The organism is Aliihoeflea aestuarii, assembly GCF_024105665.1.
GTDB lineage: Bacteria > Pseudomonadota > Alphaproteobacteria > Rhizobiales > Rhizobiaceae > Aliihoeflea > Aliihoeflea aestuarii.
Map to the genome: position 1 here is coordinate 1 of NZ_JAAAMK010000016.1, position 42,877 is coordinate 42,877.

At 62.4% G+C, this 42,877-nt stretch carries 40 protein-coding genes and 3 tRNA genes; 22 read left to right on the forward strand and 21 right to left on the reverse strand.

Annotation, left to right across the window (positions count from 1 at the left end; all coding sequences use genetic code 11):
- Positions 1 to 253: 253 nt before the first annotated feature.
- The gene (locus tag GTW25_RS19550; RefSeq protein WP_252913967.1) at positions 254 to 1,153 is read right to left on the reverse strand and encodes an MBL fold metallo-hydrolase; all 900 of its coding nucleotides are present in this window, start codon (positions 1,151 to 1,153) and stop codon (positions 254 to 256) included.
- A gap of 45 nt (positions 1,154 to 1,198) precedes the next feature.
- On the reverse strand, positions 1,199 to 1,936 hold the full coding sequence (locus GTW25_RS19555) for a cytochrome c biogenesis CcdA family protein (RefSeq protein WP_252913968.1): 738 nt from the start codon (positions 1,934 to 1,936) through the stop codon (positions 1,199 to 1,201).
- Positions 1,937 to 2,094: 158 nt separating this feature from the next.
- Here GTW25_RS19555 and GTW25_RS19560 point away from each other — a divergent pair, with 158 nt between their 5' ends.
- On the forward strand, positions 2,095 to 2,352 hold the full coding sequence (locus tag GTW25_RS19560) for a DUF2171 domain-containing protein (RefSeq protein ID WP_252913969.1): 258 nt from the start codon (positions 2,095 to 2,097) through the stop codon (positions 2,350 to 2,352).
- Between the two features lie 75 nt (positions 2,353 to 2,427).
- Here the strand turns inward: GTW25_RS19560 and GTW25_RS19565 are convergent, their stop codons facing one another.
- From GTW25_RS19565 to glmU, 3 genes are all read right to left on the reverse strand, one after another.
- A complete protein-coding gene (locus GTW25_RS19565) occupies positions 2,428 to 2,886 on the reverse strand; it encodes a DUF3597 domain-containing protein (protein WP_252914004.1) in 459 nt (152 codons plus the stop codon).
- A 119-nt stretch (positions 2,887 to 3,005) separates the two neighbouring features.
- Positions 3,006 to 3,081: transfer RNA gene (locus GTW25_RS19570), tRNA-Lys, on the reverse strand.
- Positions 3,082 to 3,191: 110 nt separating this feature from the next.
- Positions 3,192 to 4,559, reverse strand: a complete 1,368-nt coding sequence (gene glmU / locus GTW25_RS19575; protein ID WP_252913970.1) for a bifunctional UDP-N-acetylglucosamine diphosphorylase/glucosamine-1-phosphate N-acetyltransferase GlmU — start codon at positions 4,557 to 4,559, stop codon at positions 3,192 to 3,194.
- 137 nt (positions 4,560 to 4,696) lie between these two features.
- Between glmU and galE the strand changes: the two genes are divergently transcribed.
- Positions 4,697 to 5,692, forward strand: coding sequence for a UDP-glucose 4-epimerase GalE (gene galE / locus GTW25_RS19580; protein WP_252913971.1), 996 nt, complete (start codon positions 4,697 to 4,699; stop codon positions 5,690 to 5,692).
- Between the two features lie 79 nt (positions 5,693 to 5,771).
- Positions 5,772 to 6,590: a 3'(2'),5'-bisphosphate nucleotidase CysQ gene (gene cysQ, locus GTW25_RS19585; protein WP_252913972.1), complete on the forward strand. Its 819-nt coding sequence runs from the start codon at positions 5,772 to 5,774 to the stop codon at positions 6,588 to 6,590.
- Positions 6,591 to 6,778: 188 nt separating this feature from the next.
- On the opposite strand, the gene GTW25_RS19590 is transcribed toward cysQ, so the two are convergent.
- Both GTW25_RS19590 and GTW25_RS19595 read right to left on the reverse strand, forming a co-directional pair.
- A complete protein-coding gene (locus tag GTW25_RS19590) occupies positions 6,779 to 7,903 on the reverse strand; it encodes a DegT/DnrJ/EryC1/StrS family aminotransferase (RefSeq protein ID WP_252913973.1) in 1,125 nt (374 codons plus the stop codon).
- Between the two features lie 68 nt (positions 7,904 to 7,971).
- Positions 7,972 to 8,046, reverse strand: a tRNA-Gln gene (locus GTW25_RS19595).
- 165 nt (positions 8,047 to 8,211) lie between these two features.
- Here GTW25_RS19595 and GTW25_RS19600 point away from each other — a divergent pair.
- Entirely contained in the window at positions 8,212 to 9,840 is a 1,629-nt protein-coding gene (locus GTW25_RS19600) for an alpha-D-glucose phosphate-specific phosphoglucomutase (RefSeq protein ID WP_252913974.1), read from the forward strand.
- Positions 9,841 to 9,843: 3 nt separating this feature from the next.
- On the opposite strand, the gene GTW25_RS19605 is transcribed toward GTW25_RS19600, so the two are convergent.
- Both GTW25_RS19605 and GTW25_RS19610 read right to left on the reverse strand, forming a co-directional pair.
- A complete protein-coding gene (locus tag GTW25_RS19605) occupies positions 9,844 to 11,526 on the reverse strand; it encodes a pilus assembly protein TadG-related protein (RefSeq protein WP_252913975.1) in 1,683 nt (560 codons plus the stop codon).
- On the reverse strand, positions 11,526 to 11,939 hold the full coding sequence (locus tag GTW25_RS19610) for a TadE/TadG family type IV pilus assembly protein (protein ID WP_252913976.1): 414 nt from the start codon (positions 11,937 to 11,939) through the stop codon (positions 11,526 to 11,528). Before GTW25_RS19610 ends, GTW25_RS19605 begins: the two co-directional genes overlap by 1 nt.
- A gap of 245 nt (positions 11,940 to 12,184) precedes the next feature.
- Between GTW25_RS19610 and GTW25_RS19615 the strand changes: the two genes are divergently transcribed.
- Positions 12,185 to 13,084 carry an alpha/beta hydrolase gene (locus tag GTW25_RS19615; protein ID WP_252913977.1) on the forward strand — a complete coding sequence of 300 codons (900 nt, stop codon included), beginning with the start codon at positions 12,185 to 12,187 and terminating at the stop codon, positions 13,082 to 13,084.
- 45 nt (positions 13,085 to 13,129) lie between these two features.
- Here GTW25_RS19615 and GTW25_RS19620 read toward each other — a convergent pair whose 3' ends face one another.
- Together GTW25_RS19620 and GTW25_RS19625 are read right to left on the reverse strand one after the other, a co-directional pair.
- On the reverse strand, positions 13,130 to 14,476 hold the full coding sequence (locus GTW25_RS19620; RefSeq protein ID WP_252913978.1) for a peptidoglycan DD-metalloendopeptidase family protein: 1,347 nt from the start codon (positions 14,474 to 14,476) through the stop codon (positions 13,130 to 13,132).
- 287 nt (positions 14,477 to 14,763) lie between these two features.
- Entirely contained in the window at positions 14,764 to 15,231 is a 468-nt protein-coding gene (locus tag GTW25_RS19625) for a peroxiredoxin (protein WP_252913979.1), read from the reverse strand.
- Between the two features lie 96 nt (positions 15,232 to 15,327).
- On the opposite strand from GTW25_RS19625, the gene GTW25_RS19630 reads away from it, so the two are divergent.
- The gene (locus tag GTW25_RS19630) at positions 15,328 to 18,675 is read left to right on the forward strand and encodes a YhdP family protein (RefSeq protein WP_252913980.1); all 3,348 of its coding nucleotides are present in this window, start codon (positions 15,328 to 15,330) and stop codon (positions 18,673 to 18,675) included.
- A gap of 58 nt (positions 18,676 to 18,733) precedes the next feature.
- Here GTW25_RS19630 and tyrS read toward each other — a convergent pair whose 3' ends face one another.
- Positions 18,734 to 19,987 carry a tyrosine--tRNA ligase gene (gene tyrS, locus GTW25_RS19635; RefSeq protein ID WP_252913981.1) on the reverse strand — a complete coding sequence of 418 codons (1,254 nt, stop codon included), beginning with the start codon at positions 19,985 to 19,987 and terminating at the stop codon, positions 18,734 to 18,736.
- A gap of 101 nt (positions 19,988 to 20,088) precedes the next feature.
- Between tyrS and GTW25_RS19640 the strand changes: the two genes are divergently transcribed.
- Positions 20,089 to 21,192, forward strand: coding sequence for an anhydro-N-acetylmuramic acid kinase (locus tag GTW25_RS19640; protein WP_252913982.1), 1,104 nt, complete (start codon positions 20,089 to 20,091; stop codon positions 21,190 to 21,192).
- Positions 21,189 to 21,719 carry a GNAT family N-acetyltransferase gene (locus tag GTW25_RS19645; protein ID WP_252913983.1) on the forward strand — a complete coding sequence of 177 codons (531 nt, stop codon included), beginning with the start codon at positions 21,189 to 21,191 and terminating at the stop codon, positions 21,717 to 21,719. The genes GTW25_RS19640 and GTW25_RS19645 overlap by 4 nt, the downstream gene beginning before the upstream one ends.
- Here the strand turns inward: GTW25_RS19645 and GTW25_RS19650 are convergent.
- Together GTW25_RS19650 and GTW25_RS19655 are read right to left on the reverse strand one after the other, a co-directional pair.
- Positions 21,716 to 22,036 carry a YegP family protein gene (locus GTW25_RS19650; protein ID WP_252913984.1) on the reverse strand — a complete coding sequence of 107 codons (321 nt, stop codon included), beginning with the start codon at positions 22,034 to 22,036 and terminating at the stop codon, positions 21,716 to 21,718. The two genes, GTW25_RS19645 and GTW25_RS19650, sit on opposite strands and share 4 nt — an antisense overlap.
- Positions 22,037 to 22,116: 80 nt before the next feature.
- A complete protein-coding gene (locus tag GTW25_RS19655; protein ID WP_252913985.1) occupies positions 22,117 to 22,791 on the reverse strand; it encodes an alpha/beta hydrolase in 675 nt (224 codons plus the stop codon).
- 232 nt (positions 22,792 to 23,023) lie between these two features.
- Here GTW25_RS19655 and GTW25_RS19660 point away from each other — a divergent pair, with 232 nt between their 5' ends.
- From GTW25_RS19660 to sufA, 7 genes are all read left to right on the forward strand, one after another.
- On the forward strand, positions 23,024 to 24,178 hold the full coding sequence (locus GTW25_RS19660) for a cysteine desulfurase family protein (protein ID WP_252913986.1): 1,155 nt from the start codon (positions 23,024 to 23,026) through the stop codon (positions 24,176 to 24,178).
- A 144-nt stretch (positions 24,179 to 24,322) separates the two neighbouring features.
- Entirely contained in the window at positions 24,323 to 25,834 is a 1,512-nt protein-coding gene (gene sufB / locus GTW25_RS19665; protein ID WP_252913987.1) for a Fe-S cluster assembly protein SufB, read from the forward strand.
- Positions 25,835 to 25,876: 42 nt separating this feature from the next.
- Positions 25,877 to 26,632 carry a Fe-S cluster assembly ATPase SufC gene (sufC, locus tag GTW25_RS19670; RefSeq protein WP_252913988.1) on the forward strand — a complete coding sequence of 252 codons (756 nt, stop codon included), beginning with the start codon at positions 25,877 to 25,879 and terminating at the stop codon, positions 26,630 to 26,632.
- 14 nt (positions 26,633 to 26,646) lie between these two features.
- Positions 26,647 to 27,912 carry a Fe-S cluster assembly protein SufD gene (sufD, locus tag GTW25_RS19675; RefSeq protein WP_252913989.1) on the forward strand — a complete coding sequence of 422 codons (1,266 nt, stop codon included), beginning with the start codon at positions 26,647 to 26,649 and terminating at the stop codon, positions 27,910 to 27,912.
- Positions 27,905 to 29,152 carry a cysteine desulfurase gene (locus tag GTW25_RS19680; protein ID WP_252913990.1) on the forward strand — a complete coding sequence of 416 codons (1,248 nt, stop codon included), beginning with the start codon at positions 27,905 to 27,907 and terminating at the stop codon, positions 29,150 to 29,152. The genes sufD and GTW25_RS19680 overlap by 8 nt, the downstream gene beginning before the upstream one ends.
- A 4-nt stretch (positions 29,153 to 29,156) precedes the next feature.
- On the forward strand, positions 29,157 to 29,522 hold the full coding sequence (locus GTW25_RS19685; protein WP_252913991.1) for an SUF system Fe-S cluster assembly protein: 366 nt from the start codon (positions 29,157 to 29,159) through the stop codon (positions 29,520 to 29,522).
- A gap of 230 nt (positions 29,523 to 29,752) precedes the next feature.
- Positions 29,753 to 30,142 carry a Fe-S cluster assembly scaffold SufA gene (sufA, locus tag GTW25_RS19690; protein ID WP_252913992.1) on the forward strand — a complete coding sequence of 130 codons (390 nt, stop codon included), beginning with the start codon at positions 29,753 to 29,755 and terminating at the stop codon, positions 30,140 to 30,142.
- Positions 30,143 to 30,171: 29 nt separating this feature from the next.
- On the opposite strand, the gene GTW25_RS19695 is transcribed toward sufA, so the two are convergent.
- Positions 30,172 to 31,257 (reverse strand): TRAP transporter substrate-binding protein, encoded by a 1,086-nt coding sequence (locus GTW25_RS19695; RefSeq protein WP_252913993.1) that lies wholly within the window; start codon positions 31,255 to 31,257, stop codon positions 30,172 to 30,174.
- Between the two features lie 154 nt (positions 31,258 to 31,411).
- On the reverse strand, positions 31,412 to 31,909 hold the full coding sequence (locus GTW25_RS19700; protein ID WP_252913994.1) for a GFA family protein: 498 nt from the start codon (positions 31,907 to 31,909) through the stop codon (positions 31,412 to 31,414).
- Between the two features lie 63 nt (positions 31,910 to 31,972).
- Here GTW25_RS19700 and GTW25_RS19705 point away from each other — a divergent pair, with 63 nt between their 5' ends.
- A complete protein-coding gene (locus tag GTW25_RS19705) occupies positions 31,973 to 32,323 on the forward strand; it encodes a TfoX/Sxy family protein (RefSeq protein ID WP_252913995.1) in 351 nt (116 codons plus the stop codon).
- Here the strand turns inward: GTW25_RS19705 and GTW25_RS19710 are convergent.
- The 5 genes from GTW25_RS19710 to GTW25_RS19730 form a co-directional block, all read right to left on the reverse strand.
- On the reverse strand, positions 32,298 to 33,824 hold the full coding sequence (locus GTW25_RS19710) for a DEAD/DEAH box helicase (RefSeq protein WP_252914005.1): 1,527 nt from the start codon (positions 33,822 to 33,824) through the stop codon (positions 32,298 to 32,300). The genes GTW25_RS19705 and GTW25_RS19710 overlap by 26 nt on opposite strands.
- Positions 33,825 to 34,036: 212 nt before the next feature.
- The gene (locus GTW25_RS19715; protein ID WP_252914006.1) at positions 34,037 to 34,816 is read right to left on the reverse strand and encodes an NAD kinase; all 780 of its coding nucleotides are present in this window, start codon (positions 34,814 to 34,816) and stop codon (positions 34,037 to 34,039) included.
- Between the two features lie 144 nt (positions 34,817 to 34,960).
- A tRNA-Thr gene (locus GTW25_RS19720) sits at positions 34,961 to 35,036 on the reverse strand.
- A gap of 97 nt (positions 35,037 to 35,133) precedes the next feature.
- Positions 35,134 to 35,379: a GlsB/YeaQ/YmgE family stress response membrane protein gene (locus GTW25_RS19725; RefSeq protein ID WP_252913996.1), complete on the reverse strand. Its 246-nt coding sequence runs from the start codon at positions 35,377 to 35,379 to the stop codon at positions 35,134 to 35,136.
- Between the two features lie 141 nt (positions 35,380 to 35,520).
- Complete coding sequence (locus GTW25_RS19730) at positions 35,521 to 36,531, reverse strand: LacI family DNA-binding transcriptional regulator (RefSeq protein ID WP_252913997.1); 1,011 nt, start codon at positions 36,529 to 36,531, stop codon at positions 35,521 to 35,523.
- Between the two features lie 109 nt (positions 36,532 to 36,640).
- On the opposite strand from GTW25_RS19730, the gene GTW25_RS19735 reads away from it, so the two are divergent.
- The 6 genes from GTW25_RS19735 to GTW25_RS19760 are packed head-to-tail and all read left to right on the forward strand — an operon-like array spanning position 36,641 to position 42,465.
- Positions 36,641 to 37,654, forward strand: coding sequence for a TRAP transporter substrate-binding protein (locus tag GTW25_RS19735; protein ID WP_252913998.1), 1,014 nt, complete (start codon positions 36,641 to 36,643; stop codon positions 37,652 to 37,654).
- Positions 37,655 to 37,656: 2 nt separating this feature from the next.
- Positions 37,657 to 38,169 (forward strand): TRAP transporter small permease, encoded by a 513-nt coding sequence (locus GTW25_RS19740; RefSeq protein WP_252913999.1) that lies wholly within the window; start codon positions 37,657 to 37,659, stop codon positions 38,167 to 38,169.
- On the forward strand, positions 38,166 to 39,443 hold the full coding sequence (locus tag GTW25_RS19745) for a TRAP transporter large permease (RefSeq protein WP_252914000.1): 1,278 nt from the start codon (positions 38,166 to 38,168) through the stop codon (positions 39,441 to 39,443). The genes GTW25_RS19740 and GTW25_RS19745 overlap by 4 nt, the downstream gene beginning before the upstream one ends.
- Positions 39,444 to 39,446: 3 nt before the next feature.
- Complete coding sequence (locus GTW25_RS19750) at positions 39,447 to 39,986, forward strand: VOC family protein (RefSeq protein ID WP_252914001.1); 540 nt, start codon at positions 39,447 to 39,449, stop codon at positions 39,984 to 39,986.
- 5 nt (positions 39,987 to 39,991) lie between these two features.
- Entirely contained in the window at positions 39,992 to 41,248 is a 1,257-nt protein-coding gene (locus tag GTW25_RS19755) for a RuBisCO large subunit C-terminal-like domain-containing protein (RefSeq protein WP_252914002.1), read from the forward strand.
- 2 nt (positions 41,249 to 41,250) lie between these two features.
- Positions 41,251 to 42,465, forward strand: coding sequence for a four-carbon acid sugar kinase family protein (locus tag GTW25_RS19760; protein WP_252914003.1), 1,215 nt, complete (start codon positions 41,251 to 41,253; stop codon positions 42,463 to 42,465).
- Positions 42,466 to 42,877: the final 412 nt, after the last annotated feature.

The window sequence follows — 42,877 nt, forward strand, 5'->3', positions numbered from 1 at the left end:
GAAGGGACCCGGCCAAGCCTCGGTCTCGCCAGCAGGCGGATCAGGATTCCGACGGTATCCTTCCCGCATTCACTCTACACCACCCCGAACACACAGGATTCCTGTGACCAGCACAGGAATGACGGCAGATAAGTTTTCGCAAATCGCCACGGTTATGGTTGGCAATTGTCTTCCTGCCATCGTCATTCCTGTGCTCGTCACAGGAATCCATGCCTTGCGATATCCACCGCGCAAACGTTGCCGATCCACATGATCACTCGATCCTGTAAACCGCATCGATCGATGGCTCCGGCTCGGCCGTGACCAGACCACGCGCGACCAGATCTTCCAGATGTGCGAGAACCGACAGCGCCGCCGCGCCGTGAAGACGCGGGTCGGTGTCGCGGTAGATCGCGGCGACAATGTCAGAAATCAGCCGGTCGCCGGCCTTCAGGCGCTCGAGAATCGCGCGCTCGCGCATCCTGCGGTGCGTCCGCAGGCCACGCACGAAGGCGCGGGGATTGCGCACGGGACCGCCATGTCCGGTATGATAGATCGCGTCGTCGCGTGCGGCGAGGCGGTCGAGCGAGGCCATATAGTCGGACATGGCGCCGTCGGGTGGCGCGACGATGGATGTGGCCCATGCCATGACGTGATCGGCCGAGAGCAAAATCCCCGTATTCTCGATGGCGAAGGCGACGTGGTTGGCGCAATGTCCGGGCGTGTGGATCGCGCGGATCGTCCAGCCGTCGCCCTCGACCTCTTCATCGTCCGCCAGCGCATGGTCGGGCTGGAAATCCGTATCGGCACTGGCGTCGAGCGGATTGATCTCGCCGATGCGCAAGGGCCGGGCCGGCCGGTGCGGACCTTCGGCCATGACGAGCGCGCCGGTCTCCGCCTTCAGGCGCGCGGCGAGCGGCGAGTGGTCGCGATGCGTATGGCTGACGAAGATATGGCTGACGGGACGGCCGGCGATCGCCTTCAGCAACGCGGCATAATGCGCCTCGTCCTCCGGGCCGGGGTCGATCACGGCAAGCGTATCGGCGCCCAGAATGTAGCTGTTGGTGCCGTGGAAGGTGAAAGGCCCGGGATTGTTGACCGTCAGGCGCAGAAGTTCGGCGGCGACCGGAACCGCCTCGCCGTAGTGCGGTTCGAACTTGGTATCGAATTCCATGACGGCTCCCTTCGCATGTGCGAAGGCGTGTAACACGGCTGTTCGTCAGCCGAGAAGCCCGAGCGCCGGGAAAGTTTCGAGCAGCCAGAAGGCCGCCGTCTGGATGCCACCGGTCAGGAACAGGACGCCCGCGACCACGAGCATTCCGCCCATTACCTTTTCGACGCGCCCCAGATGCACGCGAAAGCGTTGCAGGAAGCGCATGAACGCGCCCGAGAACAGTGCCGCGATCACGAAGGGTATGCCGAGGCCGAGCGAATAGGCGGCAAGGAGCACCGCGCCTTCGCCGACCGTCTCGCGCCCGCCCGCCAGCGTCAGGATGGGGCCGAGGATCGGGCCGATGCAGGGCGTCCAGCCGAAGGCGAAGGCAAGGCCCATCACATAGGCGGCGGCCGCGTTCGCGGGCGTCACATTCGCCTGGAACCGCGCCTCGCGCGACAGGAACGGAATACGGATGATGCCGAGGAAATTCAGCCCCATGAAGATGATGAGGATGCCCGAGACGATTGCGAGCTCCTGCTGCCAGGCCCGCATCAGGCCGCCGACGGTGGAGGCTCCCGCACCCAGCGCCACGAAGACGGTCGAAAATCCGAGCACGAAGGCGAGTGCGGAGCCGACGAGCGCGGTTCGCGTTCGCGTCGCCGCCGCACCGTCGCGGAAATCATCCACCGAAACGCCTGCCATGTAGCACAGATAGGGCGGCACCAGCGGCAGCACGCAAGGCGACAGGAACGAGATGGCGCCGGCGGCGACCGCGCTGACATATCCGACGTCGAGAGCCATGCGTAGACGAAACTCCTGTGATGGTGGCGTGATAGCGCGAACGCGCGTCGTCTCGCCAATCATAATCGCGTGGCAGAGTGTCGCTGTGCCCGAAAGCGTGCCTGGACGCATCCAACTGCGCGCGCCCGCGTTATGCAGGAAACCCTAAGGAGATGGAAATGGTCGACAAATCTGAGATCAGGGAACATGCCGAGATCATCGGCGCGGACGGCGTGCACGTGGGAACGGTCGACCGCGTCGAAGGCGACCGGATCAAGCTGACCAAGAAGGACAGCGGCGAAGGCTCGCATCGCGGCCACCACCATTTCGTGCCGATGGCGCTTGTGGCAGAGATCGAAGGCGGCACGGTGCGGCTTTCGGCCAACGCGAATGTCGCCGTCGGTTTCGAGGAAGAGGAAGACCACCGCCCGATGTGAGGTGAACGTATGGCGGCCACGCGCAGACCACGCAAAGACCCGCCTCCGACAAGGCGGGTCTTTGCGTGATTGCCGTCAAGCGGTGAGTTCGGAAGGAACTTTTCCGCCGTTCTGCGCCAATTTCTGCATCACTGCCTTGTGCAGCCAGATATTCATCGACGCGCTGTCGTTCGTATCGCCGGAGTAGTTCAACTCCCCTGCAAGCTCCTTTCGGGCAGACAGGCTGCTGTCGAGGTTGAGAGCTTTCATCAGGTCCACGATCGAATTGCGCCAGTCGAGCTTCTGGCCATTTGCCTTCACGGCGGCATCGAGAATCGCTGCGACATCCACCGGGGCGCTCGCTGCCGCTTTTGGAGCGGCGGTCGATCCCGAGGGTTGAACTGGCGCAGCATTCGAAGGCGCGCTCTTCGGCGCGCTGGCCGTCGTGGAAGCGGCGATCGGCGGTGATGCGGGGTTTACCGTCGCCGTATCCTTCGGACTGGCGGCTTCTTCCTTGCCCCAGATCGCATTCTTGATCTTGTCGAAAATTCCCATTTCTACCTCCCGTTTATGACAGCCGCGGATCAACAGGTCCGATGCAACTTAAAGCTAGCGCATCGTGGGGAAATGAACAGCGGTGAGCAGAAAACGGCTCGGCAGTCAGGCGTTGGCGATGGTGGGCGCGCAGGGACTCGAACCCTGGACCTACAGATTAAAAGTCCGTTGCTCTACCAACTGAGCTACGCGCCCCAAAGGCCGCGAGCGACCCTGATTTCGCGGCGGAACATAGGCAGGAGGCCGGGAGAGGTCAACTGCCAATCGGCCTCCCTTACGGCAGCAGCGAAGACGGCGGCAGGGCTTCAGGTTTTGCCGCTTTTCCGGGCGTCTTTTTCGGCTTTCAGCCGTGCGCGCAATTCCGCGCCGAGCCCGTCCTTGTTCGTCTGCCGCGCGCGTCCGAATGCAAGGCCGTCGGCAGGAACGTCCTGTGTGATCACGCTGCCGGACGCAACATAGCCGCCGTCGCCGATCGTGATCGGCGCGACGAGCGATGAGTTCGACCCGATGAACGCGCCCGCGCCGATAGTCGTGCGATGCTTGAGGAAACCGTCGTAATTGCAGGTGATCGTTCCGGCACCGATATTCGCGCCCGCGCCGATCGACGCATCGCCGATATAGGACAGATGGTTTATCTTGGCGCCTGCCGCGACATCGGCGTTCTTCACCTCGCAGAAATTTCCGACCTTGGCATTTTCAGAAAGACGCGCGCCGGGGCGCAGGCGGGCGAACGGCCCGACCTGCACGCCTTGTGCGATTTGCGCGCCTTCAAGATGGGAAAAGGCGTGGATGACGGCGTTTTCAGCGATGCTGACGCCCGGACCGAAAACGACGTTCGGTTCGACGACGGTGTCGGCCCCGATTTCGGTGTCGTGGGAAAAGTGAACGGTCTGGGGCGCGATCAGCGTGACGCCCGCAAGCATCATCTCGCGGCGCTTGCGCGCCTGCCATGCGGCTTCGGCCTCGGCGAGCTGGACGCGATTGTTGACGCCGAGGACGTTCTGCTCGTCGGCGACGGTGGCGACGACCTTGAGGCCGCGCGCGACGGCGATCTCGACGATGTCGGTCAGATAATATTCGCCTTTGGCATTGGCGTTCCCGACGGCCTCGATCAAAGCGAGGGCGTGCTCGCCCGCGATCGCCATCAGCCCGCCATTGCAGAAGGTGATTTTTCGCTCGGCGTCGGTGCAGTCCTTGTCCTCGCGGACTGCGAGAAGGCGATCGCCGTCGGTCAGGAGGCGGCCGTAACCGCTTGGATCGGCGGCTTCGAAGCCCATGACGACAATTGCCGCTCCTTCGGCAAGCCCCTTGCGCAAGGCGGTGATGTCGTCGCTTTCGACGAGTGGCGTATCGGCGAAGAGCACAAGGATGTCGTCATGGCCTTCGGCGATCGCCTCGCGGGCGGCGAGGACGGCGTGTGCGGTTCCAAGGCGCTCCTGCTGAAGATAGAGCCGTGCGGTCGGCGCGACGGCACTTGCAGCCTTCAACACTTCGTCGGACTGACGGCCGGCGACGATCGCGAGTTCGGCATGGCCTGCGGCCTGCGCCGCGCGCGCTGCATGGCACACGAGCGGCAAGCCGGCGACTTCATGCAGCACTTTCGGCCGGGCGCTTTTCATGCGCGTGCCTTCGCCGGCGGCAAGCACGATCGCCAGACAGCTTCTTTCGCTCATTTCAATCTCTCGAATTCGAACATCTGCACGAAGCCTGTAGCATCGCGCTGATCGTTTCGCCAAGATTGGCCACCTTTTCAACCGATGGTAACCTGAATGGGCTAGTATGGCCGCAAAGGTAAGCGAGAGAGGGCGCTATGGCGGTTCTTGTGACGGGTGGGGCCGGTTATATCGGCTCGCACATGGTCTGGCGCATGCTCGATCAGGGCGAGGACGTGGTGGTTCTCGACCGATTGAGTACGGGTTTCGACTGGGCGGTGCCGGCGGAAGCCGAACTCATCCTCGGCGACATCGCCGATCAGGCACTGGTCGAGGAGACGATCGCACGACGCGGGATCGACGCGATCATCCATTTCGCAGGTTCGATCGTCGTTCCAGATTCCGTCGCCGATCCGCTCGGCTACTACCTGAACAACACGGTCAAGTCGCGTGCCCTGATCGAGAGCGCGGTGCGATGCGGCGTGCCGCACTTCATCTTCTCCTCCACCGCGGCCGTCTATGGAACGCCCGAGACGTCGCCGGTGGCGGAAGGCGCGGCTCTGCAGCCCGAATCGCCCTACGGCACGTCGAAGCTGATGACGGAGATCATGCTGCGCGACGCCGCCGCCGCGCACGATCTTGCCTATACGGTGCTGCGCTATTTCAACGTCGCGGGTGCCGATCCTGGTTTGCGCACGGGACAGTCGACGAAAGGCGCGACGCATCTCATCAAGGTCGCGGCAGAAGCTGCGACAGGCAAGCGCGCTGGAATGGACGTGTTCGGCACCGACTATCCGACGCCGGACGGCACCTGCATCCGCGACTATATCCACGTCAGCGACCTTGCTGATGCCCATGCTGCCGCGCTCGCGCGGCTGCGTGCGGGAGGCGCAAGCATCACCGCCAATTGCGGCTACGGAAAAGGCTATTCGGTACTGGAAGTGATCGACGCGGTGAAACGGGTGACTGGACGCGATTTTGAGATCCGCCTTGGCGAGCGCCGGGCCGGCGATGCCGTCTCGATCGTCGCCGATCCCGCGCTTGCCAAGGCGGAGTTCGGCTGGCGTCCGAGGTTCGACGATCTCGATACCATCGTTTCCCACGCTGTCCGGTGGGAAGAGCATCTGCGCGTAGCCAATTCCGGCAAGGCGTAAAGGCATGGAAGTTTGCCTTTTTCCCATCTTCGGTTAGGACGGTCCTTGAGGGACGCTCCACTGGAGCATGGGATTTTAGATGGGCGATACACTTGATTATGCCGAGGCGCTGGCGCGGCTCGAACCGATGGCGCTGGAGGCTGGCCGCGTCGTGCTCGATGCTTATCGCGACGGTTGCGCGGTCGAGACGAAAGCGGATGAAAGCCCGGTGACCTGGGCTGATCGCGAGGCCGAGCGCATCATTCTCGCCGGTTTGAGACACGAGTTTCCGCAAATCCCCATCGTCGCCGAGGAGGAGGTCAGTGCGGGGCTGATGCCGCAAGCGCTCGACAATGCTTTTTTTCTGGTCGATCCGCTCGACGGCACGCGCGAATTCGTCAACCGCTCCGAGGATTTCACGGTCAACATCGCGCTGATCGTCGGCGGCGATCCCGTGTTAGGCGCCGTCTACGCGCCGGCGCGTCACAAGCTCTATCTGGGGCGGCCGGGCCATTGCGAGGCGATCCGCACGAGCGAGACTCATACGGTCGAGGGCCGGCGCGAGCTGAAAACGCAGCCGCCGGGGCCGACGCCGATCGTCGTGGCGAGCCGCTCGCATCGGACCATCGAGACAAACGATTATCTGGCTCGCCTGCCGCAAGCCGAAATCTTCTCGGTCGGATCCTCGCTGAAATTCTGCATGATTGCGGCGGGCACCGCCGATTTCTACCCACGCTTCGGTCCGACCATGCAGTGGGATACGGCTGCCGGCGACGCCGTGCTGCGGGCGGCGGGCGGGCGAACCCGCACCCTCGACGGCGAACCCTTGCGCTATGGCTGCGCGGGTCGCCCGCGAGCCGAGGCGTTCGCCAACCCCTGGTTCATCTCCGACTGCGGCGTTGACGTGCCGGTCGGCTGAAAGTCTGGAACGCTTCGGGTGTGTTGACGGCGAGGCCTGGATTCCTGTGACAAGCACAGTAATGACGGTGGTGAGGTTTGACGCCAATCTCCAGCGTCGACGACTGGCATACCCCTTGATGCCGTCATTCCTGTGCTCGTCACAGGAATCCAGGCCTCGAACTTTCCGTCACACCAACGCTGCAACCCTCACGCGTTGCGTTTCACGAAGTTGCGGATCGACTGAATGATCTTGTCCTGATCGTCCTGCGACAGATAGGGGTGCATCGGAAGGCAGAGGATGCGGCCAGACAGGCCCTCGGACACCGGCAGGCCGGTCGGCGTGCGCGGGAAATCCTTGTAGGCGGTCTGCAGGTGAAGCGGTTTGACGTAATAGATCACCGACGGGATGCTCTCGCCCTGCAGATGCGTCTTGAGAGCGTCGCGATCCTTGTACTCGATGGCGAACTGCGCCCAAGCCGAGCGGTTGCCTTCCGGCAGAACCGGCGCCTTCACGACATCGCCGAGGCCATCGCAATAGCGTTTCGCGATCCGGTCACGCGCTTCCATCTCGTCTTCGAGGATGGCGAGCTTCTCGATCAGGATCGCGGCCTGGATCGTGTCGAGCCGCGAATTGATGCCGATATGGATGTTGTCGTACTGGGTCTCGCCCTTGCCGTGGAAGGCGAAGGAGCGAAGCTTGTCGGCAAGCGCGGCATCGTTGGTGAACATCGCGCCGCCATCGCCGTAGCAGCCGAGCGGCTTTGCCGGATAGAAGCTGGTCGAGCCCACATGGCCGAACGCGCCGCATTTGATGCCGTCCCGAATGCCGCCGATCGATTGCGCGGCGTCCTCGATGACGAGCAGGTTTTCGCGCTTCGCGATGATGTCGAGCGCGTCGTAATCGGCGGCGAGGCCGAAGAGATCGACCGGGATGATCGCCTTCGGCGTCAGCCGGCCTTCGGACTTCACCATGGCGATGGCGGCTTCGAGGCTTTCGATATCGATATTGTAGGTGTCGGGATCGACATCGACGAAGACGGGCTCGGCCTTGGCGAGCGCCACCACCTCGGCGGTCGCGGCGAAGGTGAAACTCGGCACGAAGACGGCGTCGCCCGGCCCGATCCCCGATGCGTAGAGCGGTAGGAGCAGCGCATCCGTGCCGTTGGCGCAGGTGACGACGTGGTCGACGCCGACATAATCGGCCAACCGCTTTTCGAACTCGGCCACTTCAGGGCCGAGGATGTAGCGGCCCTCGGCGACGACTTTGTCGATGGCCGTCTTCAGGCGGTCGGCTATGCGGTCGCGCTGGGCGCTAAGATCGATGAACTGCATGGGACGATGATCCATCCGAGCTTGCCGGATGGCGGTGATTCGCCGGTTTCAGCGATGCATCCGGGAGGTGGCTGGGGCGCCTGGATTCGAACCAGGGAATGGCGGTACCAAAAACCGCTGCCTTACCACTTGGCTACGCCCCAATGTGAGCGGAGAAGTCCATATCGCGCGCCGCTCGCGTCGTAAAGTGGGAAATGGGACCGCGCATATGCACGAAACGTAAGCGAAGGTGCTTGGGGCTTCTTCAGGCTGGCATTCGGACGAGAAAAGAGGCAAAAAGCCATCCCGACCAATCAGGACCCCGTTTCATGATCGCGATCCACGAGACCACCCCCTTCGACGACCAGAAGCCGGGGACATCGGGATTGCGCAAGAAGGTGCCGGTCTTCCAAAAGCCGCGCTACGTCGAGAATTTCATCCAGTCGATCTTCGATTCGCTGGCCGGCTATCGCGGACGGACGCTCGTTGTCGGGGGCGACGGCCGCTTCTACAATCGCGAAGTCATCCAGATCGTCATCAAGATGGCGCTGGCGAACGGTTTCGGACGGGTCATCGTGGGGCAGGGCGGCATCCTGTCCACGCCTGCGGTTTCGCATCTGATCCGAAAGAACGAGGCGTTCGGCGGCATCGTGCTTTCGGCCAGCCACAATCCGGGCGGCGCCGACGGCGATTTCGGCATCAAGTACAATGCCGGCAATGGCGGGCCTGCCAACGAAAAATTCACCAACGCGATCTTCGAGCGCTCGAAGGCGATCGACCGCTACGCGATCGCCGAGATCGGTGACGTGGACCTGGACGAAATCGGCTCGAGCGAGATCGAGGGCATGACGCTGGAGGTGGTCGATCCGGTGGCGGACTATGCCGCGCTCATGGAAACATTGTTCGACTTCGACGCGATCCGGGCGCATGTCCGCGGCGGCTTCACCATAGCGTTCGACGCGATGCATGCCGTCACCGGACCATACGCGGTCGAGATACTGGAGAATCGGCTGGGTGCAGCGAAGGGTACGGCGCGCAACGCGGTTCCGCTGCCCGATTTCGGCGGCCACCATCCCGATCCCAATCTCGTTTATGCCAAAGAGCTTTACGACCTGATGATGTCGCCCGACGCGCCGGATTTCGGCGCGGCGTCGGACGGCGACGGGGACCGCAATCTCATCATCGGCAAGGACATGTATGTCGCGCCGTCCGATTCGCTCGCGGCGCTTGCCGCCAACATGCATCTGGCGCCCGGCTACAAAGATGGCCCGGTCGGGATCGCGCGTTCCATGCCGACGAGCGCGGCGGCCGACGAGGTGGCGAAGGCGCTCGGTATCGATATCTATGAGACGCCGACAGGCTGGAAGTTCTTCGGATCGCTGCTCGATGCCGGCAAGGTGACGATCTGCGGCGAGGAAAGCGCGGGAACGGGTTCCGACCATGTGCGCGAGAAAGACGGGTTGTGGGCCGTGCTGCTCTGGCTCAACATCCTTGCCGTGCGCAAGGAGAGTGTCGCGGAGATCATGCGCGACCACTGGGCGCGATACGGGCGCAACTACTATTCGCGTCACGATTACGAAGCGATCGACGCCGCCGCCGCCAACAAGCTGATGGACGATCTGCGCGGGCGTCTCGACACGCTGTCCGGCCAGATGTTCGCCGGCCTCGCGGTCGCGCAGGCCGACGATTTTTCCTACACCGATCCGGTCGACAACTCGGTAACCGAACATCAGGGTATCCGCATCCTGTTCGAAGGCGGATCGCGCATCGTGATGCGGCTTTCTGGCACCGGGACGGAAGGAGCAACCTTGCGGGTCTATATCGAGCGCTACGAGCCGAAGGACGGTCACCTCGATCTCGACACGCAGGCAGCTTTGTCCGACCTGATCGAAGCGGCGGAGGCGATCGCCTCGATCGCCAAGCGTACGGGACGCAACGCGCCCAGCGTGATCGCGTAGTTCCTACTGCACCAGCGCAGGGCGTCCGCAATCGACCTTGTGAACACGAACATCCGCCTCGCCAAGCGAAACGCCGGCGATTGCGAGGACCGTGTTGAGGATACGGTCAAGCGCAGGGGCGACCGGATCGAGAAGCGGCCGCACGATTCCGAGCGATCCCGATGGAATGCTGATCAGTGGGATACCGAGCGGGTCGACGCGAAGGTCAAGATTGTACAATAGCGAACTCGTCAGCGTCGAGACGGCATCGCGCGTGGCAGCCGTCTTGACCTTGCCGTGTTCGATGTCCGGCCAGGCGAAGGAAAGCGGAGTATCCCGGAGATTGGTGGCGCTGGCCTCAGCGCGGGCCGATATGTTGGCGACGGTGATACCCAACACACGTAACCCTACGAGCCGAGCGCGCTCGAGTTTCGGCTGATGGGAGAAATCGTCGATGTTGCGAGCGTCGAAATCGGCGATGTGCGCGGCGGCGATGCCGGGGCGCGTTGCGATGACGACCCGTGCGCTTTCCTTCATGCCCGTGGCGCAGGATATCGAACTGATCGTTCCCGTTCCATATGCGACATCGATATAGACCGGCACATGGATCAGCGCGGTGAGCAGCGCATTGGATGTGCCTATCTGGAGATCGACGCGAAGGCGCGTCTGGGCCGTGCGCATGGACGTGCCGACCGGCCCGTGGGCGCTGAATCTGGGACGTTCGCCGATGGCGAGGGTAATTGTGGCGTTGGCGATGCCGGGGATGCCCGCGCCCAGATCGACTGCGACCTGGTTCTGGTCGTTGGCAAGGGCAGCCATTGCGCGAAGCATCGCCATGGCGTTCACTTCGGCTTCCAGCCCGGCCGTGATGCCGCCGATGCTCGCATTCGCATCCGTGCCGAGATCGATGATGTCTCCCAGTTGCAGCTTCTTCGCTGCCGGAACGGCGTTCGCTACGGTCTGGAGAGCGGTTCGCGCGGCGAGCCCAACGCCAGGTGTCGCGGCCAATGCCTGTACGGCTTGCCGGACGCCGATCTGGGCGTCCAGCACGTCGCGATAAGTGCCCGCCCTCAAATCCGCGTGGATACCAGCTTGCGACGTGAAGGCGAGGAGGTCGATGTCGGTTGACAGGAGGGCGTTGTAATCCATGACGCTGAGATTGATCGACGTGCCGAGCAAACTCGACAAAATCTGGTTCGCGATGCCGCCGTCGAGGGCGGCCAGGCGCGAACCGATGGAAAAGGTGGCGCGCGGCTCCATCGAGGCGATGGCAGCGGTCCGGATGGTGGGAGCCTCGATCAGCGAGCCGGAAAAGAACCGCGTCGCCTTGCGCTCGAACTCGACCCGCACAGCGTTCGCGGGTTCCTGGCCGGCCACGAAACGCTGGCCGGCGGCGACGGAAGGGTCGGGCGTATAGACGCCTCTCGTCGTGCGCACATTGGTCGGGACGGCGCCGTCCGACGACAGACCGGCCCATCCATTGTCGGCGAATACGGCCAGCGCGATCCGTTCGGCGTCCTGCGGCGATCTGGCTGCCGACATGGCGGCCAGATCCGTCAGACCCTGCGCCTCGCGGCGCTCCAGAAAGAACGATCCGGTATCGACGCCGAGCGCGGCGACGACGATCAGGACCGGACTGACAAGCGCTGTGATGATAGCGAAATTGCCACCGCGATCGCGCGGAAGAGAACGCCAGCACAGTCCCATCACAGACCTCCGACCCGAACCGTGGACCGGCGCTCGATCGTGGTGCTCGGCATGACCAGGCCGTCGAAGATGCCCCAGATCGGCAGATGACGGGCATCATACCGCAGATCGACGACAAATCGGGTGGCATCGACTTCGCTGTCTGCAACCTGGACTTGAAGCTTGGCCGGATCGACGAAGGCATACCCTTGCGAATGATTTGCGATGTAGTCGATTGCCATTGCGCGGCGCTCGACCTCCGTCAGGCCGCCGACCGAAAGGCGCGCGGCCTCCGATGCCAGTTGCTGAACGGAGTGGGAAGCGCCGAGATAAATCCCGTATGCGATCATCCCGAGGAGAAACAGGAAATAGACGGGTGCAAGGATCGCGAACTCGATCGCGGTCGACCCATTCTTGCAAGAGAATGCGCGCATAGGTGGCGTTCCCCGTTTTACACAATCAGCGCATGCTTGCGCTTGATTTATGAACAAGACCTTAAATTGCACGCATTAAGTGTATTTCCGTGCGTATTCGCCTCTCTTCTAATTTGTGTCGTTCAGGACACGCTGTTGCCAACTCAGCGCTCTTGCTCACATAATGTGTCGCGCGGTAACCATAAATCGGTCTAATTGTGAGGGCTGATGCGAATCGCTGGTAGCGACAAGTTTGGAGGGGCCGAATGATCCTGCGATCGGGAAAGCGCAAACGCCAGGCGAGTGTGTTCGCCACGCTGCTGATGCTTCTGGTCGCCGCCTGGGCCACCGCCGCCCACACCGTTCCCGAATATGTCCTGTTCCGCGACCGGTTGCGTCTCGACATTCTCGAATTCGACAGCAAGCTCGACCTGAAGCCGATAGACCTTGCGACCAGTGACGGGCTTCGGTTGCGCTCCTATTATTTCGCACCCGAAGAAGGCAAGCCGGTCATCGTCTATTTCCCGGACCGGCTGGGCGACATCATTCACAAGCCGCGTCACCTGACGGCGATCGCCGAGCAGGGCTACGGACTTCTTTTAACCGGCTACAGAGGCTATGGCGGCAATCCGGGCCTGCCCAGCGAGGCCGCGCTCTACGCAGATGCAGCGGCCCTGATGCAGCGCATCGAGATCGACCATCTCGCGCCCGACGGGATCATCATCTACGGCTATTCGATGGGCACGGGCGTGGCGAGCTATGTCGCCGCTCTGGCCAAGCCGCTCGGGCTGGTGCTGGAAGCGCCGTTCACGACATTCGGCGACGCGGTGCGCCAGCAATTCGCGCAGGTGCCCGACTGGCTGGTCAAGACCAAGTTCGACACCCGCTCACGGCTGAGCAAGGTGACCGCGCCGATCCTCATTGTCGCCGGCGCAAAGGATCAGATCACACCCGCCCGTTTCGCCCAGCGCCTGGCGGATATGAACGAGGATCGCACGTCGCTCGTCGTGGTCCCCGACGGCAATCACTTGAACCTCATCCGCAAGGGCGGCGGCGCGGCGGTTCAGGGATTTCTGGCGCGGTTGAAGGGCGTACCGGCAGGCGAGGCCGAAAATGTCGCTTTCGAGGGCGGGCCGTTGGTCAAGCCCTCGATGCGTGCCTACTGATCCGGAACGTATCGACAGGGCCAAAGCAGGCGCCTTTTCAACGTGTCACAGAAGATCGGCAATTCGATTTCCGGCCTTCAGGAAGCGAACCGGGTCGGTCGCCTTGCCGTTTTTACGGATTTCATAATGCAGATGCGGCCCGGTCGAGCGCCCCGTGCTGCCGATCGCACCGATCAGGTCGCCGGTCGAAACGGTCTCGCCGATCTTGACGTCGATCCGGCTCATATGGGCGTAGCGCGTGGTCCAGCCGTTTCCATGATTGATTTCGACGAGGCGTCCATAGCCGCCGGCCCATCCTGCCCGCACGACCTTTCCGGCACCGGTCGCCTGAATCGGCGTTCCCGTGCGGCCGCGGAAATCGATGCCCGAATGCATGGCCGGGCGGCGCAGGAACGGATCGCGGCGCACGCCGAACGAGCTTGAAACGGACTGGCCCGGTGCGGGGTTGAAGATCGGATAGTCGCGCGCGGATTGCTTGAGCGTTTCGAGCTGGCCGAGTGCCTCTTCCAGTTCGCGCACCCTTTCGTCGAAGACCGCTTCCGGATCGAGCCCGACCAACGGCCCGCCGATGCCTTCTTCCTTGCCGAAATCGACATCCACAGGCAGGCCGGCCTCGACGAGAACTTCTCTGATCGCGTCGGCGGTCTCGTAGGTTTCCGAAGCCAGCGTTTGCAGGCTGGTCATCTGCTCAGCCTCGATCGCAGCAAGGGAGGCACCAAGCGAATCGAAAAGGCTTGCCTTCCTGTCGTCCGTCGGCTCCGCCGTGACGGGGACGATCTGAGCCTTCGGCTCGGTCCCGATGAGTGCGCCGTCCCCCGTTGCGGAAGCCTGCGTGCGATCCTGCGGCCAGAAGGCGCTCTCGACGCGCAGCCCGCCGGCGTCGGACGGGTCTTCCTCACGCGTCAGCTTCGCGAACACCGAGGCTGCCTTGCGCGAGCCGGAATCGGCGCGAAGGGCAGGGCGCGCCTCGGGCACGGGCGCCGTTTCCGGAAGGGCGCTCGCAACGCCGGTCGCGCGTTCGAGAATCGGGCTGATCTGACCATGGCGCTGCGTGATCTCGCTCTGGCGTGCGAGAAGCTCGGCGACCTTGCCCTGCACGAGCTGCTGGTCGAGCAACTGGCGGCTTGTGATCCGGTCGACCTGCGTGCGCAGGATCGAGATGCGGTCCTCATAGGCCTGCTGCATGCGCGCCTGCCGAGCAGCCGTCGCGCCGATCAGGTCGTCGCGCAAAACCAGATAACTGGTGGCGAGCAGATATCCGATCGCCAGCGCGGCGAGCGCTGATCCGAAAAAACCGACCAGCCAGGGCCTGATCGTGAAGTGCCGGATTCGGTCGCCGCGGGCGATGATGACAGTGTGCGGCTCTCGTCGATTGCCAGGATGTGTCGGCACGATCCGGAACTCCAAAACTTGTGGCTAAGCGTTCGGATCATTACGCCTCATTAGGGTTAATGCAGGGTTCACGCCGACACGAAAACGGCCCCGCCGAAGCGGAGCCGTGTGTTTGTGCGGATTAGTGGAAAATCGTCTATTCGTGCGATCAGAAGATCAGAAGCAGAAGGATGATGATCGGGATCGGAATGCCGATCATCCACAAAAGCAAACCCTTGAACATTTCCGTCTCCATTATCGCTGGGTGTTGGTGCGATAATCCGGCAAGGGCGAAAACGTTCCTGTCGTCAAAGCGCTTTCACTGCAGCCAGGACTTCTTCGGCGTGGCCGGGCACCTTGACCTTTCGCCAGATGCGCGCGATCCGGCCGTCCTTGCCGATCAGGAAGGTCGAGCGATCCACGCCCATATATTTTCGGCCGTACATGCTCTTTTCGACCCAAACGCCATAGGCCTGAATGGCCGTCTTTTCCTCGTCCGAGGCGAGGGGAACGCCCAGCTCATGCTTGGCCTTGAACCTGTCGTGCTTCTTCACGCTGTCGGGAGATAGTCCGACGAGTTCGACGCCTGCCTTGTCGAAGTCCGGCTTCAGTCCGGTAAACGCGATGGCCTCGGTCGTGCAGCCGCTGGTATCGTCCTTCGGATAAAAGAAAAGAACCACCGGCTTTCCGGCCATCTGCGACAATGTGATGGTCGATCCGCCATCGCCCGGAAGCGAGAAATCGGGCGCGACGTCGCCGACTGAAAGCTCGGACATGATTTGATCTCCATTTTGTTATTACGAGAACGGTGGGGGTGGTTATAGTCGACGGACACGATTCGTCCACGATCGCGCAATTTGACGGAATGACGCTTGACCGACCATCCTGATCGGCCACAGACGAATGCGACGGCGCATGCTCTGCTGCGCTCCGCGAAGCCGCGTCGTCGCGTGCGCTCGCGCATGTCGCGCGCTGTGAGAGCGCTGGCCGTCGTAGCGGTTCTGCTCGTCCTTTCACCCCTCGTTCTGGCCGGTGCGGTAATGGGGGGGCTGGGCGGTGAGCGGCTGCGTGTCGAAGCACAGAGCGCGCTGACGGAACTCGTGGGCGGCGACATCGTCACGACCATCGGTTCTGTCCGCCTGCGCATCGATTCCGACCGTTTCCTCGCACTGGAGATTTCCGGAGCGGGTCTATCGGGCGATCAGGCCAGCGAAGCCTTCGCCGATGTCGGCCTGTTGCGCTTCGGAATTCGGTTCCTGCCACTTCTGGAAGGTCGCATCCAGCTTGCGAATGCCCGTCTGAGCGATGCACGGCTGGTCGCCGATCAATTGCCCGACCGGGGCGGGCCGGGGCCGCTGGCCGGATTGCGCAATGCCGAGGGATTGCTCGATCCCGACCTCGTGACGCCGTCTGTTTTCCAGACGATCCATCGCGCCTTCGATCTCGTCGAGACCAATGCCGCGCGCGATCTGAAACTCGACAATGTCGTCATCGTCCTCGACAGCCAGCGAGGAACGTCGCTGCGGATCGTTGAGGCGCAGCTTGCCCGCACGGTGGATGGCAGCCTTGAGATGGAAGGCATCGCCGAGATCGCCGATCGCACGCTCATGTTCGACGGTCGCGCCCAGCGCGACAGCGAAGGCACGCGCATTACCATGCTCGATCTCGACATGAGCTTTGCACCTGTCGAGGAGGGCGTCGAGCGCATCGGCTTGGCGCACCGCGTCGGCGGCCTGTCCGTCAGCCTTTCAGGCGCGCAAAGCCTGTCGTCCGCCGCTGACCGTCTGGATATCGAGGCCAGTTTCGAGCGCGCCTCCGTGGATATAGGCCGCGAGACGGTGACCTTGTCAGGCGCCTTGCGCGCCTATGCCGCGACGGGCGCCAACAAGATCGAGATCGAGAATCTGGAGCTTCGTTCGGAAGGGACGCAGTGGGCGTTTAATGGTGCGGTCGGACCGGAACCGCGACGGGATGGCATCGAGCCGCGCTATCGGTTCGAACTCGTCTCCGACCAGTCTCGTCTGAGTGTACCGGGTTCCGATGAGGATCTCACGATTCGCGCGCGACTTGGCGGAACGTTCGATCCGATCGCCAGTGTGCTCGATCTGGCCGATCTGGGCGTGCGGACGCAGACCGGAACCGCGACGGGGCGTGCAAGGCTCGATTTCGTGCCGGGCATGACGCCGGGCGTCCGCCTTGCGCTCGATGCGCGCGACATCGAAATCGATCACGCCAAAGCGCTTTGGCCCGTATTCGCGGCGGCGGGAGCGCGGCGCTGGGCCGTCGAACGTGTCGATGGCGGCAAGGTCACTCAGGGCGAGATATTTCTCGCGACGGAACCGGGGCAGTTCGGCAACGGCATTCCGTTCACCGACGAGATCACCGGCCGGTTCGCCATTGAAGGCGCGTCGCTCGATGTCGGCGGAGAGCTGCCGCTGATCCAGGATGCGACGGGCGAACTTCGCTTTCGCGGCGATAATCTGGATGCTTCCGTGCAGACGGCGCGCGCGCAGCTAGCCAGCGGCAAATGGGTGTCGGGAAAGAACGCGATTTTCGCAATGGACCTGCCGCGAAACGCCCCGCTGATCGGCAATCTCGATGTCGAGATCGACGCCGACGCCGATGCGGCGCTTGAATTCGCATCGCTGGAGCCCATCGATGCCGGCAAGCATCTCGATTTCGCGCCGTCCGGTATTTCCGGACATGTCGCCGGCCGGGTTCGGGCGCAGTTTCCGGTCAATGCGCGAGGGCAGAAGCTACCGGTCGGTTTCGATGTGGAACTCGACATTGCCGATATCTCTCTGGCCGAACCTTTGCAGGGACAGACCGTCGAAGAAGCGTACGGAACGGTGCGCATCGCTCCCAGCCATGCCGAAATCAAGGCGGACGCGAAACTGAACGGCATTCCCGCGAGCATCGAGATGACGGAGCCGTTCGTCGATACGGTCGACCGGTCGCGCAAGGTGGACCTCCAGCTCGACGATGCGGCGCGGGATCAATTGTTGCCGGCTCTGTCGATGCTCCTGTCGGGCAGCGCCGATGTCGGGATCGATCTGTCGAGTGGTGAACGCCAGTCGGTGACCGCCGATTTGTCCGGCTCGGTCCTGAGCCTGCCCTGGATCGGCTGGTCGAAAGGCGCCGGGATCGCCGCCACCACGGCCTTCCAAATGGAGCGGAACGGCGGGCAGACATTCCTCCACGGTTTCGGCATCCAGGGCGAAAGCTTTGCGGTCGGCGGTGAGGTGTCGCTGGACGAGGCCGGGCTGACCAAGGCCAGCTTTCCGCGCGTTCGGCTCAACCGTGGGGACGATTTCAGCCTTGATATTCAACGTCGTGGGCGCGGTTATTCCATCACGGTCAAAGGGCAGGCGCTTGACGCGCGGTCGCTGATCAGGGCGCTGCGCGCGACCAGCGAAGCAGCCGGCGGGACGGCCGGCAATTCGGTGCCGATCCAGCTCGATGTGAACGTCGGGGCGATCACCGGTTTCGGGAACGAAACGCTGCGCGATGTCGTCATCGCCTATTCGGGCACGGGCTCGACCATCGAGAATTTGACGGCGTCGGCGCTCACGGGATCCGGCGCGCGCCTGGAGGTGAGCCTTGGCATTGGGCAGGCGGGGCGCTTCTTGCGCGCCGATACGGGCGATGCCGGTGCCGTGCTGCGCTTCCTCGACCTTTACAGCCGCATGGAAGGCGGAAGCATGAGGGTCGACCTGCGTGGCGCGGAAGGCGGCGCGCTGGTCGGCCGCGTGGCGGCTCGCGACTTCTGGCTGGTCGACGAGCCACGGCTCGCCTCGCTCGTCTCTTCGCCGTCCGATGACAGGGGCCGCTCGCTCAACGATGTCGTGCGCGGTCAGCTCAACGTCCAGCGCGTGTTCTTCGACCGTGCAGTGTCCGGCATCAAGCAGGGCAGGGGCTATCTCGTGCTCGAAAACGGCGTGATCCGTGGGCCGAATATCGGCTCGACCTTCCAGGGCACGGTCTATGACGAGGCTGGAAACATGTCGATGACCGGCACGTTCATGCCGGCCTACGGCATCAACCGCCTGTTCGCGGAAATCCCGCTGATCGGGCAGATATTGGGCAATGGCCGGGACCGGGGCCTGATCGGCATCACGTTCAAGCTGGCCGGAAGCCTTGAAGCGCCGCAGTTGCAGATCAATCCGCTGTCCGCGATCGCGCCGGGCATCTTCCGCTCGGTTTTCGAGTTTGCGGAGTAGATATGGAAAAAGGACCGGAAGCTATCCGGTCCTTCTGTTCTCCGCTCGTGTAGTGTCGTCAGACCGGACGCACCAGAACGTGCTTCTTCTTGCCGAGCGAGAGCTTGACGATGCCGTCCGCGGTCACGTCGGCATCGCCGATCACCTGACGGTCGTCCGATACCGGCGCGTCGTTGATGCGCACCGCGCCGCCCTGTACATGCCGGCGCGCTTCGCCGTTCGAGCCGGCGAGACCGGCCTTGACGAAGAGGGCCAGAACGCCGACGCCGGCGCCAAGCTCGGCTTTCGCGATCTCGACGGTGGGCAGGCTTTCGGCCAAGGCGCCTTCCTCGAAGGTCTTGCGGGCCGTGTCGGCTGCCTCTTCGGCCGCCGCGCGGCCGTGCAGCATGGCCGTGACCTCGGTTGCGAGCACCTTCTTGGCGTCGTTGATTTCGGAGCCGCCAAGCGCGCCGAGCCGTGCGATCTCGTCTAACGGCATGGTCGTGTAGAGCTTCAGGAAGCGCTCGACATCGGCGTCCTCGGTGTTGCGCCAGTACTGCCAGAAATCATAGGCCGACAGCATATCCGGATTGAGCCAGATAGCGCCGTTGAGCGACTTGCCCATCTTCGCGCCGGAAGCGGTCGTCAAAAGCGGCGAGGTCAGCGCGTAGAGTTGCGGCGTGCCCATGCGATGGCCAAGATCGATACCGTTGACGATATTGCCCCACTGGTCCGAACCGCCCATCTGGAGGCGGGTGCCGTAGCGCTTGTTGAGTTCGACGAAATCGTAAGCCTGCAGCACCATGTAGTTGAATTCAAGGAAGGAAAGCGATTGCTGGCGGTCGAGCCGCAGCTTCACGCTATCGAAGGACAACATGCGGTTGACCGAGAAATGCGCACCGACGTCACGCAGGAATTCGAGGTAGTTCAGCTTGCGCAGCCAGTCGCCATTGTCGACCATCAGTGCGTCCTGCGGACCCTCGCCGAAGGACAGGTAATTGGTGAAGACGCGCTTGATCGAGGCGATGTTGTCGGCGATCGTATCCAGCGTCATCAGCTTGCGCGCTTCGTCCTTGAAGGACGGATCGCCCACCATGCCGGTGCCGCCGCCCATCAGCGCGATGGGGCGATGGCCGGTCTTCTGCATCCAGTGCAGCATCATGATCTGGATCAGCCCGCCCGCGTGGAGGCTCGGCGCTGTCGGATCGAAGCCGATATAGGCCGTCACGGTTTCCTTCGCGAACAGATCGTCGAGGCCGGTTTCATCCGAAATCTGGTGGATGAAGCCGCGCTCGGACAGCGTGCGCAGGAAATCGGACTTGAAGGCGGACATCTTTCTTATCTTTCATGTCGAGTTTGACGGCCATCGAACTGACGGCGTGACGCGCGGGCTTTAGCATCCCGGGACGACGAATCACAAGAACGGACCTTGGCATGGCTCTTACGCGCGCGCTTGGCTTGATGAGCGGAACGTCGATGGACGGCATCGATCTCGCTCTCGTGGATACCGATGGCGACACGGCTGTCAGCCGGGGACCGGCCATGTTCGTTGCATATGACGCCGTTTTTCGCCGACGCATCGAGGCCGGGCTCGAAGAAGCAAAGTCGATCGACAGTCGCGACGAGCGGCCGGGCGATCTGGCAGGTCTGGAACATGAACTCACGATGCGTCATGTTTCGGCGGTCGCCGCGTTTGTCGAAAAGCACGGCGCGGTCGATCTGATCGGCTTCCACGGCCAGACCGTTTTGCACCGGCCGGAACGCGCGCTGACGGTTCAACTTGGCGACGGCGCGCTGCTGGCGCGCGAGACGGGCATTCCGGTCGTCTACGACATGCGCGCAGCCGACATGGAGGCGGGCGGGCAGGGCGCGCCGCTGGTCCCCGCCTATCACGCCGCGCTGGCGGCGTTGCTCAACGGCGTGGAACGTCCGGTCTGCTTCGTCAATGTCGGCGGCATTTCCAACATCACCTTCGTCGCGGCGGATGGTCCGCCAGTCGCTTTCGACAGCGGCCCTGGAAACGCGCTGATCGACCAGTGGGTATCGCGCGAAGGCGGCGTGCCCTTCGACCAGAACGGCATGATCGCGAGCGAGGGTGGCATCGTGACAGGCGTCGTCAAGCGCTATCTCAAGAACCCGTTCTTCGAACGCACAGGGCCGAAATCGCTCGACCGCAACGATTTCACGCTCGAACTGGCGGCAGGGCTGGAACTGGCCGATGGCGCGCGCACATTGGCAACCGTGTCGGCTGCGGCGATTGTGAAGGCGGCGCAACATCTGCCGTCGGAGCCGAAAGTGTGGATCCTGTGCGGGGGCGGGCGCAAGAACCCGCATATCGTGGCGGACATGCGCATAGAAGCGGAAAAGCGCGGCGCGCAGGTTCTGCTTGCCGAGGACGTCGGCCTCGACGGCGATTCGATGGAGGCGGAAGCCTGGGCCTATCTCGCCGTTCGCGCGAAAAAGCGCCTGCCGTTCACATGGCCGACCACGACGGGGTGCCGGGTGCCAGTCACGGGCGGCGTATTGGTGTCGCCATGACGGGACGCGATTTTCCGAATGCCGTTCTGGTCACGGAGCGTCTGGTGCTTTTGCCGTGGGACGCCGCCGACATCGATCTGGTGGCCGAATTGCACGGTTCGAAAGAGGTTAATCGATATCTGTCGGGTGCGGGAAAGGCGTGGGCTCGGGAAGATGCCGTTCGAGCGATGGAGAAGTGGATGGGCGAGCACGAGGCTCTGGGTATAGGCAAGCTGAAGCTTGTCGAGCGCAGTTCGGGGCGCTTCGTCGGACGTGCAGGATTTTCGCCCTATGGCGCGCCTGCGACATTCGAACTGGGCTTTACGATCGCGCCGTCGTTCTGGGGCCAGGGGTACGCCACCGAGATTGCGAAAGGTCTGGCCAACTGGTTCTTTGATACCGGCAAGGGCGCAAGATTCATCGCGTTCGCGCATCCGGACAATGCGGCCTCGCTCGGTGTCATCGCCAAACTTGGCATGCGCCGATCAGGCACCGTCAAAGTCGGTGCGGTCGATTTCCTGAATTTCGAACGATCCGCCGATACTTAAGCCGGCGCGGCAGCCGCCTTGGTCTTGGAAGCGGTCTTCGCCTTGACGGGCGACTTCGACTTCGCGGCGGTTTTGGCTTTCGGTGCCGCCTTCGGCTTGGCGCTTGCCTTGGCCTTGGGTGCGGCCGCTGCCTTCGGAGTGGCGCTCATATCGTCGACGGCGGCCTCGGGCGCGTTCTTCTTGATCGAATCGATCGCCTTTACGGCCGAAGCCTTCGACTTGTAACCTTCCGACGAGAACATGATCTCGCCATTGCCTGCGCGAAAGCGGAAGCGGCTTTCGCCCTTCTTGTCCTTGTAGATTTCGAACTTGTGCATGCCCGATCCCCTCGAACGTCTGGTTGACGTTCGAAAGGTGCCATGAGTCCGGCGTTCAGTCGAGAAAAATTGACGCTACGTCAGCGAAGGCGTTTCGGCTTGGGGTCGGCGAGTTCGCCGTTGAGCCTGCGGTCGAGATAGTCCGAGCATTCCTCGATTAAGGTGTCGCCATGATTGGCGAAGAAATGGTTCGCGCCTTCGAGCGTCTTCTGCGTGATCGTGATGCCCTTTTGCGTGTGCAACTTGTCGACCAGAACCTGCACGTCCTTGGGCGGCGCAACCCGGTCGGAATCGCCGTGGATGATGAGCCCGGATGACGGGCAGGGCGCCAGGAACGAGAAATCGTAGGTGTTGGGCTGGGGCGCGATGGACATGAAGCCCTCGATCTCCGGGCGGCGCATCAAAAGCTGCATGCCGATCCACGCGCCGAACGAGTAGCCCGCAACCCAGCAGCTTTTCGAATCGGGATGAAGCGACTGCACCCAGTCGAGCGCGGCGGCGGCGTCGGACAATTCGCCCGAACCGTGGTCGAATTCGCCCTGGCTGCGGCCGATGCTGCGGAAGTTGAAGCGCAGGACGGTGAAGTCGCGCTTCTGGAACATGTAGAAGAGGTCATAGACGATCTTGTTGTTCATCGTCCCGCCGAACTGCGGATGCGGATGCAGAACGATCGCGATCGGCGCATTCTTCTCCTTGGAAGGCTGATAGCGACCTTCAAGGCGTCCGGCCGGACCTGCGAAAATGACCTCGGGCATGGGATACTCCAGTTGAACCGCTTGTCGCGAGCCGCGGAAGCCTCGTGAGGGAGAGTTCGGGGCTTGACGCGGAGCGGGCGTCTCCATAGAAACTAGTTTAGAATTATTCAAAAGTAGCGTGCAGGTTGCCGCTCTTTTCGCAAAGCGCGTAGATAGGACGGCTCGCCTTGCGAATTCAAGGAAATAACGCCGCCCTCCGTCTGCCTGGAACGAATCGGACCCGAACGCAATCATGGCTCGCCCCCGCGCCTATCTCGACTGGAACGCCAGCGCCCCTCTGTTATCGGAGGCGCGGGACGCGATCGTTGCGGGCCTCGACCTGACGGCAAATCCGTCTTCGGTCCATGCGGAAGGGCGTTCGGCGCGGCAGATGGTGGAGGCCGCCCGGCGCGACGTGGCCGCGTTGTGCAATGCCAAGCCGGATCATGTCGTCTTTACGTCCGGGGCGAGCGAGGCCGTCGCACTCGTCCTTACGCCGAACTGGCGCATGGGCCGCGCGGCCCTGACCTATTCGAAGCTTTATACCTCGACCACTGACCATTCGATCGTCATCGGCGGCGGGCGATTCGCCAAGGGCGATGTTGTCGAACTGCCGGTCGATGGAAACGGCATTCTCGATCTCGGCGTTCTTGCCGACGCCTTGGCCGCCCATGACAAGTCGGCCGGTTTGCCGCTGGTCGCGATCCATCTTGCCAATAACGAGACAGGTGTCGTTCAGCCGGGGGCGAAGATCGCGAAAATCGTGCACGATGCCGGTGGTGTGCTGGTTCTCGATGCCGTTCAGGCGGGTGGTCGCGTTTCTCTCGATATTGCAGAGCTTTGCGCGGATTTCCTGATTCTCGCTGCGCACAAGATCGGCGGGCCGAAAGGGGCCGGGGCGCTGGTCGGCAAGAGCGATGTCCTCATGCCCGAACCGATTGCGACAGGTGGCGGGCAGGAGCGCGGGCATCGGGCCGGAACGGAGAACTATGCAGCTTTGGCAGGGTTCGGAGCGGCGGCGCGGGTCGCGCTGGAAAATTTGCCGCGTGCCGACGAGCTTCGCCGCAGGCGCGATGATTTGCAGGTGGCGATCCTCGAGATCGTGCCGGACGCCATCGTGTTCGGCTCGGGCGCGGATCGGTTGTGCAACACGATCTTCTTTGCGATTCCCGGCGTGAAGGCCGAGACCGCGCAGATCGTCTTCGATCTTGCCGGTGTCGCCGTTTCTTCCGGCTCGGCCTGTTCGTCCGGCAAGGTCGGCGCGAGCCGCGTCTTGAAAGCCATGGGCTTTGGTGAGGACGTCAGCGGCATTCGTGTCTCGATTGGCCATGCGACGAGCGATATGGAGATCGCCGCTTTCACGGACGCGCTGCGGCAGTTCGTAAGCCGGCGGCAAACGGCCGCCTGAGCGCGGAAAAATTGATGTTTTCGGCGCATATGCGCGTGCATTTGCCGGAAGCCGACACTATGTAGGGCGCATTCAGCCACATTGGCCGCGAATGCGAAATCGACAACTGCCGGGCCTTGACCCCGGCCTGGATGGAGAGCGCTGATGCCTGCCGTGCAGGAGACCATCGACCAGGTCCGCAAGATTGACGTGGACCAGTATAAATACGGATTCGAGTCCGACATCGAGATGGACAAGGCCCCCAAGGGCCTGAACGAGGATATCATCCGGTTCATCTCGGCCAAGAAGGACGAGCCGCAGTGGATGCTGGACTGGCGTCTGGCCGCCTACCGACGTTGGCTCACGCTGGATGAGCCGACCTGGGCGCGCGTCGACTATCCGAAGATCGACTTCCAGGACATCCACTATTACGCCGCGCCGAAGAACCAGACCGGGCCGAAGTCGCTCGACGAGGTCGATCCCGAGCTGCTGCGCGTTTACGAGAAGCTGGGCATTCCGTTGCGCGAGCAGGAAATTCTCGCCGGCGTCCAGATGGACGAAGATGAGGATGTCGCGAACGACAACGTCTACAAGTCGGGCCGCGTGGCTGTCGACGCCGTGTTCGATTCGATTTCGGTCGTCACCACCTTCAAGAAGGAACTAGCGGCTGCCGGCGTGATCTTCTGCTCGATCTCGGAAGCGATCCGCGAGCATCCCGAACTGGTGCAGAAATATCTCGGCTCGGTCGTTCCGACGTCGGACAATTATTACGCCACGCTGAATTCTGCGGTCTTCACGGACGGCTCGTTCGTCTTCGTGCCCAAGGGCGTTCGCTGCCCGATGGAGCTGTCGACCTATTTCCGCATCAACGAGAAGAACACCGGCCAGTTTGAGCGCACGCTGATCATCTGCGAGGATGGTGCGTACGTTTCTTACCTCGAAGGCTGCACCGCGCCGCAGCGCGACGAAAACCAGCTTCACGCAGCCGTCGTCGAACTCGTTGCGCTCGACGATGCCGAGATCAAATACTCCACCGTCCAGAACTGGTATCCGGGCGACAAGGACGGCAAGGGCGGCATCTACAATTTCGTCACCAAGCGCGGCGACTGCCGCGGCGACCGCTCGAAGATTTCTTGGACGCAGGTCGAGACCGGCTCGGCAATCACCTGGAAATACCCGTCCTGTATCCTGCGCGGCGACGACAGCCGCGGCGAGTTCTATTCGATCGCGGTGTCGAACGGCCACCAGCAGATCGATAGCGGCACCAAGATGATCCATCTGGGCAAGAACACGTCGAGCCGCATCATCTCCAAGGGTATCTCGGCCGGACAGTCGAACAATACATATCGCGGTCAGGTCTCGGCGCATCGCAAGGCGACCAACGCGCGCAACTTCACCCAGTGCGATTCGCTGCTGATCGGCAACGATTGCGGCGCGCACACCGTGCCTTACATCGAGGCGAAAAACGCGACGGCCCAGTTCGAGCACGAGGCGACGACGTCGAAGATTTCGGAAGACCAGCTCTTCTACGTCATGCAGCGTGGCATTCCCGAAGAGGAAGCCATCGCGCTCATCGTCAACGGCTTCGTCAAGGACGTGATCCAGGAACTGCCGATGGAGTTCGCCGTCGAGGCGCAAAAGCTCATCGGTATCTCTCTCGAAGGCTCGGTCGGCTGATCCTCCATCGCCGCCGCACGCAAGATACGCAGGAATTCGAATATGCTTGAAATCAAGAACCTTCACGCCCGCATCGCCGAGGACGGCACCGAGATCATTCGTGGTCTGAACCTGACCGTGAACAAGGGCGAAGTCGCCGCCATCATGGGGCCGAATGGCTCGGGCAAGTCGACGCTGTCCTACATCCTTGCCGGGCGCGAGGATTACGAAGTGACCGAGGGCGACATTCTCTACAACGGCGAGTCGATCCTCGAGATGGACCCCGCCGAGCGCGCTGCGTCCGGGATCTTCCTCGCGTTCCAGTATCCGATGGAAATACCGGGCGTCGCCACGATGGAGTTCCTGAAGGTGGCGATGAACTCGCAGCGCAAGGCGCGCGGTGAGGACGAGTTGAAGATTCCCGAATTCATCAAGCGCGTGAAGGAAAATGCGGCTGATCTCAACATCGACATGGCGATGCTCAAGCGCCCGTTGAATGTCGGCTTTTCGGGCGGCGAGAAGAAGCGCGCCGAAATCCTCCAGATGAAGCTTCTGGAGCCAAAATTGTGCGTGCTCGACGAGACCGATTCCGGCCTCGACATCGACGCTTTGAAGATCGTGGCGGACGGCGTCAATTCGCTGCGCTCGCCGGATCGCGCATTTGTCGTCATCACGCACTATCAGCGCCTGCTCGATTATATCGTGCCGGACACGGTGCATGTGCTGTCGCGCGGGCAGGTCGTGAAGTCGGGCGACAAGAGCCTGGCGCTCGAGCTTGAGAAGAACGGCTATGCCGGCATCATCGGCGAAGCTGCCTGAGGCGAGGTGTAGAGATGAACGTTCATGCAACACCGAAGCTGACCAGCGCCGAAGAGGCGCTGATCGAAGGCTTCCAGACCCGTAAGGGCGCGCTGGTCGGCTCGCCTGACGTGGCGGCACGGCGCGATGAGGCGGCAGGCGTTCTGAAGGCCGGCCTGCCGACGCGGCGCGTCGAGGCGTGGCACTACACGGACCTTCGCCGTCTGCTCGCGACCGTGCCGGCTGATGGCGGCAAGGGCGATGCGGCCGCTGTCGAACCCTTGATCGAGGGATCGACCGTGCTGGCCGTTCTCGACGGCAAAGCGAATGGAACGCAAGTGCCGCAAGGCGTTCGGCTAGAAAAGGTCGCCGACCGACTGATGAGCGGCGCGCTTGCGGCCGATCTCGCCCCGGTTCATGCCGATGACACCGTCGGCGCGATCAACACGGCCTTCGTGACCGATGGGTATGTGCTGGAAATCGAGGAGGGTGCGGACATCGCCGCGCCGATCGAATTGCAGAACATTCATTCCGGCGGACAGGTTCATAGCCGCTTTGCCGTCAAGGTCGGCAAGGGGGCGAAGGTGACGATCGTCGAACGCCAGACCGGCTCGGTCGATGCGCTGGTTTCATCCATTTCGGATCTCGATGTCGCCGACGGCGCAACCGTAAACTGGCTGATCGTTCAAGATCAGCCGAAGGACGCCACGCATTTCGGTCAGATTCGTGGGCGCTTCGGCGCGCATTCCGACGTGACGATTTTCCTCATGAACACCGGCGCGAAGCTGGTGCGTCAGGAAGTGCATGTCGTGGCAGCGGGCGAGGAATCGCAGTTCCGCCTGCGCGGCGTCAATCTTCTCGGCGGCGAGACGCATTGCGACGTGACCATGGTGCTCGACCATGCCGCCCCGCACACGACCTCGACGGAAATCATCCGCAACGTCATCACCGACAAGGCGCATGGCGTGTTCCAGGGTCAGATTCGCGTCGACCGCCTTGCGCAGAAGACCGACGCCAAGATGGCCTGCAACACGCTGCTCTTGTCCGACGATGGCGAATTCTCGACCAAGCCGGAATTGGAAATCTTCGCCGACGACGTGGCCTGCGGTCATGGCGCGACCGTGACGGAGATCGACCACGACCATCTTTTCTACCTGATGGCGCGGGGCGTCGAGGAAAAGCTGGCGCGGGGTCTTCTGGTTAAGGCGTTCCTGCGCGAGGTTATCGAGGAACTGGACGACGAGGCGATTGTCGAAGCGCTGGAGGCGCGTCTGGAAGCCTGGTTCGCCGCACATGGCTAGCATCGGCCGGGATACCGTCACGCGCTATGACGTCGACGCGATCCGCCGCGACTTCCCGATCCTGTCGCGTGAAGTCTATGGCAAGCCGCTCGTCTATCTGGACAACGGGGCGTCCTCGCAAAAGCCACAGCAGGTGATCGACCGGATCGCGAAGGCGTATTCCAGCGAATATGCCAACGTCCATCGCGGACTGCACTTCCTGTCGAATGAGGCGACCGACGCCTATGAGGCGGCGCGTGAGAGCGTGCGCTCCTATATCAATGCATCCAGCGTCGACGAGATCGTCTTCACGAAATCGGCGACCGAGGCAATCAACACGGTCGCCTATGGCTATGGCATGCCGAATATCGGCGAGGGCGACGAGATCGTCCTGTCGATCATGGAGCACCACTCCAACATCGTGCCGTGGCATTTCATCCGCGAGCGGCAGGGCGCCAAACTCGTCTGGGTGCCGGTCGACGAGGAGGGCGTATTTCATATCGAGGAATTCGAAAAGCGCCTGACGGACCGTACCAAGCTGGTCGCGATCACGCATATGTCGAACGTGCTCGGCACTATCACGCCGATCCGCGAAATCTGCCGCATCGCACATGAGCGCGGCATTCCCGTGCTGGTCGATGGCAGCCAAGGTGCGGTGCACATGCCGGTCGACGTACAGGAATTGGGCTGCGACTGGTATGTCTTCACCGGTCACAAGGTTTATGGGCCGTCGGGCATCGGCGTCCTTTACGGGCGCGCGGAGATGCTGGAGAAGATGCGCCCGTTCCAGGGCGGCGGCGAAATGATCGAGGAAGTGACGGAAGACAACGTCACCTATAACGAGCCGCCGCATCGCTTCGAGGCCGGCACGCCGCCCATCGTCCAGGCGATCGGGCTCGGCGCGGCGCTGGAATATGTGAAGGGCATCGGACGGGAGGCAATTGCCGCCCATGAGGCGGAGCTTGCGGCCTATGCCCATGAACGCCTGTCGCGGATCAACTCGATGCGCATCATCGGCAATGCGCCGGGCAAGGGCGCGATCGTTTCGTTCGAGTTGCAGGGCATTCACGCGCATGACGTCTCGATGGTGATCGACCGCGAGGGCGTTGCCGTGCGTGCGGGAACGCATTGCGCGCAGCCGCTCCTGAAGCGTTTCGGCGTGACCTCGACATGCCGTGCCTCATTCGCCATGTATAATACGAAGGCCGAGGTCGATGCCCTCGCCGACGCGCTGGAAAAGGCGCGCACATTCTTCAGGTGATGACATGAGCGACGAAACCGCAATCGAGAGCACCGCACCGATATCCGCGATCCCGCCGGATGAGTTGGCGCGGCTGACGGACGACATCGTCTCGGCCTTGAAAACCGTTTACGACCCGGAAATTCCAGCCGACATCTACGAACTCGGGCTGATCTACAAGATCGACATCGAGGACGACCGCTCGGTCAAGATCGACATGACGCTGACCGCGCCCGGATGCCCCGTCGCCGGCGAAATGCCGGGCTGGGTGGCGAATGCGGTCGGCACCGTCGAGGGAATTTCCGACGTAGATGTGCAGATGGTGTTCGATCCGCCCTGGACGCCGGATCGCATGTCGGAAGAGGCGCAGGTCGCCGTCGGCTGGTATTAGAACCATGTCCATTCGACTGAAACCGGCCTGCAAACGGGAGATTTCTGCGCTTCCGGTCCTCACGTACTCTAAGTGCGCTCCGGTCCGGTTCTCGAACTCTCCCATTTTCGGCGCGGTTTGAGCCGAATGCTGCATGGCCGCCCGTTCCCGGTTGCGCCGGGCGCGAAACTTCCCCATCTTGAACGCATGGACATTCCACGGGCCTTGAACCCGCCGGCATGGAGAATTAGATGGCACGATTTTCGGTAATGACCCTGACGGACGAGGCGGCAGGCCGCGTGCGCGACATAGTGTCGGCGCGCGACGGTGCTGCCGGCATCCGCATCGGGATCAAGAAGGGCGGCTGCGCCGGCATGGAATATACGGTCGATCTCGTTTCCGAGCCCGATCCGAAGGATGACCATGTCGAGCGCGACGGGGCGCATGTCTACGTCGCGCCGGAAGCGGCGCTGTTCCTGCTCGGCACCGAAATGGGTTTCGAGACAACCACGCTGCGCTCCGGCTTCACTTTCAAGAACCCGAACCAGTCGTCGGCCTGCGGTTGCGGCGAATCGATCGAGTTGAAGCCGGCGGACCTGAAGGCGCTGGCCGAAGCGCGCGGGCAGGGCGCGGTCGTCTAAGCAGCGGGGCGCAATGGCCCCACCTCCTTTCACGATGTCTGGAAGAACCGCTCCCGCGCCAGAAGATAGGGAATTTCCGTCTGTTCCTTGCGTGCCCGCTGAAGTGCCAGCGCCTGCATGAAGGACTCCGCGACACGTTGGGTGAGCGGATCGGACGACCCGCGCAGTCCGTCGAGAATCTCCCGAGACGCTTCAGCGCCCGCTTCGAGAATATCGTCGGGGAACGTTCGCACGATGACGCCGTGATCATCGACCAAAGTGCGCAGGGCGCGTGGATTGTTGGCCGCGAAATCCGCAGTCATCTGATCATGCGCCGCTTGAGTCGCGAGCCTGACGATCATTTGCAGATCCGGGGCCAGTGCGTCGAATTTCACGCGGTCGACGACCAGTTCGGCACCGGCGCACGGTTCGATGAAACTGGGCAGGTAGTAGTTCTTCGTGACCTGATGGAAACCGAGTGCGAGATCGTTGTATGGCCCGACGAATTCGGCCGCGTCGAGCGTTCCCGATTGCAGCGCCTGGAAGATTTCGCCCGCCGCGATGTTGGTCACCGATGCGCCCAGCCTCTGCCAGACCTGTCCGCCAAGCCCGGGCGTGCGGAACCGCAAACCCTGAATATCGGCCAGACTAGTCAATTCGCTGCGGAACCACCCGCCGGCCTGCGTGCCCGAATCTCCGGCGAGAAATCCGCGCACGCCGAACTGTTCATAGACCTCGTCCCATAGCTCCTGTCCGCCGAGATAACGCACCCATGCCGTCAGTTCGCGCGAGGTCATGCCGTAAGGAACGCCGGAAAAGAAGTTCAGTGCCAGACTCTTGTTCTGCCAGTAATAGGGCGTTCCGTGGCTCATCTCGGCATTGCCGTCGATGACGGCGTCGAGGGACTGGAGCGGCGGAACGAGTTCGCCGGCTGCATAGACCTCGATGCTCAGGCGTCCGTCCGACGCGGCGGTAATGTCGTCCGCGATTTTCTGGGCACCTACGCCCTGGCCTGGAAAGTTGCGCGGCCATGTCGTGACCATGCGCCATACATGGCGCTCCTGCGCGATTGCCGGGGCGGCGAGGGCCGTTGCGGCTCCGGCAGCACCCAAACCCAGAAACGAGCGTCTTTCCATCGAGCATCCTCCCTCGTCGATGTGACCGGGTCGCTGATGTCCAATGCGGCCCGAATGCGGATTGTCCCTTTCATGCGATCGGCGTTGCGTTTCGGCAGCGCCGCCAAAGAGTAAGCCATCGAAGGAAGTTGACCTAACGGAAATCGGCGAAAGTCTAATCTACCCACATGCCATGCTGCCGGTGCCAGTCGGCGATGGAGAGTTCGGGATACAGGTCATAAGCCGTTTCACCTGCGCGAATGTCCGGCTCGACCCAGGACGCCTTGTATTTCAGCATGAGATGCACGCGCGATGGCGGTTTCGGCAGGTCGGAATCGATGGCGGACGCGAATGGATGGACGAGATCTGCCCATGTGGGGTCGAAGAGCCAAAGAGCGGTTCCGCATTTTGTGCAGAAATTCCGTTCTCCCGACGAGGTTGTCGCCTTCGAATGCTCGTCGTCGTGTATCCGCGCGCGAAAGATGCCGATAGCGTCCTTGCCCTTTATCTCCAGTGTTCGCGCATCAGCACCCAGATTGATGGCATAGCCGCCACCGCCCGCCTGCTTGCGGCATATCGAGCAATAGCAAAGCTGGTAAGGCGCGGGCGTGTGGCTTTGGACGCTGAAGGCGACCGCGCCGCAACGGCACGATCCTGCAAGCTGCATCGGCATGACGGCTCTCCCGTTGATGATACCTGTGCGCTAAGGTAGGGCGCAGGGATACGGGAGCCAGCCATGGACGAGCGCGATCTGGTCGATCTGTTTGCCGCGTTCGGCCCGGTTTCGGTCAGGCGCATGTTCGGCGGCCACGGCATCTATCACGATGGCCGTATCATTGCGCTACACGCATTCGGGGAGGTGTGGCTGAAGGCAGATGAGCTATCCGCACCCGATTTCGAGGCGGCCGGCTCGCGCCAGTGGCTCTACGAGATGAAGGGCAAGCCCACGCGCATGCCCTACTGGTCGGTTCCCGACGAAGCGCTGGACGATCCGCACGAACTTGCAGAATGGGCGCGTAAGGCCGACGCGGCCTCGCGCCGCGCCGAAACCATGAAAAAGGTCAGACCTTCGCGACGACCTTCATGAAAGCGGGAATGTCGTCGCCGAAACCGATGGGCGCGGCGCCCAGATCGTCGCGGCGATGCCTGTTGCGATCGTGGTCGCGATCGCGGCCGGGGCGCTGGTCCGAATTACGTGCCGCGCGCTGCCGGTCTGCATTGTCGGAGCGGATCGCCTCACGCCGCTCGCTCCGCGCCTCGACAGGCGCAGCCTGATCAGCGGGAGCTTCGGATACCGCGACCGGAACGGAGGTGGGTGTTTCCGCCGAAACGGGCGCGTCGTCCGACTTCGTTCCACGGCGAGGCTTGCGCGCCTCGTCCTTGCGGCCACCACGCCCGCGCACAGTCTTCGAGCTGCGACGCGGTGTCTCGTCCTCGCTGTCGTCCTGCACGATCGTCGACAGATCGCCGTCCAGCCATTCGATGTTCTGACCGATCAGTTTCTCGATGGCGTCGACATATTTGCCGTCCGCTTTCGTGGCCAGCGTAAACGCCTTGCCGGAGCGTCCGGCGCGACCCGTGCGGCCGATCCGGTGAACGTAGTCCTCAGCATGGATCGGCACGTCGAAGTTGAAGACATGGCTGACATCGGGAATATCGAGCCCGCGTGCTGCGACGTCCGAGGCGACGAGCAGCTTGAGCTTGCCGTCACGGAAGCCGGCGAGCATCGCCATACGGGCGCGCTGGTCCATGTCGCCATGCAGCGCGCCGGCATCGAAATCATGCTTGACCAGCGAGCGGAACAGTTCCGACACGGCCGTCTTGCGATTGCAGAAGATGATCGCGTTCTTGAGTTCGCTTTCCTCGGCGCGGATCAGGTCGCGCAGCACGGCCCGCTTGTCCCAGGCCTTCGCCTTCGACTTGACGAGGCGCTGCGTGACGGTCGTCGCCGTCGAGGCTGCCTTCGAGACTTCGATGCGCACCGGTGCCTGAAGGAATTTTTCCGTAAGCTTGGTGATCTCCGGCGGCATCGTCGCCGAGAAGAACAGCGTCTGGCGCGTGAACGGGATCATTTCGCAAATGCGCTCGATATCGGGAATGAAGCCCATGTCGAGCATGCGGTCGGCTTCGTCGATGACGAGAATGTCGACAGCGTTCAGCAAAAGCTTGCCGCGCTCGCGGTGATCGAGCAGGCGGCCGGGCGTCGCGATAAGAACGTCGGCCCCGCGCTCCAGCTTCTTTTCCTGCTCGTCGAACGAAACGCCGCCGATCAGCAGCGCAATGTTGAGCTTGTGGTTCTTGCCGTATTTGATGAAGTTTTCTTCGACCTGGGCGGCAAGCTCGCGCGTCGGTTCGAGGATCAGGGTGCGGGGCATGCGTGCGCGGGCGCGGCCCTTTTCGAGGCGCGTGATCATCGGCAAGGTGAAAGCGGCGGTCTTGCCGGTGCCCGTCTGCGCGATGCCCAGAACATCCTTGCCGGCAAGGGCATGGGGAATGGCGCCTGCCTGGATTGGCGTCGGTACCGTATAGCCGGCATCGGTCACGGCGGCGAGGACTTTGGGCGAGAGTCCGAGATCGGCAAAGGTAATAGGCTGATCGGCAGCCTGATCTTCAATCTTGCTTTGAGCTGACACGTTTTGGCTGTCTCTGCTTGTTTGGCGTGGCGCTAACGGCGCGCATACGACAGGGGTTCCAAGCCGGTGGCATGGAAGTGCTGCCGTGGCGTTAAGGCCCCGGCCAGCCGATGTCAACCGAATCGGCCGTTTTCCAAGGCGGAATCGTTAATATGTGATCCCGGCGCTTAGTATCGAAACTGTTCGGCCAGAACCCGTTCGTCCCAGGAGTGGCTCGGATCGAACAGCACCGTCGCGGTCATGTCGCCGACTTCGCGCACCGTCACGCTCAGGATCGAGCGGATTTCGGTGTGGTCGGCCACCACGTTCACCGGCCGCTTGTCGGCTTCCAGAACGTCGAAGTGAACGGTCGAGCGATTGGGCAAAAGCGCGCCGCGCCAGCGGCGTGGGCGAAAGGGGCTGACCGGGGTGAGGGCCAGCAAGGGAGCGTCGAGCGGCAGGATCGGGCCGTGCGCGGAAAGATTGTAGGCTGTCGAACCTGCCGGCGTCGCGACCATCACGCCGTCGCAGACCAGTTCGTCGAGCCGCATTTTTCCGTCGATGGTGATGCGCAGTTTGGCCGCCTGCGCCGACTGGCGGAACAGGGCGATTTCGTTGATCGCGAGAATTCGCGGCTCTTGTCCGTCGTGGGTCGTGGCCACCATTTCGAGCGGGCGGATCGTCTCGGGCAGGGCGGCGGCGATGCGCTCGGGCAGGCGGTGCTCGCGGTATTCGTTCATCAGGAAACCGACGGTTCCCTTGTTCATGCCGTAGATTTTCTTCGAGGATCCCATTTGTGCGCGCAGGGTTTCGAGCATGAAGCCGTCGCCGCCCAGTGCGACGACGATGGTGGCTTCGTCGAGGCTCGACTGCCCGTAAAGCGCGGCAAGGCGGCGCGCTGCCGATTGGGCTTCGTCCGTCGCCGCGGCGACGAAGGCGATCGACTGCGGCTTTTGAGGGGAGACCATGAAGCGCTGCCCGAATGTGTGAACGACCGGAAAAGCGCGTAGCATGCCACGCCACGCCCTGCAAAGGCGCGACGGAGCTCCCGAAGACGGAACCTCGCCGTTTGCGAGTTGCAAGAGAAACAGCCAAGCGTGAAATCGGAAAGTTGGTGCCCCCGGACGGACTCGAACCGCCGACCCCCTGATTACAAATCAGGTGCTCTACCAACTGAGCTACAAGGGCGCCGCGCAACCCGTTACCACAATCTGCGGCCCAGTAAAGAGTATTGGCGCGGGAGGCCGCTTTCGCAGCCTCCCTTATCGGATGACGCAGCGATCGTTCAGCGCCGGATTGCCCGACCGAGCGCGATCAGGATGCAGGCGCCGATGAAGCCGGCGACCAGGTTGCCGAGCCACCCGGCAAACGTGACACCCACCAGTCCCAGCAGGATGTTCGCGACGATCGCTCCCACGATGCCCAGAACGATGTTGGCGATAATGCCCGTATTGCTGTTCATGAAGTTCGAAGCGATCCAGCCCGCGAGGCCGCCGATGATGATCGCCGCGATCCAGCCTACACCTTCCATGGAATTTCCCCTTCTCCGATATGAGCGTTCGAAAACTGCCCACGACTCATCTAACGTTGCGGAATATAGCGCGATAAGATGACGCAGGAAGAGGGTCACTTCTCACCTTTCTCAAAAGGTTCGCGATCATCCAATACATTGTCAAATATTCGGAACGTTCGTCGGAAAGATGATCTGCATGGGCAGATGTCCGGGCAGCACCGACGAATGCACGGTATCGACCAGCATCTCGAGCAGGGTCTGTGTCCGGTGCGTGAGCACGGCAAGCATTGTATCTTCCTCGAGCATCGCAAGCGTATCCCGGCTCAGCCCATGTCCGACGAGCGCGACCTGCGTTGCGCGTCCGGCCTGCCGCACCGCCGTCCCGATACCGGCCGATGATCCTCCGACATTATAGATTCCACATAGATCGGGATGCCGATCAAGAAGATCGAGCGTGAGCTTCGCATTGACCTGCGGATCGTCTCGCCCCTCGATCGTTTCAGCAAAGGCCACGCCTGGATAGTCCCTCAGAATCAGCTCCTGAAAACCGAGCTCGCGTTCGACATGCGCGCGATACTGACGCGTTGCGGCGACAATGGCGACCTTGCCTTTCCGGTGAGGATTAAGCCGCGCCAGAAGAAAGGCGGCCGTTCGGCCAGCCGCGACATTGTCGATCCCTATATAGGCGTGCCGTCGGCTATCAGTAATGTCGCTGATGATGGTGATCACGCGCTTGCCGGCGGTGACCAGCCTGTCGACCTCGTCGCGCACTTCCGGGTGATCGACGCCGAAAAACGCGATGGCGTCCGAGCGCTTGCCAAGCCGGCGAAGCGCGCCGGCGAGCGCTGCCGCATCGAGGCTCTCCACCATGAAACTGTGGAGACGCGCACCGCGATCACGCGCTTGCGCCCATATGCGCAGTTCGTTGTTGAAGGTGCGGATATAGGGGTTGGCGGTTCCGGGCAGCACGACTGTCAGGCGCAGCCGCTCCGGCCGCATGAGACGCGCGATTTGCTCTTCGGCGAGATAGCCGCATTCTCCGGCGGCTCTCAGCACGCGTTCGGCTGTCTGCTGGCGAACATTGGGCCTCCCGTGAAGCACCCGGTCGACCGTGGCCTCCGACACCCCGGCCAGATTGGCGATGTCGCGCAAGGCGGGACGCGATCCCATCAAAACACCTCAAACTTTTGGCGTTGCCCTGTCTATCGAGCTTCCATAGCTTCCAGTCAATGTGCCGGGTAGAGGAATGCCGGGACACCTATCGATCTGGGAGGACATCATGACGAATTTGACGCGCATGTCGCGGCGCGGCGTGCTTGCCATCGGCTCGGGCGCGCTCGCGGCCGCCTTCATCGGAAAAGGCGCGCAGGCTGCCACGACCTTGCGCTACGGCCACATGCATACGCCAAGCTCGATCGCAGGCGCGCAGGCGCAATGGTTTGCCGATGCGGTCGCGGAAAAGACCGGCGGCGAAATCAACATCCAGATATTTCCCAATTCGCAGCTCGGCCGCTTGCAGGAACTCGCCGAATCCGTGTCGACGGGGTCGATCGCCTTTTCCCACAATACGGCGGGCGCGATCGGATCGCTCTACACGCCCTTCGCCGCTTTCGACACGCCTTACCTCTACCGCGACGTCGATCATTTGATGAAGGTCGTCGCGGCCGACAGCCCGGTCATGCAGGAACTCAACGACGGCCTGATCGCAGCCTCGGGAACGCGCGCTCTCTACGCTTTCTATTTCGGCACCCGCCAATTGACGGTCAACCAGACGGCCTTGACGCCGGCCGACCTTGCCGGCGTCAAGATCCGCTCCATTCCATTCCCGATCTATATGGCGACGGTCGAAGGGCTCGGCGGAGTTCCCGTCCCGGTCGACTGGGCCGAGGTGCCGACGGCCCTCGCGACTGGCGTCGTTTCAGGTCAGGAAAACCCCCTCAATGTGCTGGTGACGGCCAATCTCTCGGATGTCCAAAGTCACCTTATCCTGACTGGGCACACGGCGGCCGCGCAGGTTGTCATGATGAACGACGATGTCTGGAACGGTCTGTCCGACGCCCACAAGGAAGCCGTCGCGACGGCGGCGGAAGAAACCCGCGAGCGCGCCACACAGGAGATGCTCGCATCCGAGGACGATGATCTTGAGACGTTGCGCAGCCGAGGCATGACGATCATCGGCGAAGCGGACGGTCTCGACCTCGACGCCTTCCGCGAAAGCGTCCGCGCACGCATTTCGTCCGAGTTCGACAGCCAGTTCGGCGATCTCTACACCCAGATCGACGCAATCTCCTGACCATGGCCGAGACGATTTCCATCGAGGAGCCGGCGCCCGCACCACGGGCGCTGGAAGTCCTGTGCCGCGTGCTTCTGGCAGTCGCGACAGCACTGATCATATTGGTCGCGGTATTGCTTGTGGCACAGGTCGCAGCACGCAATCTCTGGAACATCGGTCTGCCGCGGGCTGAAGAACTGATGCGTCTGGCAGGTGTGCTCGCGGTCTATACGACGGCGCCGGTGCTGGCACTGCGCGGCCAGCATGTGGCCGTCGATGTCTTCATCAACCTCTTGCCGCGATTGCCCAGAGCGGCCTGCCTCGTCATCGCCGAGCTGTCCATGATGCTCTTTTGCGTACTGACGGTCTATGGCGGCTGGCTCTATTTGCAGCGAGCCTGGAAGTTCAAGACGGCGGCGCTCGGCCTGCCGAACATATACCTCTACGCGCCCATCATGGCGTGTTTCGTCCTTCTCTTCATCATCTCGGCCTGGCGCATCGCGACGATCGTGCGCACCGAAAGGGCAACGCAGTGACCTTCACGCTTCTGATCCTTTTTGCGCTGCTCCTGGTTCTGGGCGCACCGATCTCGGTTAGCCTTGGTCTCTCGTCGGCCGCGACCATTTTCTTTTACGATCTGCCGCTGTCGGTCGTCCTGCAAAGGGCGGTGAATTCGATCGACAGTTCGCCCCTTCTGGCCGTGCCGATGTTCATCATGGCCGCCAATCTGCTGACCACCACGGGTGTCACGCGCTACATGTTCGATGTGGTGCGGATGATCGTCGGGCGGCTGCGCGGCGGCATGGCGCATGTGAACGTGCTTCTGTCTCTCATCTTCTCCGGAATGTCCGGTGCGGCGCTCGCCGATATCGGAGCGCTCGGCGGCATGCAGGTGCGCGAGATGGTCAACCAGGGCTACACCAGGCGCTTTGCCGCCGGTGTCTCGATTGCTGCCGCGACCATCGGCCCGATCTTTCCGCCGTCCATCCCCATCATCATCTTCGCGACTGCGGCGGAGGTTTCAGCGGTCAAACTGTTGCTGGCGGGCATCGTCCCCGCATTGCTGATTACGGCCATGCTGATGGGTTATATCGCGCTCATCGCACGTTCGCAGAATCTCCCGCGCGATACGGTCCGGCCAAAGCTGCGTGAGTTCCTGCGTCTTGTCACGATCTCGTTTCCGGCGATGCTGACGCCCGTTTTGCTCATCGGTGGTCTGCTTTCGGGCACGTTCGGTCCGACCGAGGCGGCGGGATTGACGGTTGCCTATGCGGTTCTCATCGGCTTCCTTGTCTATCGGAAGCTAACCATATCGTCGCTGATCGAGACGGCGCGCGATACGGTTCTGGCAACGGGGAACATTCTGTTCGTCGTCGCGGCTGCGGCCCTGTTCGCGTGGGTTCTGACCATGGATCAGGTTCCCGCGCGCGCCAGCGATTGGCTGCTCGGCATCTCGGAAAATCCGCTCGTCCTGCTCCTCATCCTGAATCTCGTCCTTCTGGTTGCGGGCATGTTTCTGGAAGGCATCGCGGCGATTTTGATCATCGCGCCGATCGTGACGCCCGCGCTCGTCGCTGCCGGTGCGCCGCCGGAGCAAATCGGCATCGTCATGGTGCTCAACCTCATGATCGGGCTTTTGACGCCGCCGGTCGGGATGAGCCTCTACATGATGTCCATCGCGGCGAAGATGCCATTCGCCGAAGTACTTCGCGGTGTCGTTCCCTTCTTCATTCCGCTGTTTACCGCGCTGGCTCTGGTGACGCTGTTCCCAAGCCTTTCCGCGTGGCTGCCCAATCTCTTGATGGAGTAATCTATGAGTCGCTTTCTTGGCCCCATCCGCCAGCTCGGATTTGTCGTTCCCGACATCGAGCAGGCGATGGATCACTGGACGCGCGTGATGGGCGTCGGCCCCTTCTACTACAATCCGCGCGTCCCGATCGAAGACTACACCTATGCAGGACAGCGTTACGAGCCGCACAATTCGGTCGCGCTGGGCAATGCCGGCTATATCCAGGTCGAGTTGATCCAGTGCCGCAACGACGTTCCGTCCATGTACAAGGACTTTACCGATGCGGGGAACTGGGGGCTCCAGCATACCGCTTACTGGACGCAGGACTACGACCGCGATTTGGCGACGATGGAAGCCGAAGGCTATGCGGTGAAGATGTCGGGCAAGGTCGGTGCTGCTGGCCGTTTCGCTTATTTCGACAAGGAAACGCATCCCGGTTCGGTGATCGAACTTTCTGAGGTGAAAGGACCGAAAGGTCGCCTGTTCGACCTCATCCGCACCGCCTCGGAAGGCTGGGAGGGCAGCGATCCCGTACGTCCATTTCCTGACCTGTCGAAGGTCTGACGGGGATGATACGTGCAACCTACGTCGTCGAGACGCCAGTACCTATAGCCGATGTCGCGGCGATGATGGCCGGGGAACAAAGCGCCGGCACGTTCGTCCGCGTCGCCGGCGAGACTGACGCTTTGCGCCGGCGCTTCGGCGCGCAGGTGATTTCGACCGAGGAAATCGGGCGATCGGATTCGCCGACGCTGCGCAGTGCCTGGGCCGAACGAAAGGGATTGAACGGGCCGCGCGGAATTTACCGCGTCGTCATCGATTATCCCGAAGACAATGTCGGCGTAAATCTGCCGACGCTCGCATCGGTCGTTGCCGGCAATCTCTACGATCTCGGCGAAGTCACCGGGCTGAAGCTCGTCGATGTCGAGGTCACGCGGGATTATCGCGAGCGCTACGATTTGCCGACTATGGGCATCGCCGGCACCAGAGCGTCCGCCGGTGTCGAAGGCCGTCCCCTGTTCGGAACGATCATCAAGCCGAATATCGGTTTGTCGCCGGACCAGATCGCCGATCTGGTCGAAACGCTTTGCGAGGCCGGCGTCGATTTCGTCAAGGACGACGAGATCGCCGGCACGCACCCTCACGCGCCGGTCGACGCGCGCATCCGGGCCGTGATGGACCGCGTGCGCCGTCATCGGGACCGGACCGGCCGCCTGGTGATGGTGGCGTTCAACATCACCGATGAAACCGATATCATGCGCCGCCATGCCGACCTTCTGGCGCACGAGGAAGGCACTTGCGCAATGGTATCGCTCAACTGGTGCGGCCTGTCGGCCGTACAGACGCTGCGCCGCCACACGCCGCTTGCCGTCCATGGTCATCGCAACGGCTATGGCGGCATGGGGCGTCATCCGTTGCTCGGCATCGGGGTGCGTGCCTATCAGGTGCTTTACCGGCTTGCCGGCATCGACCACATGCACGTCCACGGCATGCGCGGCAAGTTCTCGGATCTCGAAGAAGATGTGACCGCCGCTGCCCGGCACTGTCTCGAAAAGATAAGCGAGGGCGATGACCGCGTGATGCCCGTCTTCTCGTCCGGCCAATGGGCCGGCACGCTACCCTTCACGCTTGAGCAGGTCGGTTCCGACGACCTGATGTTTCTGTGCGGCGGCGGCATCATCGCTCACCCGGACGGCCCGGCCGCCGGCGTTATCAGCCTTCGGCAGGCATATGACGCCTGCAAGGAGGGCGTTCCGCTGGACGTCCACGCGCGGTCGCATACCGAGCTTGCTTCGGCCCTCGCCAAGTTCGGCGGAAAGACCTGACATTGGCCTACATATTCGTCGCGGATGATTTTACAGGCGCCTCCGACACGCTTGCGACCCTGGCTCGATGTGGGCTGCGGGCGCGCTTGTTTCTCGACGTGCCGCAAGCCGACGAGGTCGACGGCCTCGACGCGTGGGGCATCGCCACCCATGCGCGCTCGCTCGACAGCCGGAGCCTGAAGGCTCTCGCGGTCGATCTCGGGCGCAAGCTTGCGCCTTTCCGGCCACCTTTCCTGCACGTTAAAGTATGTTCGACATTCGACTCGTCCGCAGAGACGGGAAACATCGCGATCCTTGCCGAAGCGTTGTGCCAGGCCATCGGAGCCAGGAAACTGGCCGTCATCGGCGGACAGCCGTCGCTCGGCCGCTTTTGTGTGTTCGGCAATCTGTTCGCTCGGGCGCCCGACAACGGCGTCTACCGGATCGACCGGCACCCGATCATGGCCTCTCATCCGGTGACGCCGATGAGGGAAGCCGATCTATCCCTGCACTTTGCTGCGCTCGGCCTGACCGGCCTCAGCCGCGTGGACCGACGAACGAGCGGAAGCGGCACAGCGTTTCCCCGTCTTTACGATGTGCTTGAACAGGCCGACATCGCAATGATCGGTCGCGAACTTGTGGAGGAGGCAGCGCCACTCGTCGTTGTCGGCGCGTCGTCGGTGGCCGAAGCGTGGCTTGCGGGGCAGGGCATCGGGCGGGCAGTACCGCAACCGGGATTGAGCGTCGATCGCCCGATACTTGCCTTTGCCGGCAGCCGTTCATCCCTGACCGCCAGTCAGGTCGCAGCGGCAGACGGGCTGGCGCGACACCCCGTTTCGCCTTCGGATCTGGATCCGAACAGCCGAGCCCGCGAAACTATCTTCCACTGGGCAAGCGAACGATTGGCGGGCGGCCAGGATTGTCTGTTGTTTCTCACGGCTGACAGCGCCCAAGATACGACGCCCGCTATCCTTGCAAGATGGAGCGCCCATCTGATTTCGCAAATATTGCAGCAAGCCAGGGTGGGCGCGTTGATCGTCGCCGGCGGCGACACGTCGAGCGCCGTCGTACAGGAACTGAAACCTCGCTACCTTGAATTCGCTGGAACAGTTTGCCCGGGCGTCTCAACGCTCGTTGCGAACCTGGCTGGCCACCCGATGCCGCTTATTTTGAAGGGAGGGCAGATGGGTGATGTCCATTTTTTCCGAGATTCGATGCGGTTCCTCGGCCAAAACTGAATAGGCTGGGCGACTACCGCATCATAGGTGAGTTTGCAGCGATCAAGGGCATGGACGAGACCGCTGTGTTTCACCGAACTCTCAGCGATCATCCGTGGCCAGGTCCAAAGTCTTCCACCGATTGCGATGTAAATGTCACTCGCAAGGGCTTCGATTGCGCCGCCAACCGCCAGATTTATCGGATCGGCCCAGGCGAATGAGGAGAAGGCGGCATTTGCAGGCGGTATGAACCAGGCAAAATAGGGGGTAGCTAACATCACGCCGCGAATCTGCAGCATTCCGCTCAAGAACGACCCGAGACATAGGTGACGTTTTGTACCGGACACATGGGTAACACTTTTCGGCTTTGCCGGGAGGTGTTGATGCCGTGGATGGAGTGTTCGGTGATGGAAGAACGTCTACGCTTCGTGGC

Coding starts and splice junctions, on each gene's coding strand:
- GTW25_RS19550 (WP_252913967.1), bottom strand. CDS start 1,153: ATGGAATTCGATACCAAGTTCGAACCGCACTACGGCGAGGCGGTTCCG.
- GTW25_RS19555 (WP_252913968.1), bottom strand. CDS start 1,936: ATGGCTCTCGACGTCGGATATGTCAGCGCGGTCGCCGCCGGCGCCATC.
- GTW25_RS19560 (WP_252913969.1), top strand. CDS start 2,095: ATGGTCGACAAATCTGAGATCAGGGAACATGCCGAGATCATCGGCGCG.
- GTW25_RS19565 (WP_252914004.1), bottom strand. CDS start 2,886: ATGGGAATTTTCGACAAGATCAAGAATGCGATCTGGGGCAAGGAAGAA.
- glmU (WP_252913970.1), bottom strand. CDS start 4,559: ATGAGCGAAAGAAGCTGTCTGGCGATCGTGCTTGCCGCCGGCGAAGGC.
- galE (WP_252913971.1), top strand. CDS start 4,697: ATGGCGGTTCTTGTGACGGGTGGGGCCGGTTATATCGGCTCGCACATG.
- cysQ (WP_252913972.1), top strand. CDS start 5,772: ATGGGCGATACACTTGATTATGCCGAGGCGCTGGCGCGGCTCGAACCG.
- GTW25_RS19590 (WP_252913973.1), bottom strand. CDS start 7,903: ATGCAGTTCATCGATCTTAGCGCCCAGCGCGACCGCATAGCCGACCGC.
- GTW25_RS19600 (WP_252913974.1), top strand. CDS start 8,212: ATGATCGCGATCCACGAGACCACCCCCTTCGACGACCAGAAGCCGGGG.
- GTW25_RS19605 (WP_252913975.1), bottom strand. CDS start 11,526: ATGGGACTGTGCTGGCGTTCTCTTCCGCGCGATCGCGGTGGCAATTTC.
- GTW25_RS19610 (WP_252913976.1), bottom strand. CDS start 11,939: ATGCGCGCATTCTCTTGCAAGAATGGGTCGACCGCGATCGAGTTCGCG.
- GTW25_RS19615 (WP_252913977.1), top strand. CDS start 12,185: ATGATCCTGCGATCGGGAAAGCGCAAACGCCAGGCGAGTGTGTTCGCC.
- GTW25_RS19625 (WP_252913979.1), bottom strand. CDS start 15,231: ATGTCCGAGCTTTCAGTCGGCGACGTCGCGCCCGATTTCTCGCTTCCG.
- tyrS (WP_252913981.1), bottom strand. CDS start 19,987: ATGTCCGCCTTCAAGTCCGATTTCCTGCGCACGCTGTCCGAGCGCGGC.
- GTW25_RS19640 (WP_252913982.1), top strand. CDS start 20,089: ATGGCTCTTACGCGCGCGCTTGGCTTGATGAGCGGAACGTCGATGGAC.
- GTW25_RS19645 (WP_252913983.1), top strand. CDS start 21,189: ATGACGGGACGCGATTTTCCGAATGCCGTTCTGGTCACGGAGCGTCTG.
- GTW25_RS19650 (WP_252913984.1), bottom strand. CDS start 22,036: ATGCACAAGTTCGAAATCTACAAGGACAAGAAGGGCGAAAGCCGCTTC.
- GTW25_RS19655 (WP_252913985.1), bottom strand. CDS start 22,791: ATGCCCGAGGTCATTTTCGCAGGTCCGGCCGGACGCCTTGAAGGTCGC.
- GTW25_RS19660 (WP_252913986.1), top strand. CDS start 23,024: ATGGCTCGCCCCCGCGCCTATCTCGACTGGAACGCCAGCGCCCCTCTG.
- sufB (WP_252913987.1), top strand. CDS start 24,323: ATGCCTGCCGTGCAGGAGACCATCGACCAGGTCCGCAAGATTGACGTG.
- sufC (WP_252913988.1), top strand. CDS start 25,877: ATGCTTGAAATCAAGAACCTTCACGCCCGCATCGCCGAGGACGGCACC.
- sufD (WP_252913989.1), top strand. CDS start 26,647: ATGAACGTTCATGCAACACCGAAGCTGACCAGCGCCGAAGAGGCGCTG.
- GTW25_RS19680 (WP_252913990.1), top strand. CDS start 27,905: ATGGCTAGCATCGGCCGGGATACCGTCACGCGCTATGACGTCGACGCG.
- GTW25_RS19685 (WP_252913991.1), top strand. CDS start 29,157: ATGAGCGACGAAACCGCAATCGAGAGCACCGCACCGATATCCGCGATC.
- sufA (WP_252913992.1), top strand. CDS start 29,753: ATGGCACGATTTTCGGTAATGACCCTGACGGACGAGGCGGCAGGCCGC.
- GTW25_RS19695 (WP_252913993.1), bottom strand. CDS start 31,257: ATGGAAAGACGCTCGTTTCTGGGTTTGGGTGCTGCCGGAGCCGCAACG.
- GTW25_RS19700 (WP_252913994.1), bottom strand. CDS start 31,909: ATGCCGATGCAGCTTGCAGGATCGTGCCGTTGCGGCGCGGTCGCCTTC.
- GTW25_RS19705 (WP_252913995.1), top strand. CDS start 31,973: ATGGACGAGCGCGATCTGGTCGATCTGTTTGCCGCGTTCGGCCCGGTT.
- GTW25_RS19715 (WP_252914006.1), bottom strand. CDS start 34,816: ATGGTCTCCCCTCAAAAGCCGCAGTCGATCGCCTTCGTCGCCGCGGCG.
- GTW25_RS19725 (WP_252913996.1), bottom strand. CDS start 35,379: ATGGAAGGTGTAGGCTGGATCGCGGCGATCATCATCGGCGGCCTCGCG.
- GTW25_RS19730 (WP_252913997.1), bottom strand. CDS start 36,531: ATGGGATCGCGTCCCGCCTTGCGCGACATCGCCAATCTGGCCGGGGTG.
- GTW25_RS19735 (WP_252913998.1), top strand. CDS start 36,641: ATGACGAATTTGACGCGCATGTCGCGGCGCGGCGTGCTTGCCATCGGC.
- GTW25_RS19740 (WP_252913999.1), top strand. CDS start 37,657: ATGGCCGAGACGATTTCCATCGAGGAGCCGGCGCCCGCACCACGGGCG.
- GTW25_RS19750 (WP_252914001.1), top strand. CDS start 39,447: ATGAGTCGCTTTCTTGGCCCCATCCGCCAGCTCGGATTTGTCGTTCCC.
- GTW25_RS19755 (WP_252914002.1), top strand. CDS start 39,992: ATGATACGTGCAACCTACGTCGTCGAGACGCCAGTACCTATAGCCGAT.